The organism is Calothrix sp. CBUCES-K 9914, assembly GCF_059640475.1.
The window spans coordinates 1-57,671 of the sequence record NZ_JBXXZH010000021.1 but is presented as its reverse complement, the minus strand read 5'-3'; the positions used below and the strand labels follow the sequence as shown (position 1 = coordinate 57,671).

Sequence of the window (57,671 nt, the reverse complement as noted above, 5' to 3'; positions counted from 1 at the left end):
TTGTCTTTTTAAAATTATCCTGGCGTTCTTGTAGCCATTCAGAGAGACGTAAATCTGTAAGCGGATTATAACTGGGTATCTGTAGCTCTCGCGTTAACTCACTGGCGCCAAAATCTGATAGCACTCGGTCGGCAGACGACTGGAGAAATTGCGCTAAATTAATTGGATTCTGAATACGTGTAACATTAATTACGCCACTAAAACTTTGAGATGCGCCATCCATTAAAGAAGCACTCATCCGAATTTGTCCATCAGATTGTAGTACAGAACCAGTACCAGCATTAAAACGTGGATCATCTTCTAACAAATGGCAACCATGTACTACTGCTTCCATCGCTGTGGCGCCGGACACAAGTAAGGCGTAAACTTCTTCTAATACTTTATATAGCGATTGGCGTACTATTTCAACACCACCTTTACCTTTGAGTGAACTACCTGCCCCACCATGAATAATTAATTTAGGTCGCACCTGTGTAACTCCGTATATTTAGTCATGAATCTTCAGTTGTAGCTTGGGAACGCCGACGGCGGCACCTTTCAGAGCAATATTTTACTTCGTCCCAGTTTTTTTCCCATTTTTTGCGCCATGTAAAGGGAAGTCCACAAACCGGGCAGATTTTCGTTGGCAGATCAGACTTTGAGCGCGTGCGTGCCATAAATGCTGTACAAAATATCTTGAGTTTAAGTTCTGTCAAGTGTGGAATTATATTATATCCTCATTCGCTCTTTTGCTTTAACTTAAAATCCACCACTATCTGTGCTTTTGTGCTAACTTTTAAATAAAAAAATTATTAATGAACTTAATGTTAGTGGATATTTCGCTCCTGTAATTTATTTAACAGCTAGTGCTAGCAGCAAGCGACTGACAACACGACCATCAGGTAATTGGTAAAAGTTTAGCTCTCCTCCCATTCGTCTAATTAAGTTTTGACAGATAAGTAAGTGTAAACCTGGTGGATAGTCTATAGAGGATGATGCAAGCACATCTTTTGAACTATTTTGATATAGTTCTGCAAGCAACTGCGCTTCCATAATACCATTATCAGTAATCGAAAGTTCTAATAAATCCTCTTCGAGGCACCGACACCAAAAGTCTATTCTTCCTCCAGGTACAGAACGCTCTACTGCTGCTAATAATATTTCATTTATTATTAATTCAATCTTCGCTATATCCCCAACAATAATTAACGAGTATTGCGATAAGTTTGAGTTTATCTTTTCTGTAGAGACGTGATGAATTACGTCTCTACTAGTATTCTCTACAGTATTTTTTCCTAAACCATGTACTCCTACCCATAATGTTTTCTCTTTAAGGGGTTTATCAACTCGTTCGAGCGCGCGTTTGAGTAAGCTGGCAATAGGCATTTTTTCAGATGCTATGTGTAACTGCCACTGTTCTTCTCTCAGTAGACCAGTTACTGATAAATAAGTACTTTCCAACTGACGTAGCATTTGTTGATAACGTACTTGTGTAAATTCGTTATTTGGAACTCCTAATGCTTTAATTTGATTAATTATAGAGGTAGTAGCCCGCTGATTATCCTCAAATCTTCGGTGTTTATACCAATTAATTTGTTCTAATTGTTGCTTTGATTTGAGTAGTGCTTGTCCAACCTGACGAAAACGTCGCGACCAAGCAAGTTGACTAGTTAGCATTTCTGCCGCATTTAAGCTTTGTTCAGCCCAGCGACGCGCGATACTATCCCCTATCACCACTACACCGGTTGCCTCATAATCAGGGCTAGTGCGTAATACCATTAATAAAAGTTGACCGATACCCGAACCATATAGCCATTTACGTGTGTGTAAAGGCAAGTCTTCGATTTTAACAAACATTGTTTTTTCACTACCTAACGCCCACTGTATCAAAGCTTCAGTTTGTATTGACACTATAGCTTCGGTGTTAACGGCAAACTCATCTTCAGTAGTGAAACCAGGTATAATTTCAGCATATTGTCCCCCAGGTGTCCAAGATAGCATCAAGACTAAAGGGCAGTTAAGAACAGAGGCAATTTGACGCAAAGAGATAATTTCCAAATTATTATTACTACCTGGTTCCGTATCGGCGCCTTGGGCTTCTTGCAGAATACCTAACGATTCTTGAAAGCTTTGCATTATTTTAGAATTCTGCTCAACATTGAAATATAACTGCCATTGCCGAGTAATCACACCTACCTGCTGACCAACAATTTGAACTAATTCCCTTTCCCGTGCTGTCCAAGCTCTGTAATGTGCGTGTGTAATCAACATTAATGATTCTGGTGCATTCCCAACCTGACAGTTAGCTACAATTAAAGAGCGAACTCCAACTTCGAGTAAACAAGAACGCCAGTTAAAAAACCGTAAATCTTCTTCTAAGTTTTCAATTGCAATAGCTTCTTCTGAACGCTGTAAAAGTAACCAGTCTACCTCACGCAAACCTTCAAACTTAAAGTTGAATGGGCGCCGATTTGACGATTGAGTTTGAAACAGAATTTCGTACTTACTATGGTCATGATTGTAGTACAGTAATACAAATCGCATGGCGCCGAGTCGTTCTATGATTTTTTTGGCGCAGTTGCTCAAGGTTTGTTCAAAATCATGTTCGCTATATATCCCTTTGGCAACTTCGCTGGTCAGCTTAGCATCACCTCGAATTTGCTCGATTGTATTTTCCATTTCTTCGGCAGGTGCAACAAGCGAAACTAAACCAGCTGCACCTTGAACAAAGCTTTTATCAGTTTCTTTCCAAATGCGTGCTTCTGATGCTTCGATTGCTAAAAAACCAAGTAAATCCTTTTGCCAAATAATCGGCGCCGCAAGTAAAGACCGAACGTGTAAGCGCTGCATCAACTGGGCAGTAAAATGACTTTTGAGTGAACTGCGTCCTTCCCCGATTACAACAATTTCATTCATTGCCAAAGCATAGTAGAAGTCGCTCAACTCCTCAACCGTTATGGAATCAGCAGCAGTTCGATTGTTCTCAAACTGGTTTTTATCAAACTGATTTTTATCAAGCTTTTGTGTATTGCCATTCGAGTAACTGCTAAAACGGCGCCAAAAATACCGACCTTCGCGTTCATACCAGTAGATGTGAGTACGAGTTGGCGCCGTGAATTCATGTACAGCCTTAACTACAGCTTCTATACGCTGCATTAAGTTATGAGATGATTGTATTTTTTGTAACAAGTTTAGTAAAGGTTCTTCAAGACGCTTAGTATGCTTTTGCTGCCAATCAAGCTCATACTGATGTAGTGCAGCAGCTAATTCCCCCAATACCATCATCAATCTTGCTTTAGCATCGCTAGGCAAAAGATATCCCCAACGAGTTGAACCAAGTAAAAGTAAACCTAAACAGCGGTCTTTATAACGAATTGGCAGAATGATAGTACCTTGTATTTTATGCTTTTTAGCTAATTCTTGCCATCCTCCAGTACGCGCTTCTGCCTGCAAATCCGCAACGCCTACTGGACGTTGTTCAATAACTACCTGTTCTAATAAATCTCCAGGGCTTAGAACAAATCGCTGATTTAAATAACTATTATCATTCCCAGGCGCCAAACCTCCCTTACCAATCAAAATATGATTTAAGCGGTCATAAAGCGCCACCCATACCAAGTTATAGTCAAATTGTTCTTTGACAAAAGTAATAATAGTTTGAATAAGAACATCAATATTATCCTCTTCCCGGAGGCTCTGTAGGACACGCCCCAAAGAGATAATATGTTGTTCAGCGCCGATTGGTCGTTGTGGCTGCCCCATAGAAGCGGTCGTTTCGTAAAAAATAATATAGCTGGTTTGTACTTAAGATGCCCAAATACTTCCAAGACCTATCAAAATCTTGTGGAACAGGCATCCTGCCTGTCCCACTAACCCCCCACCAACAATGAACGACATATACCAACTAACAATTCGCCCAATATTATTTAACTCAGTAAAAGCTGACCCCGAAAAACTGCACTCTACAACGATTCGCAGCTTAAACTGGTTAAGCGACATTTGTTACAGTCCATCTTACAGTTGGGTAAACAAACGCTTACAGCAGACTTTTTGTCTATTCGATAAACGTTTAGAGCAAAACTTATTTGGATTGCATTTTCCTAACCCAGTAGGTTTAGCAGCTGGCTTCGACAAAGACGGTGTAGCTGCACCGATATGGGGAAGCTTAGGATTTGGGTTTGCCGAATTAGGAACAGTTACATTTCATCCTCAACCTGGAAACCCACAACCAAGGCTTTTTCGTTTACCTGAAGATAATGCAGCGCTTAACCGAATGGGTTTTAATAATTTAGGCGCCGCTGATATGGCAAGGAGATTAACACAGATACGTAATAACTTAACCTTACCCATACCCATTGGTGTTAATCTGGGCAAATCAAAAATTACGCCCCTTGAAACTGCTGCTCAAGATTACCGGGATAGTTTCCGCTTACTCAAAAATTGCGGTGATTATTTTGTTGTTAACGTTTCTTCACCTAATACACCAGGTTTACGCGCGCTTCAAGATGCTGCAATGCTTTCTTCTATCCTTGAAGCTTTAGGAAACGAAAACACTGTACAAAAACCAATATTTGTCAAGATAGCGCCAGATTTAGAATGGGAAGCAATATCAGACATTATAGAGCTAGCATTCAAGTACAAACTAGCGGGAATCATAGCCACGAATACAACAATTCGTCGCGATAACTTAAAAACACAGCTAATAGCAAAAACTGGAAAATCTCCTCAAGAAGAAGCGGGTGGAATTAGTGGGGCGCCTGTACGTGACCGTGCAACTGAAATAATTCGTTACATTTACAAGCATTCTCAAGGGCAAATACCAATTATTGGCGTTGGTGGTATATTCACCGCAGCTGATGCATGGGAAAAAATCACAGCAGGCGCCTGTTTAGTTCAAATTTACACAGGTTGGATATACGAGGGTCCTTGGATGATACGCCGCATTCTTGAAGGTTTGCTTGTTTTACTGGAAGAAAGAGGATTGACTTCGATAAGTGAAGCAGTAGGAAAGGGGTTAGTTAATTAATTTTTTTGTCCCCTTTCCACTCCGCTTATTTCTCAATTGGGAAAAACTCCCTAGCTTTGCGGTCATACCTCCATGCAATACCGTCAGGGTCACGGTTACGACTCCATTCTGGAAAATCTGGGTCATCACGCCGTTTGAAGACAGTACTGGAGTATACACTTAACCTTTTCGCAAGTTCTGATTGAATCAATGAACCAAACACTAGCTGAAGAGCTAATGTTTTAGTTCCTTCATCAACGTGTTGCGGTTCTTCTTTAACTTCAGCTTGTAGCAATTCAGCTTTCGGTAATTCCGCGTGCTTAACTTCTGCTTGTTGTACTTCAGTATCGTTTTTCTCTGTTTGAGGTACTTCAGCTTGTATTAATTCAGCTTCTTTTACTTGAGGTGTTGCTTTCGATGTTTCTTCAAGTGCTACTGACGAAGGTTGTTTTTCCTCAAATACCAACGGCATTGTTGTTGGCGCCGCTAAAAGAGGCATAGCAGTTGTCGAACTTTTTCTTGGCTCTTGCCTAACAGGTTCACTACTATCAAATATGTTGCCAAGAATATTGGCAGTCATAAAATAGTACACTTGTTTACCATCGTTAGTATTAAGAACACTGGCGCCGAATTCAGAAGCTTTGGTATCGAGAAAGCGTTTAGCCTTATCTCCAGAAAAGTTACCCCGAATGGCTAAATCCATTGGGGTTATACTACCCTGGTTCTGCTGAATTAGCTGATGGAACATTGGATTAACTCCCTGGCACCACTTATCCCATTGATAGCGTTGCCAAAGATTAATAGCCGTTATCAGTAAAATTAGCCCTAGCCAAAGGCGCCAGGTCGAAACCAGGAAAACAACCAGAAAAGAGATAGGCAAAAGCAAAACGAGAAAACCCTTCCCGTAGCTTTCGATTGTTTTGTCACTCATGCCGATTATTACCCAGTAATTGTTTTGCATGTTGGGAAATAATATCATCTTGGCAAAAAGTGCGATACACGTCTGTATCCAAGGTAGTTTGAAGGGAAAATTTTCCATTCAGATTTCAACCAAAGCTACATTTTTGCCAAAAGATAAACATGGCAAAATTATAGGCAAAAATGGAAAAAAAATCTTTACTTGTATTTAATACTACATAAATCCACTTAATTTTATTTTATTTGACTTTTGTACTGCTTTCCGTACTCTTTTATATACATTTTCTGTAATTTCCAAGTATATATTAGTACATACGTTCAAAGTGTATTGATTCCTGTAGAATCTTTAAAGGTTATCTACTATTAATTGAGATCACATGGAGCCAACAGAAGCTCAATATCTTGTACTGAATGCCCTTGAAACATTGGAGTTACTAGAGGGTATGCTTTATGATGAAGAGAGAGGATTTTATCTTATTAGTACTCTTAGTTCTATTTTACCAATAGCACTTGTTCTACAAGATGGGGAAATAATTCCAACTTCGTGGGCATCGGACATATGAAAGAACCAACACAAAAGCAGAAGCAACAATATCAAAGATTAAATGAACTTTTTGCCCAAGCCCGCTCCCGATATTTAGAAGCAGGTGGTGATCCACGGCGCCCGGTTGACAACAGTTACTTAACAGAGGAAGAAAGGAAAGAAGCACTTGAACTAGGAGCGCAAATTTTCGGCGTTGAAGTAAAAGACAGCTACGTTCATTGTCAAGGACGTTCTTGGAAGCTAAATGAAAAACCCGTAGGTTAGGCGTCCCGCCTGACCGACTCATATTTTTTGGCTATTTACTGGTCTGTATCATTAATTTTGGGTTGTAGCACGGGCGTCCCCCCTGTGCAGTGACATATATATTTTTACGTGTCATTAGTTCTGGTCGGCTCACGGCGTCTCGCCTGACCGGACGCACAGGCGGGACGCCTATGCTACAACAACCCAAATTTTATGACACGGACTACTACTGATTCGTGTCAATAGTTTTGATGAGTGTAAAAAACGAACCGCAAAGTACGCAAAGCGCGCAAAGGAAGAATTAAGAAGCGATAACACACCAAAACTATTGATACAAAACTAACAAAATTATGTGCGATACCAAGTGATTTTCCTAGAGGATATATTTGTATGAAACTTATCCTCTAGGAACTGGCGCCGTAGTTAGCGATTTTCCTAGAGGATATTTTATATAAAACTTATCTTGTGTGACTTACTAGTATTTTTTTACCACATAAACACAGAGGAAAGAGATTTAAGATTGGCGCCAATTCTGTATTTATCGGCACCTCCAAACTGGCAAATAAATCTTTTCACATTGCTATTGACATTGTGTAATACAGATACTACATTAAGATTACAGAGCGAAAAACAGATTTCGTTGTTTGTATCTGTAAATTAAATAACTTATGTGGCGGGTAGCTCAGTTAGGTAGAGCGCTTACATCCTTGTTTCCACCTTGTCTGAAAAGAACGATTAATGAGGGTTATCGGCTATTACCCGAGAGGTCGCAGGTTCAAATCCTGCTCCGCTACACTTATTTAATTGCAGTATAAAATTGTGCGGGATTAGCCAAGTGGTAAGGCAGAAGACAAACGCAAGTTTGATCCTTGATTAACACCTTGTCTGAAAAGACCGAATAATTGAGGGTTATCGGGTTCTTCCATTCCGCAGGTTCAAATCCTGCATCCCGCAAAAAATTTATTATTTACGCGGAGGTCGTCTAACGATAAGACGCCCAGAGATTCTTTTTTTCGCAAACTTGCCCGAAAGGGACGTAGAAATTAAGGTTATCGTTTCCAACTGGGTGATGGTGAGTTTAATTCCACCTCTCCGCGCCAAATATATTTTCTATTTAGCTTTGAACTAAACACTCATGGCTATATTTTGCCTGCAAAGGCTGGAGTGTAGTATATGAATTACAACTTTTTTACAAAATCCCATAATAAAGCCACACCCCAAAATCAGCCTATACCTGGACGCGAATCAGAAATGATTCAGGGGCGTAGTGGGGGATATATGTTTGATGCTGGTATCTGGCAAATGCTGCGTCGCTGCTTACTAATAGGTACAGCGCAAAGCACTTACTACGCTGGCAAAAAAGAATTAACAAACGACTTTGCAACAGTATTAAATCAAGCCATCGGCGAAAATCCTCGTCGTGTTGCCGATGAAATTCTTTATGCTAGCGATGGACGCGCGATTAATAACAGCGCTCCTATCTTGGCTTTAGTGCTGCTATCGATGGGTGAAACACCCGAAGCAAAAACAGCATTCATGGAAATTTTCCCACAAGTTGTTCGTACAGGCAGCCACTTTTACGAATGGTTGAGCTATACAAAATCAATGCGCGGTTTTGGTAAAGTGATTCGCGAAGCTGGTAAAAATTGGTTGGGAAAAGAAGATGTTAAAGGTTTAGCGTATCAACTTTTAAAATATCAACAACGTTCAGGTTTTTCTCACCGCGACGCACTCCGCTTATTCCACGTTAAACCCCAAACCGACGACCATAGATTGCTTTACAATTGGGTAGTCAAAGGTTGGCAAGAATTGCCATCTCAAATTCCCAGCAGCGCACTAGCACAAATTTGGTGGTACGAATGGCTAAAACGTAACCCCAGTCAAACCCACGAAGCAATTCAAAAAGGGCGCCTAACACATGAAATGGCGGCGCCTGTTGGAAAAATGGATAAACAAGCATGGCAATTGCTATTTTTGGAAATGCCAGTGGGCGCCATGCTGCGTAACTTAGGTTCATTAACAGAAATAGGTGTACTACGAAGTGACGAACCTACAAACTTAGACCGAGTAGAAGCAGTTCTTAATAACTTAGAACACCTACGCAAAGGTCGTATCCATCCAATTGACGCCCTTAAAGCACTCAAAACCTACCAGTCAGGAGGTGCATTAGGACGCAGTAAAAAAACTTGGCAACCAGTCGCGCGAATTATAGACATACTAGAAAAAACAGTGGAACTATCATTCGATGTTGTCGAACCTACAAACAAAGTCTTCATGCACGCAGTTGACATATCGGGTTCAATGTCTAGCCAAGTTGCCGACATGGGTTTAACTTGCTGCGAAGTTGCCACAACAATGGCACTAGTAACAGCAAAAGCTGAGAAAAACTATGCTATTCGAGGCTTTTCAACCCAATTCATTGATTTACAAATTACTGCCAAAGACAGCTTTAGTTCAGCAGTTCGCAAAGCCAGCAATCTCAACTTTGGTGGAACCGATGCCTCTGTTGCTTATGATTGGATGATTAAAAACAAATTCAAAGCCGATGTAATTTGCTTTTGGACAGACAGTGAAAGCTGGGCAGGAACAAAACACCCCTCCCAAGCACTAGCTGAATATCGCCAAAAAGTAAACCCCAACGTCAAAGCAGTATACGTCACCTTAACACCATACAGAATCACCTTGGTAGACCCAAAAGACCCAATGTCTTGGGATTTAGGTGGCTTCGACCCAAGTATGCCGCGCGTTATTCAAATGCTAGCTAATGGTGATGTGTAATCTAAACGTTTAAAGGCGCCATATAAACCGAGTTTTTAAAAACCCGGTTTTATTTTTTGTTGTTATACAATTGAAATAATCGCATCCCTAAGCATTATATGCCTAGTTATGACTACAACAATTCGCCTTGTCAAACCTGTTGATACCATGCTACTTGAACCTGGTAGCTTTGTTACAATTCCTAATGTTAGCTGGGAAGAATTTGAGGCGATTTTAGAAAAATTGGGAAATAAACGCTCTTCACGGGTTGCTTACTACCAAGGTACATTTGAAATTATGGTTCCATTGCCTGAACACGAAAAACCGAAAGACATTATTTCAGATATCATTAAAATTTTACTGAAATCCACAGGCAGAAGATACGAACCATTTGGCTCAACAACCTTTAAAAAAGAAGGTGCAGCAGGTGTAGAGCCAGACGCTTGCTTTTACATAGAAAACTATCAATTAATGATAGGTCGGCGCCGTATTGAACCGAATGACCCGGCACCAGATTTAGCAATAGAAGCCGATGTTACTTCTAAAACAACAATCGATGCCTACAAAGCAATAAAAGTTCCAGAAGTATGGATTTACAACGGTAAAACTCTAGTTATCCATTTACTTCAAAACAATAATTATATTGAATCAGATACCAGCCCCACGTTTCCAAATATAGCTATAACCCAGATTATTCCTACAATTATAGAACGTAGCTGGCAAATAGGTCATTTCCAAGCCTTAGAAGAATTTGAACAAATAATAGGAATTTAATCAGACTCTTGTGTCTTGTGGAACAGGCATCCCTGCCTGTCCTAACATATGTATTATACGTAAAACTTCACTATATCTAAAGCGTAAATCGTCATTTAATCTTTGAATATCTTGCATTTTAAAGTAATAACCTGACTCATAAATCTCTGCTTCTGCTAACATCATGGAATATCTTCAGGCATAATAGTCATAATTTCTTCTTTACCAACTCCAGAAAGCATCACTAACCGATTTGCTTGTCGCTCGATTGTTTTTTCAAAGAGATTTCTTACAAGTCTCCCATTTCCAAAGTTTTTATCTCTTTTCGTATACAAATCGTTAAGCTTGTTTAGTAATACTTCTCTGGATGATTCATTTAATTTAAAGTGATTTTTTTGACAAATCTCTTCAAAAATACTGAATAACTCTTGAGGTTTATAATCATCGAAGTAAAAATATTTATTAAACCTGGACTGTAAACCAGGATTAGAGTTAATAAATTTTGACATTTCGTCTGCGTAGCCAGCTACAATAACTACTAATTGACCTCTATAATCTTCCATTCGTTTCAATAGAGTATCGATAGCTTCCTGACCAAAATCATTGCCTGAACCTTGAGATTTTAATGCATACGCTTCGTCAATGAATAGTACACCATCTAATGCTGACTCAATTAAGTTATTGACCTTAGCTGCTGTTTGCCCAATATACCCAGCTACCATTCCTGACCTGTCTGTTTCTATTAAATGACCTTTTGAAAGTATCCCAAGCTCGCGATATATTTCACCCATCAGTCGAGCTACAGTTGTTTTACCTGTACCTGGAGGACCACAAAATACTGAGTGTAATGTCACGGAAATCTTATTAAGCCCTTTTTCTTCACGCAGCTTTTGTATCTTCAAAAAATTGATGAGAGTATTGACCTCATTTTTAACATTTCCCATCCCAACTAGATGATTAAGCTTATTTGAAATGGCGCCTAAGCCAAGGCTTGAACCATCATGTTCAGTTGATTCCTGATTAAATGTGGTATTTCCAGAGCGTTTTAACTCTGCTTTCATACGTTGAAGCTCAAATTCAATTTCATCATGTAAAGACATAATTATTCTCTGTAAAAATATATTTAAGATGTAGTTTTGTACATTATAGTTTCCAATTTTGCTACTTGGCGCCTGCTGTTCATTTCCCGTTCGTCAGCTTCTACAACAGCGTATGCTAATACCATAACTACGGTATTTAAAAGCTTTCTTAGAAGAAAAATAGCAGATTGTGTCACGTTGGATAAAATAGAAAAAATTTATCAATCAAGATGTCCAATATGGAAATGCATAATTTTATATTTAGAACTAATTTAAAAGGACATTCAGAAAAAGTCAAATCAGTTGCGTTTAGTCCGGATGGGCAAAAACTCGCAAGTGCTAGCGATGATAAAACTATAAAAATTTGGAATTCCAAAGGAGAACTTTTTACCCTAAAAGGACATGGAGAGTCTTCATGGTTTGAGGGAAAGGTTAATTCAGTCGCTTTTAGCCCTAATGGTCAGACATTAGCAAGTGGAAGCGATGATAAAACTATTAAATTATGGGATGTGTCTACAGGAAAGGAAATTTATACTTTTACAGGACATGAAGAAACGGTGTACTCTGTAGCATTTAGCCCAGATGGAAAAACTTTAGCAAGCGGTAGTAAAGATAAAAAAGTTAAATTGTGGTCAATAGATTTATCTAAAGAACTATACGAGTTACCAGGACATACTGATGATGTTTTATGTGTTGCTTTTAGTCCTGATGGTCAAATCTTAGCAAGTAGTGGTGCTGGCAATGATAAAAGTATAAAGCTTTGGCATTTATCAAACCAAAAAATTCTCACTCTCACAGGTCATTATGACTGGTTTGGAGGTATTCCCTCAATTGCCTTTAGTCCAGATAGTAAGATTTTAGCCAGTGGCAGCAATGACAAAACAATTAAGCTATGGGACGTAAATACAGGTAAGGAAATTAAGACTATTAACGCTCACTCTGAATGTATTTATTCTGTGGCATTTAGCCCAGATGGTAAGATTTTAGCTAGTGCTAGTCAAGATAAGACGGTTAAGCTTTGGCAAGTGGATACTGTTAGAGAAATAGCAAATTATACAGTTTGCAACAACGCTGTTTATTCTGTAACCTTTAATCCCAACTTCAAAATCTTAGCAAGCGGTAATAGTGATAAGACTATTTCACTGATACCTTACTCTAGTTAAAATTTAGATTTATTTAACCTATTGTTACGTTTTAAAAATTATCACACTTCTAAATCGTTCATCAAATCACGCATTGTAGAGACGCGATTAATCGCGTCTCTACCAACCAATTTTTGCTGTTTTATCTGGCTACTTAACAATCGATGATTAGATTGTAAATAATCTTGAACACTTTGAGCAAGCTGGAAGGCAAATAGAGGAGGTACTGCATTGCCAACTTGGTTAAAACAACTTGTTTCACTTCCTACAAACTCAAACCAATCAGGAAAACTTTGTAATCTTGCTGCTTCTCTTATTAATAAACGTCTTCGTCTACCATCTGGAAGTTTAATGCGGTGCATATCACCTGTGGCGCCTGCTAAGTTTCTACAGGTTAAAGTTCTTGCTGGTTTATTTAAATGTAAATCACGAGGATTTTTACAAAAAGAGGCTTTTTCATACTTTGCCACGTATTCATCCATGCTAGGAGTCAAAAACTTTGATGAAGGAGGTGCCGAAACTGCCATGTCTCCTAATGCTTCACCTGCTGTTACTTTGTGTTGCGTTTGTTTGGGAAATTTAAAGTTACCTCGATGTCCAACTACAATTAAACGTTCGCGGTTTTGCGGTATACCGTAATTAACAGCATTCAATAATTCCCAATTTACAATATATCCTAAATCTTGGAGGGTTTCGACAATTTCGTCGAAGTAACATTTATTTTTGTAAAGTAATCCACGAACGTTTTCAAATAACCAGATTTCAGGATTTAGAGTTTTAACGGCATTTATAAATATAGGAAAACCATCGCGCGAATCCTTTAAACCTTTTTGATGACCCCCTACACTAAAGGGTTGGCAAGGTGGCCCACCTATAACTACTGTAGCAGGTGGTAATTTAGTATCCTGTGTAAGTACAATTTCTGTACATTTTCCTTCTAGATTTTTTCTATAAGTCGCACATGAATCAGCATCCATTTCAAAACCATGTGTATCGAAACCTTGGGCTTCAAAACCAAGAGATAAACCACCACATCCGGCAAATAAATCGACTACTAACAAATTCCCAGATGTAGAAGGTTTGAGTAAATGGTTTATCTGATTGATGTAATCCATACCAACTAAAGCCAAACAGCTATAAAGCAATTACAGTATAGAACATGTGGACATATTAAATAGAATCTGATTTGGAAATGAGTTTTTTACTATTGTGAATGTAGCGGTTTTACCATCTAACTCCATAAGAGCTTCTTGGATTAAATCTACTTCGTGCGCTTCAATTAATGTTTCACCGCACTGGTAACAAACCTATGCAGGAATTGCATCCCAGGTTAAATGGTAGCCGTTTCTGTCAATGCTAAAAGGAGCGGTCTCACGTTGCATTTTTGATTTACAGTATAAACATTCCAATGTAAAAACCTCCTGGTAGGCGCCTATTGTAAGAGATATTTGGAAAGTTATATAAATACCATTATCTAGGTTTAATCCCCCCTAGCCCCCCTTAATAAGGGGGGGACAAGAGAAAACCTTCTTTCTTTGTGTCCTTTGTGCCTTTGTGGTTAATTTCTCTACTCTCTGTGCCCTAGAAGTCTCTGTGGTAAAAACAAATATATCACTGCACACCACAAGACAGATGTGCTACAACCCATAAAAATTAGACATAAAAAACAGCTGCTCCTAGCATAAAGAAGCAACTGTTTTTTTAAAGAGGCAGGCAGGGATGCCTGCTCCACAAGAATTAAAATAATCTCTTGCCCCCCCTTATTAAGGGGGGGTTGGGGGGATCAATTAATAATCGAAGTCTCCGCCACCCATACCAGCACCAGCACCAGCAGGCGCCCCATCTTTAGGTTCTGGCTTGTCAACAACGATACATTCGGTTGTCAATACCATACCCGCGATAGAAGCAGCATTTTGTAGTGCAGAACGGGTTACTTTTGCAGGGTCAACGATACCAGCTTCAAACATGTCAACGAACTCATTGGTTGCTGCGTTGAAACCAACGTTAAAATCACGCTCTTTCACACGTTCAGCAATAACGGCGCCGTTTTGACCAGCATTCTCAGCAATTCTCTTCAAAGGAGCTGCTAGTGCGCGCGATACGATTAATGCGCCAATTAACTCTTCATCTTTTAGGTTGCTGTTTGCCCAAGCTTCCAACTCAGGCGCCAAGTGTGCCAAAGTTGTACCACCACCAGGAACAATACCTTCTTCAACTGCTGCTTTGGTAGCGTTGATAGCATCTTCTAAACGTAGCTTCTTGTCTTTCATTTCGGTTTCGGTAGCAGCACCAACTTTAACGACTGCTACACCACCAGACAATTTAGCTAAACGCTCTTGAAGTTTTTCTTTGTCGTAGGAAGATTCTGTTTCGTCCATTTGACGACGAATTTGTTCGCAGCGTGCTTTTACTGCTTGGTCGTTACCTTCCGCAACAATTGTGGTGCTGTCTTTGGTAATGGTAATACGACGCGCTTTACCTAGCATATCAAGCTTGGTGTTGTCAAGCTTTAAGCCAGCATCTTCGGTGATTAATTGACCACCAGTTAATACAGCGATATCTTCGAGCATCGCTTTACGACGGTCGCCAAAACCAGGCGCCTTCACAGCAGCTACGTTCAATACACCGCGTAAACGGTTAACTACTAAGGTAGCAAGTGCTTCTTTTTCAATATCTTCTGCCAAAATTACCAAAGGACGACCAGCGCGCGCTACTTGTTCAAGTACGGGTACTAAGTCTTGTACTAAAGCAATTTTCTTGTCGGTTAAGAGCAAGAAAGGCTCGTCAAATATAGCTTCCATGCGCTCTGCGTCGGTTGCGAAGTAGGGTGAAATATAACCCTTGTCGAAGCGCATACCTTCGGTGATTTCCAACTCGGTAGTCATCGACTTTCCTTCTTCCAAGGAAATTACGCCTTCTTTACCCACCTTATCCATTGCTTGGGCAATCATGGCACCGACTTCTTCGTCGTTACCAGCAGAAATTGAACCGACTTGAGCTATCGATTTAGAATCTTCTACTGGACGCGCGTGTTCTTTGATTTTCTCAACTAAGAAGTTGGTTCCCTTATCAATACCGCGCTTGAGCATTATCGCATTGGCGCCAGCAGCAACGTTACGCAAACCTTCTTTTACAACTGCGTGCGCTAAAACTGTAGCTGTGGTTGTACCGTCACCCGCCGCATCGTTTGTTTTAGAAGCAGCTTGGCGAATTAAAGCAACACCAGTATTTTCAACGTGGTCTTCCAATTCAATTTCTTTAGCAATGGTTACACCGTCGTTGATGATTTGAGGCGCACCAAACTTCTTCTCTAATACCACGTTGCGACCTTTTGGACCAAGGGTAACTGCTACCGCTTCAGCCAAAATGTCCATACCGCGCTCTAATGCACGACGCGCGTTTTCGTTGTAAATAATCCGCTTTGCCATAATGTTTTTAGTTACTTCAATTCGTTTTTGAACGTGTTGTATGGATTGATACTGGTCGCTAATTGCTAACTTTATCTCTCGTTAGCTAATTAGCTATTTTGCAATGTAAGGATTAGCTAACAACTGCTAGAATGTCTTTTTCAGAGAGCAGTATGTACTCGTCAGTACCAAGCTTGATGTCAGTACCAGCGTACTTCGAGTAGAGAACTTTGTCTCCAACTTTGACATCCATAGTCACACGATTTCCGTCATCTTTGAATTTGCCTTCACCAACGGCAACGACTTCGCCGACCTGGGGCTTTTCTTGCGCGTTATCAGGCAAATACAAACCACCTGCTGTTTTTTCTTCGGCTGCGCTTACTTTAATGAAAACGCGGTCGCCCAAGGGTTTAACTGTGGATACGCTTACTAGAGATACAGCTGCCATAAGTTTCTATTTTTTAGCACTCTCGACTCCTGAGTGCTAATGTAGCTAAAATTGCTTCCGATAGCAACAAATATTGATGTACGGGTTCCCGAACTAATTACCAACTGTTCGACAAAAATGAGTATAAATACTTACTAGAGCTACAATTATGAGTAAATTCTCTTGGTTCATAAATATTTTTGTATCTTCAAATTTATTTGCAAACTGTAGAAATTGTTATAGAACAGTAATTAGGTTGTGTAGTTCAAATATAAGATGATGCAAAAGTCGAGAATCAAAATACCAAAATCTACTAACTTTTCCGCTCAAAAAATCCTAAGTAATTCTTACGATTTGCGCTCGTAAGGGCAAAAAATCATGTCAAAAATCAACAGTGCGTTTCTGTATAGCCTTTAGTCAGAATGCTTTTGAGCACAGTTGTGACACGGCGCTTTCCGACCGTACCCGCGTTGTTTTTTCAGAACAATTTACGAACGAACTGCTCGAACTGCTTGCGAGTTTGTTGCTCTGGAACGATAATGGTAGTTTACCCGGATAGTGCGGTATCGTACCTTTGCAAAGAGTGTTCATTTGATTAAACGGATTATTCAAGAGCCAACGTTGATTCGATTTGATGGATTGGCAAGCTTGGTGGTTAATAGGCTGGTTGAAAATTAAACTTTTTAACCCATCCCACCCAAAGCGCTCCTTCACTCTCACCGATGCCTGTTTTGAACTCCTTACATGGTTTGAACCATGACAGAGGATATGAAAAACGCAGTAAGCCGAAAAGACGCGCGGGTTGTTTTACCTAGGAGCATCTAGTACCAATACGATTATCGCTCGCTTGAATAATTATTATTTAATCAGTGTTTTTTCACCCGCACTCTTCAAAGCGATATATAATAACGCATTATAATTACTGCTGCTCTACGTATCCTTACTGTACTTTTGCCTTAAGTCTTGCGGTTAAAGAATGTGTAGGTCACTTCTGAAACCAGAAAGATATTGGCGAGTTAAGTGGGAAAAACCAACAGCATCTAATCATCCACTTCAAAGGATAACGAATCAAGACCTCATGGACCGAAGTGCGACAAGTGCCACTGCTATGAAAGAACCCAGCATGAAAGAACATAAACGACTTCTACTTATCGATGATGACCCCAACCTGATTTTGCTGGTAAAGGATTACTTGGAATTCCGGGGATATGAAGTCATCACAGCCGAAAATGGTCGCGAAGCTCTGGAAATTTTAGAGCAGGATATTCCAGACATGATTATTTGTGATGTCATGATGCCGGAAATGGATGGATACACCTTTGTTGAACAAGTCAGGCAAACTGAACGCACTAGTTGGATCCCCGTACTGTTTCTATCTGCAAAAGGGCAAAGTGCCGACCGCGTAAAAGGACTCAATAAAGGCGCCGACGTTTACATGGTCAAGCCGTTTGAGCCAGAGGAACTAGTCGCACAGGTTGAATCTTCGCTGAAACAGACAATTCGCTGGAAAGAACACCAAGCTAAGGGAGGAGAAAACGGTTCTCGGATCCAAGTTCCCTTCGACGTGCAATTAACGCCTACCGAACTCAAGGTTGTCCAGTTTGTTGCGCGAGGTTTAGCTAACCGGGAAATCGCTGAAGAACTTAATGTTAGTCAGCGAACAGTTGAAAGCCACGTTTCCAATATGTTAGGCAAAACTAACCTTCACAACCGCACCGAGTTGGCACGGTGGGCGATTGAAAACCAAATGGCATAGACCCTGATTTGTATAAGCTGTAGTTTAGTTGTAGTTTCGTGTATGTAGCACACTCGTTTATTAAGCTGTGAGTGCAACTTAAAGACGAGAGTACAACATATCGAAATCTTTTAACTGGTAAATCCATTCCTGCGCGAATGGAAGCGTTGGCTAAGTTTTCATACTTGAGTGTGAACTACACTATTAACTACTGTTAAGTCACGAACACCCTGCGTATTCATCATTGTCCAGATGATGAGTACTTGTTTACAACTCATTGCCGTCAATAGAGTTGATTTCTTTAAATGCTGGCTTCATCTACTGGTAAAGGGTGAAGCCAGCCTTTATTTTTTTCATTGTCAAAATTCGTTAGTTGTATTGTATCGATTGACTGCAAAAATGTAAATCCGTGCTACAGCAACAATGTTACCAGTAATACTGTTTTTCTACGTATATAAAATTAAAAGGGAGTGTTCTCCGTTAAGTTTAATTTTTATAGAACTCGCAATGAAACTCGAAACTTTGCTCAAGCTAAACCGAACAATCCGCGTAATTGGTTTCGATGATGCGCCATTTATTCGTGGTTCTGGAAGTGGCGTAAATCTAGCCGGAATTATTTGCGCGCAGACCCGGTTTGAAGGAATGGTATGGGGGCAAATTCAGCAAGATGGTTTTGATTCTACCGATACAATATGTAATTTACTCATCGGTGGTAAGTTTCTGCCACAATTACATATTGTGTTACTCGACGGCATCGGTTTCGGTGGATTAAATTTTGTTAACCTACCTGAATTAGCCGCGCGCTTAAAAATTCCGTGCGTTGCTGTAATGCGAAGAAAGCCAGATTTAACGGCAATGGCAGAACCAATTAGCCGTTTACCCTATCCAGAAAAACGATTTGAACTGCTGCACCAAGCAGGAACCATTTATGAATATCTACCCTTTGTCTTCCAAGTTTGTGGCGAACACCCAGATGTAATAGCATCTGTACTACAACGCCTCACAGACTGTGGTAAAGTACCTGAAGCTTTACGACTCGCGCATTTAATTGCAGCAGCAGTAATCAAAGGTGAAAGCGGAAGTTCAGCCTAGGCAAACTTTAGTACTAGTAAAAACATTAAATATCTAATTCAACATCTAATTCAACATCTACTCAAAGGGGGGGAAGACCGTGCTTAAGTTTCAACCACCTGGTTTTGTGCAAAAAGTCATTCAAACATCGCTTGGTAAGATGGTTTACTATACCCAAGCTCCACACCTTCTCACCAACCAGGTTGACACGCTTGTTTTTCTCCATAACTTTGGAGGTGGTGCATCTGCTTATGAATGGTCAAAAGTTTATCCTGCTTATGCTTTTACCCATCGAATCTTGGCGCCTGATTTAATAGGGTGGGGAGAGTCGGCGCATCCGGTTCGTGACTATAGTATTAATGATTATCTAACCACGATTACAGAATTTATTACCCAAACTTGTGATTCCCCAGTTACTGTAATAGCCTCTTCATTTACTGCTGCTTTGGTAATTCGACTTGCAATTACTCAACCTAGTTTATTTAAGCAATTATTTCTAATTTGTCCTTCAGGATTTAATGACTTTGGCGAAGGTGCCGGCAGACGACTACCGCTTGGACTTATTAATTTATCCCTCTTAGAAGACTTGATATACACCCTTGGCGCCGAGAATGAACTAGCTGTTCGTAATTTTCTACAAAGTTTTCTCTTCGCATCGCCTCAACTTGTTACCCAAGAAATGGTACAAGCATATTTATATACAGCACAACAACCAAATGCAAAATACGCAGCTTTGGCATTTCTACGTGGTGACTTGTATTTCGATTTAAGTTTATACATTCAGCAACTGACAATTTCCACAGTGATATTTTGGGGAGAGCAAGCTCAGTTTACGCACACGCGTCTTGGGCAACGACTGTCATTGTTAAATACAACAGCCATTCAAAACTTTTACACAATACCCAATACCGGAATTTTGCCTCATCTTGAGGCGCCATCCGTTCTCATCGGACTATTAAACTTGTATATATAGTCATGATAGTTACATAGTTATCATACGAGTGGTTAATGTCATTAATTCTGATGGGTTAACTTGCAACGGATACAACGGATGTAACAGATAATTTATTGGTTACAAACAAAATCTAGTTGTTCAAAATTAACTATCCGCTACATCTGTTTATCATCCGTTGCCAATCTTGCTACTAGCTTTTGAAAAATCTAAGCAAAAAATTCTATAACTCCAGTTTGAATAACAAGCCATTGTTTTAAATTTACCAATACACTATTTTCACCTTGGCTAACTAGAGATACTTTTGCAGGCTTGATCAATTTAAAGTTGCTTGCGTATTGGGGATTATAATAACGCCACTCAAATATACCTTGTGTACTAATTAAATCTTCATAGCTGATTTTTATGTCCCATTGAGGAACTAGATAAAGTACGTTACTTTTCATACTAATTATCCAGTATTTTCCTAAAACATCGGTCTGAAAAATAGCAGACTGACTAGTTCCCAATAAACGCTGCTTTCTACTGTCTAATGTTTCGGATACTATGGTTACATGTTCTATTAAGAAAGATGGTTTTTTATTATACGAAGATGTAAGTAGTTTATCTAGCTGTTCAGTTTCATTTTCGTCTATTTGATTTGATTTTAGTGGCTGTTCTGGCTTTTGAGCATTTGGTAACTGAAAATTTAAAATGCCTTGTTGAGTAAATATCCATTGTTTTCCACTTGGCGCCAGTGAAACTTGTGCAGGTTCAATGAGAGTAAATTGATTATTTGATTCTGCTTCGTAGCCATTGCATCGAAATATTTTTTTTATAGTATTATAGTTAAATGCGTTTACCTTAAAATTATCTTTGGGTAATAAATAATAGTTATCGTCTGTTGTTGCAATAATCCAAAAGTTTCCTTTTTTATCCAGATTGAAGACAAAATCGTTTACTTTTTGTAATAAGCTTTCTGATAAAAGCGAAACTTTAATAACTTTACTTTCTAACCATTGGCAGTTAGTATGATATTTATCGACAATTTCGTTTACGAATAAACTCCATTTTGGAAAACTTGGAATTTCAACGGCACCTACAATTTCTTCTCCCTGATCTTGACTAGGGTTATTAATGTCTAGTAATTTTTCGACTAAAACTAGGCGCCGTTCAATCGAGTTAACTTTACTTACTAAATAATCAATCTTTTTATTGAGTTCTTCAAAATAAGGTTCAAAGTCTGACATTTTAAACTAGTATAAATAATAAATTACATATTAAAATTGAAGTATACCAAACTCAATAATTTGCCACATTGCTTGAGCAACAGTAGTAACTTGTGCGGGTTGAATGAGCTTAAAATCGCGTGAGTGTCTTGGTTGATAATTTTGACAATCAAATAAAGCCTGAACTGTTTCATAATTATATTCATCAATCTTAAAGTTACCTTTAGGAACTAAATATTCTCTTCCTTCGCAAGAAACTATCCAGTAATTTCCTCTACCTTTACGCACTTGCTCTAATATTACTGCATTTTTAGCACCTAGGCGCCGTTGGTTAATACTATCTTTCGTCTCTGAAACTTCAATAGCAGAATTTAACAAAGAATGAGGGTTATGATTGTAAACAGTAATTAAATCAGTTTGAGGTTTTTCTGAAGTTTGATTTGCTGGTTGAATAAAATTGTTTGAAGTTTTGTGTTGAGAAATGTCTGGTGATGGAACCTGTATTTGCTGGGTTGGTGGTGAATATACTGGATTTATATTTTGATTTTCAACAACTGCTTGTTGTGATGCAGTATTAATTTCGGTAACTTGACGATATTTAGTATTGTTTCTTGATGATTCTAGTCTAGAAAATCGCTCTCGATAAATAAACATTAATAGGGAACCAACAACCAAACCAATAAAAAATGAGAATATCGGAAAAATAATTCTATCTTGTTTTAATCGTTCATTTTCGATAGTTAAGTCTTCAACTTTTTGATTGGAAAATTGAGCAGTTTTTTGGGATTGATTTACTTTGTTTGAAATAGCTAATTTATTAATTTTATATACTAATTTATCAGTGTTTTGTTGAAAATATTCATTAATTGCGGTTTGCGTGATTAAGCCAAATTTGCCTAAATTTTTCCTAACAATTGAATTGTTTACATCGAGTTTTAAATATTTTTGTACAGATACCACATCAGACTCTTTTAACCCAGGTTTTAAATATTTGACTAAAGTTTGAATATCATTAATTATATTATCAATTTCCTGAAACTGGGATTCTGCTATTTGTTTTTGCTCAGATGGAAGTAAGTTATTCCGTAAGTTTCCATTAGCTTGTTGCAATTGCTTTATACCTTTCAAAACAGCTTGATTATCTATATTATTTTTTTGCCGTTGATTATTTGCAACTTCTCTAAGTTCCTTGTTAAAGCGATTAAGTAAATTTACCAGATTTTCCTGCGCTATTTTTAGTTCATCCTGAGATACACTAGATGTAGAGGTAGCACTGTTATAACCGGATTCGCTAGCTAGCTGACAAGAAACTAACAACCCTGATAATATTAATAAAAAAGCTAATTTAAGGTATTGTTTTATTTGCCGCATCATTAGCACCGCCAATTTTTGCTAAGTGAAGTATAAAGTTTATAAGTAAATTCTTTAACACTCTTATACTTATTCACCTTCAAACTCTAATACACCTGGTTCTAATAACTGCCAATTGTTTTCTTTGGTTTGCATAACTTTAGCAGGTTTTACTAAAATAAACTTATAATCTCCTTGTGGCTCACCAACTACTTTGAATAAACATTTTACCGTCGCGATATTATAGTTATTAAATCTTACTCCAATTTTCGGCACTAAATATACTTCGTTTTGGTCGAGTAATATCCAAAAATTTCCTCTGCCAGTACGACGAATCTTTTCTAAAACTACAGAAGAATTGTTACCTAAGCGACGCTGTTCTATACTATCTTCAGTTTCGCTCACTTCGGTTGCATTCTGCGAGACATCTCTAGAAAAATTCTCAGGAAATTGATTATAGTATGAAACCCAACTTGGCAAAGGTTCATTGTTTGGGGGTTCAACTATAGATTGTTTATTAGGTTGTTGTGCATTTTCTACTGGACTTTCATGTACATTTTGTATAGGTTGTGGAATATAAGTAACGCTATTCTGAACATCTGAGGGTTTACTAGCAATATATTTTAATATTTCTGCTAGTAGAATTTCTAGAAGTTGGACAATATCTTGAGTTTGTAAATTTCTATTTTGTTGAATTGCTTTGATTAATTCTTCTTTAAAATAATTCAATTGTAATTTTTGTTGTTCAACTAACTCTTGGCTAAAATTTGCCGATTTTGCTGGGGGTATGCTTGGAGGAGGTGAAAGAAATTCATTGTTTGCTTGTGACTCACCTGGATGATATTTTAATCTAAACAGTGACTCAGAGTATTGAGTAGTCAATGATATAAATTTGTTTTGAAATTGCAGTAACTTTTGATTCGACTCATCAATTTGTTTTGCTACTTTGTTACCTGCCTCACCTAAACCCTTTAATCTCTCGATATCTAATAAATCAATTTCTATTCTTTGTGGAAGCTGGTTACGAAGCTGTTCTAATTCAGATGTAACTTTTGCAAAAGTATGGATAGATTGATTGTACTGATTTTGCAGCAACTGAAGATTTTTCTCTAATTCCTGATTTTCAGCAGTTAAAAGTTGAATTGCTTCATCGTTATCTGCTAATTTATTTAACTTCTCATTTTGATTATCAGCCTCCGAATGCCCTTGAGGTTGAGAATTGTGGAAATTGGAAAAGTCATTCATTGACATAATTGCCATTCCTTACTTATAAGGGAACTAGCTTTTAAGTATAGACTATTACTCCATATCATTAAATTTTGGAGTTGGCGCCTAACTTTAACTCTCTGTAAAGACGTGATTAATCACGTCTCTACTCTGTGAACTCTGTGTCTCTGTGGTAAAAAATACCACCAAAATTCATATGCTTTGCAACGTGTGTTACAAAATCTTTACTTTGACCATTTATTCGCCCACTCCTTACCCAAAACTCGCAATAGTGCTTTTAACCCTAGAATATAAGGAGGTTCTAAACGGACATCTTCGGGCTTACCTTTGATTTTAAGCAAAAGGCTCGTCAATTCTCGTTTAGTTTCTCGCCATATTTTTTCATTAGGTAACAAGTCTAAACTACGCTTATATCCATCTAATGGTTTAATACCCTCAATTCTCAGGTCTTTGAGTGCGACATGAAAATCGTATAGGAACTTAGGTATCTGTTCGAGTTGAGAAATTTGGAATTGCTCGATTTCATCCTCTTCATCTTCAAGGTGTAACCGCGAATCAAAATTGATGACTCGACCATTGATCTCACAAGACTCACCAGCAATTAATGCGTCTTCTACTTTCCTGTCGAGTCCAATTAACTTGGTTTGATTTAAAACCAAACCACAAGCGACTTCATCTTTCAAGTTCTCGCTCAAACGAGTATCGACTTCGATCTCCTTAAACTCTGAACCTTTGCTCAACATTCGACTGAGTAGCTCGTTAATTTCTGAGTCCACGTCGAATCTTCCACCTTCTGCTAACCAATTTAAGAATCTACCACCATTTCCACCTATATATACAGGTGTAATTTCATTGCGACTATATTTACCTTCCCCATGAAGAACTTTGAGAAGTATCCCAACATAATAGTATAGTCCAGCAGTACCAATGGCTGTAAGTTGTATCAATCCTTGAAAATCCGGTTGTTGTTCAACATACGCGCGTCGATTTTGTAACCAATTATCACCCTTGAGTCGTAACCACACATCAAGTTTGGGGTTAAATGCAGTTCCTTTGAGTCCTTTTAACTCTGATGCTTCAATACCAAACGCGCGCTCGGCAAATTTTGGATTCATCTCTAAAAATTGTGAGAATAAATCTCTACCTGCTAGTAGTACTGAACATTGATGAACTAAACTTTCTTCTTCCCAAATTGAGATATCCGAAGTTCCACCTCCAATGTCAATACAGGTTGTATTAACAAGGTCGTGTCCTTCTTGGTCGGCAAAATATTGAGCTACCGCTAAACTTTCAGAACGGAAATAGGTAGTATTTTTGATCTCTGGACAGCTTTGCTTAATGCCAGTTTTTTGCTGTAACTCTTTAGTCAAATCGTTCCAAGTTTGGACGTATGTTTTTTGGTCGTGTCGTGAGAATGCAGAAGGGAACGATAGCGACCATTGAATTTGAGCAACGCGATTTTTTGCCGCAATAGCTGTAATATGTAGCGCTAGGTGTCTAAGAAATAATTGGTTAAATATTAAGTTTTTCGTCTCACCCCACTTGAGATTCGTTTTTATCCAATCTTCTTGTGGTTTAAATCCTTCATAGTTAGGAACATAAATACGACCATCAAATACCGCGCGCATTTTTTCGTTACTGCTTCCAGAATTTCCACGAATTGTAAGCACGCTCGATAATGGTAATGGTTTATCTCCGGGAATAAACGTTTCGGGAATGAAGTATTCAAATAATAGTGGTAATCGTGTTTCGGGGTTAAATTCTGTCACCTTCAGGTGTAAATTTTCTAGCCGTAATGATTCCGCATATCCCGTTCTATTTACGTAAACATTTGTGAACGAAGTTCCAAAATCTACACCAATTGTCCATGTACTTGAAGGTTTAATTTCTTCGGGTGTTTGCAATAGAATTAAGCCTAAATTCCTTCGTTCTTTGCTTTGGCATTCAATCACAGATGGAAACTTTTCCAAACATGCCATTTGATAAGAACCTCGACCATCTTTAAAAAGATGTGGTATTTCTCTAGCTTCGGGGAAATGTACCTGGAAAGTATCTTCCCCGTGTTCACCGTCATAATAAAATGCATAGTAAGACTGCCAGTTCGGACTACGAAAATGTGGCCAAACTTCAAGAACAGGGACTTCTAAAATTAGATTCTCTTTTTTAATTACATAATCTTTGAAGAGACGATAGTTTTGGGGTGAAGTACTATTTTCAATTACCCCTGCAAGCGGTAGATCTAATGTTACACGGACTTGCTGTCCCTCGTTACCATTAATTGGCTCAAGTTTGACGCGACGAATTAAATCTTCTGGTGTAAAATAATTAAGTAAAAATGAACTCAGAGGTAGCAGTGGGGTAATACGTTCGCCGTTAAAAGTTAATGGTAAAGTTTCTTTTGGTAGAAATGCACCTGGCAAAGCTTCTTCAAGGTCAATGAACGAAAATTCGCTTAAGAAGAAATCATCGGATTCTACCCAGTCAACATCTTGCCAAACGATTTTTTTTGACTTTAAATCTTCAACTTTGAGTGCTGCTAAGGTTTTACCACCATGTATCCAAATATCTTGTGGCGATATATTCCATTGTTTGGCTATCTTATGGTCAATGATTAATAAGTCTTTGACTTTAGTTTTATCAGGACTCGGAATTAAGCGAACATTAGAAGGTCTTTCCGGCGCCTTAACAGGATAATTTAGGGCGTTTAAAATACCACGATTCAGAGGAACGCCAAAAAATTGCAGTTCTTCAGTTAAACTTAATCCAGGTTCAGTATTAGCTTTTAAATCACTACGAAAGCTATCAATTAATTCACCAATCATATTAACGGCTTGCTTCTTACCGTTGTATCGATTTAGTTCTTTACGGAGATTTTCCAGCCATCGCCATAATAGTGATTTTTCGCTGTCATTTAAATAAGGTATTGGCGACTGTAGTTTACCGTCTACCCACCAACGTAACCCTTGCCACTCTCCTTGTTCAGATGGACAAACTATTGTACTAGGACTCGTCATGCCAACAGGTTTGTCATTCCACAAAAATAAATAAATATCCTCCCAAGGATGCTTATTCTCTATAGTGTAAAGAGTGTTGGCATCTGAAGGCAAAAGTTGATGTAAACAGCGCACGAATTCTTCGTATTTAAACTCATTAAGTTCAATAAGCTGTGCTTTGAGGGGAAAACCGCGTACTTCAGCAAGTGCAATTGCCGCTAACATTCCCCGCCATTCTTCTATAATAGAAGCGCGAATTGGGTATTTATCATTATGTAAAGCCATTTCTACCGATAGTGGTCGTGCCCACATCGTCGGTACAGAACTAACGTTTTTGGCTTCGCGCGGGGCTTGATACTCTAAGCTAGTAGCGACATCATCGAACGCCTTACTAGTTTGTATTTCCCATTTTCCGGAACTATCAATTGATTTAACATCAGAGTCCTTTTTTAATTGGGGTAATAAAAAATGCAATTTCTTATTCGATGCATTGGTCATATATGCTACTACCCAGGTTTTAAAGTCGGCAAATTTTGTACAAACTTTTTGCAAGTCCCACAGTTCCGTGAATTGGTGGAGTGAGATTTGCCGTATTAGACATTAATTGTAAATGTAAATCGAGTAGGTTATCGCTCCTCTTCCGAGTATCGTCCCTACTATCATCAACAATCAGAGTTGAAAATACCTCTTTTTTGAGCGGTGCATCTGGCGAGAATTCGCGGTGTGTAAATAACCGGATGTTGTCGCTTTCACACTTGTGAATTTCATATAACCAGCGTAAGTAATCTTGGCACCAACTGCTAAAAGTTCTAATTGCTTCTTGCTCGCTCTCTAGTGTGAGGTCGGGTAAATCAACACCTTTACTACCAAGCAAGCGGTTTAATACTCCTTGGTTGGGACGGTAAAATTTACTAAACCAAACTAAATGCTGTTGCGCCCAGTCTACACCCCTACGCTTGGCTTGCTCTAACTCTGGCACGGTGTTTGCCAACCAAGCATAGGCAAATCTAGTTGCATTTACAAGCTCTGTTTTAACCGTGGCGCCTTCGGGAAGGTCATCCCAAGTAATTTTGCCAAGCTCCTGACGACCAATTAATACAACGGCGCCGCGTTCAGCTTGTTGTTGCAACAAAAAATGGCGTGCAGCCAGGGCAGCATAAAGCTCGATAAAGTGTGGGTCGTTACGCTGCGTATTTTTACCGACACTAAATTCAACAGATGTTAAATTTTGATTACCAAGTAGATATACCGTATCAAACGTTTGTTTAGCTTGGGTGACGTAAAAGCGTAGCGCAGCTTCAGTGTTGAGCAAAAATAAATCAGCGCGTGCGTAAACAGCATCTGGACTTTCCCCTTGACGAGGTGTAAACCCAAAATAAGGAAGCGCAAATAAACAACCAAGTTTTACACGCTCGCGTACACTTATCTTGGCTAACTTGTTTGCAAGCAGGCGCCCAATTGTCGGTAGTCCAGAAGCACCTGTACCACCAAAAATCGAACCGCACAAAAGTATTTTGGTTTGAGTTCCCGAACCTGCGTCATTCTGAATTTCAGCAATCAAAGAAAGCCAAGGTTCTTCATCAAGTGTATCTAAATCAACTTGGCTCATAATTGCCGAACCAATTGCAGGTCTACCGCGAAACCCAACATCTAAATCAACAGAACGCTCTTCCTGTGTATACAACACATCAAATAAATTTCCCAAAGCCTGGTAATTTTGCTTAAGATTGTTGTAATTAAAAAAGGCGCCAAGATTTTTGTTCGTAGTTTTATGAGCAAACGGCGACCACAACCCAAACGACTTAATAGAAGTTTTCATCCAAGATAAATCTTGTTTTTCAACCCCAAATAGTCCAAACGCTTTTTGATAAATGCTTAAACTAGAACGCGCGCGCTCCAAATTACCATTTGCTTCATCAGCATCAATAAATAATATTTTTATTGAATCAGGAGTGAACAAACCAACAGCAGCCATTTGAATCACTGCTTCGATGCATTTAGCACCAGTTCCACCAATTCCAATCAGATAAAGTGCCATTACCTAATCTCTAAATAAACGACGCAGTATAAATGCTCCCGGAGGAATATACATCAATGCTTTAGGGGAACTAGTTGCTGTCGTCAACCAGTAAAGCAAAAGCACATCTAAAGTAAATAAAATTATTAAAGAACCCAAAGCTTGCCTGCTACCATCGCTAATAATGTAAATTGCGATAAAAATGCTTAAAACAGGCACTAAAGAAAGCAACCACCACACAACTCTCCAAGAAGAAACATCTTCCGCGTTCCTTGGTTTAGCATTAGCTGCAAAAAAATACCACAACACTGCCGCAACCAAGCTGGCAACAAAAACTATTGTCGCCCCACGTAAGTAATAATCCTCAACCCAAGTTGCTATTTTACGAACATCGGTAATTGCTAGCAAACGATTTTCATACAGTCCACGCTGCACCAAAAACATCAAAGCCAAACCAACGAGGCTGAAAACAATTATGCGAATTATTTCACTCGCTTTCATCTATCCTCCCAAGCATTTATAATAAATTAGTACTAAAGGTTGGACAATATTTCGGACAGACTTTCTTTCAATACTACTGCTGAAAAATACGGAATTTATGCAACGAGTCACCAATGCTCTTGAGGAAGCCGTAGCATAGGCGTCCCGCCTGTGCTGTTTTTACCACAGAGACACAGAGTACACGGAGTGCAGGAGAGTAATAAAAGCCTGTCGCACTCTCGCTAATATATGGACTTGTCAGTTTTTTGTTAATATAGCAGTCATCATGGTTTGAAGTTAAAAGTCAGGAATGGCAAGAGACCGCTTTCATTATGCAGTTAGAAATGCTTTGGAAAAAGAAGGATGGACAATTACTGCTGACTCCTATCAAATCACCGTTGGTGAGGTTGATTTTGAGATCGACTTGGCAGCAGAGCTTTTAGCAGCAGAGCGAGCAAATGAAAAAATTGCAGTTGAAATCAAGAGTTTTATCGGACGCTCTAACGTTTCAGAGTTTCATACTGCTCTTGGACAATTTATTAATTACCAAGTTGCCCTTGAGGAAGTAGACCCGCAAAGAAAGCTTTATCTGGCCATACCAGAGACGATTTATAAATCTTTTTTTAAACTAAATCTTTTTTTCAACGTCGTTTTACAAGGTCAATGGTTGAAAGATTTCAAATTAGTCTACTTATTTATGATGAAAAACAGGAGATAATTGTTCAATGGCTATAGAGAAGTATCGACAAATTATTAAACAGATAATTTTAGAAAAAGCAGAGTTAGGATTATCAATAAAAGAAATTGAGACACAAGCCATTATCGATACAGAACGTGACCATTACCTTTTATTACATACAGGTTGGCGAGGAAATAATTGGATACATGGATGTAGTATGCATCTTGATATTAAAGAAGGCAAAATCTGGATTCAACATGATGGTACAGAAGTTGGGATTCCTACATTGTTGCTCGAACAAGGTGTGCCTGCAAATGATATAGTTTTAGGGTTTCACACTCCCTTCATGCGCCAATTTACAGAGTTTGCAGTCAATTGAGGATAACCCTTACGCAAAAGGCGAAAGAATGATTAGAGCAAGATGGTTTACACTGTCGGTTATCAGCTTTTTATTATCAATGATTTTATTTGGTTGTCTTGCACCAGTTTCTAAGAAACTTAGCTGTGATACTTCCTTACCAAATAACACACCAACTCAGTCAAAACCATTAAATATTAATATTTATGTAGATGGAACCCCATCAATGTTAGGTTATGTTATAAGTCCTAACAATGCCAACACTCGCTATTCGCAAACTATAGATTTGCTAGAAGGAACGTTATCAGGTGGACAACCGCGCGGTGGACAACCAAAATTCAAATACTACCGTTTAGGACAAACAAGTAAAGAGATTTCCAGACAAAGGGCAGGATACTTAGAAGCTAGAAAACCATTATTTTATGATGGTAGTTCATCAGAATTTCCTCCACTTCCAGTTAGTAATATTCAGACAGCAATCAATCCGGCGAGTGACGATAATTTAACGGTTATAACAACAGATTTATATGAAAATGCAGCTGATTTAAACGGAATCGCCAATTCTATAAGTCAGAATTATTTTAGTGGAAATTCAGCAAATGCAGTTGGTTTGTTTGCAAGAAAAAGCGAATTTAATGGCAATGTTTACCTTGAAGACGGGACAAAGAAGCAATTTGTATATAATACTAACGATAAGCAAGGAAATAAAATTAGCGAGTTTCGACCATTTTATACAATATTTTTAGGAAAATATCAAGACATCAAGTATTACTTTGATATTTTGGAAAAAGCGCTGGCAAAAAATAACGAATTAGATAAAGAAAGCTATTTATCAATTTTTTCTCCAAGTAATATAGTAAGCAAAATATCATTCCTGAAAGACGAACCAAAACAAATACCAGATGGAATAAGTAAACAAGAATCTATTAGCAATAGTAAACTTTCGATTGAGATTGATCAACAGCCAATTCATATTTTCGACGTTGCAAAAAGTCGAAGTGATGAAAATCGAGATTTAAAACTTGATTATACTGTGCCATTAGAAACTTTAAGTAATACCTTGTCTATGGATTTACAGTCACTAAAAACAGATACTAAAGTCCAACTTTTTGACAGACAAGACAAAGATTTTAAACCGTTGCCTCCAACTTCTACGGCAACCAGCGCGTTACAATTAAGTCAATGGGGCGCCGATAAAAATAACTTAAAGTTTGTAACTGTAATTAAACCGAGTAATTTTCCTGAACAAGGAGTTTATTACTTGCAGACTGATATACTACCACAGGAATTACAAGAGCAAACTTGGTGGAAAGATTGGAGTACCGATAATAACACTACAACTGATTGGAAAACTTATAAATTATACGACTTTTTACAGGCTTTGAGAACGCGCGCGAGTAGTGCGGTTCAGGCAAATAAAACCAAAATTGCTCGTTTTTGCTATGTAATTCAAACAAATTAAGGCTTTGATTTTTATCCCCCCTAGCCCCCCAGCTGACAAGGGTAGGTTTTTTCTGCCCCAAACCCCAGACACGGGTGACAGGAAGACAAGTAGACAAGGAGGGGGTTTTTCTGCCTTGTCTACCTTCCACCCTTGTCCACCTTGCCTTTTCACCTTTTTTAGAAAAAAAAACCTACCCTTGTGAGCCTTATTAAGGGGGGTTAGGGGGGATCGATTTTGATAAAATTTCTTAACCGAGCAGTATTGAAATCGATGAGCATCTCTCATAAGATGGTCTCATATTAGTAAAAAAAAACCACCTATTCAAGGTGGTTGTTTTGCATTTTTTTGATTTTCATGATATTCTAAATTTGAACTAATCGTCAGCGGTAAAGTTTTGTTCAAGAAAATTCAGAGCATAGTTACGGAGTTCGTAATACTCTTTTGAGCTTCGCATTTCAGGCAAATTTCTAGGATGAGAGAAGGGTACATCTAGAATTTCACCGATGTTAGCACTAGGCCCATTGGTCATTAGAACGATGCGGTCTGACATGTAGATAGCTTCATCCACATCATGAGTAATCATCATTACCGCTTGTTTGTTATTTTCCCAAATATCCAAAACTTGACGCTGTAATTTACCGCGTGTTAATGCATCCAGCGCACCAAATGGTTCGTCCATTAATAACATTTTAGGACGAATTGCTAATGCGCGCGCTATACCTACACGCTGTTTCATCCCTCCCGATAGTTCATCTGGGTACTTATCAGCAGCAGCAGTCAAATTTACCATTGCTAAATGCTCGTTGACAATACTGACTTTTTCAGCACGATTGGCTTTTTTTAATACCTCATCGATTGCTAAACGAATATTTTCCCGCACTGTTAACCAAGGTAATAAAGAGTATTGTTGAAATACCATCATCCTTTCGGCGCCGGGTTTACGAATTTCTTTCCCATCGAGTAGCACTTGTCCGGCAGTAGCTTTTTCTAAACCTGCGACAATTTTAAGAAGTGTAGATTTACCACACCCAGAATGCCCAATTACAGAAATATATTCATTATCGCCAACCGTAAGATTAACGTCATCTAGCACTACAAACTCACTGCCGTCTTGTTTACGATAAGACTTACGCAAATTGATAACTTCCAAAAATGCAGGACGGTTCAAATTTGACTCCTGGTAACTTGTGTTCGCAATGGTAGATTTCATTTTATACCTCGAAGTAGGAATAATCTCTAACTAGACAAATAAAATGAGATGGGGCTGTTTGCACGAATTTTGAAGCTTTTAAGATAGCCTGTAGGGTCACTGGGGTCAAATGCTTTTTTGTCGATGAAAGCTTCAGCAGGTTCTATTTTGTAGTCTTCTTTAGGAGACTGAATGCCCAGTTCTGCAGCTATTTCACGATATAGGTCTGTTCGCCATGCTTTACGTGCTAGCTGTTCAGCGTTTTTGGGAAATTCTTTATTTTGTCCCCATCTTGTTGCTTGCGTCATCAACCATAAACTCTCAGACTGCCATAAAAACGTTGAATGGTCATTTTCTACTTGTGCGAAAGAAGGCGGCAAGTCAAAAAATATTGTAGTTTCTGGTGATGATACTATTCTTTTATTCCCATCAAAACCACCATAATTATATTCTCCTACAATTCCGGGACGAGTTAACTTTGGTTTGGCGCCTGTAAATGAGCGATTAGAGATAATTTTAGCGACTTCTTCACGGTTTTTTGGGTCGCCACAGTATCGACAAGCTTCAATCATCGCTTTCACTAACGACCGATAAGTTTTAGGATTCTCGTTAATAAACGACTCCATTACAGCAAGTAACCTATCTGGGTGTCCGTGCCATATTTCCCGACCCTGAGCAAATGTAAAACCAATACCTTCATTACCAGTAATTGCGCGCGTGTTCCAAGGTTCTGCTACCATATAACCTTGCATCGCTCCAATTCGCATATTCACTAACATTTGCGGCGGAGGAATAATTACAATTCTAAATTCCTCATCTGGCGCCACTCCCGCAGCAGCAGCTAAGTAACGAACAAAATATTCGTATATGGCAGAACTCAGTACTACCGCCCAAACACGTTTTTCCGAAGGTAATTTATCGAAGTAACCGCGAAAATCTCTTCCAAACTTCTCTAAATCACCATTATATTCTTTCCACGGTCGCAACCCAGCTTCCCACATTGCTTTATTCATAGTTAAAGCATTACCATGACGGTGAATTGTCATGGCTGCACATAGTGGAGCATGACGGGCGCCTTCTGCACCTGTACGAGCGTTTGTTACGGCACCACATACCACAGGAGAAGCATCCAAACGTCCGAAAATAATTCCATCCCGCGATGTTCCCCAGCTAGCTTCACGGTTAAGGGTTACATTCAATCCATATTTACGAAAAAACCCTTTCTCCCATGCGATAGCAAATGGCGCACAGTCATTTACTGGTACATAACCCACAGTTAAATTGGGTTTTTCTAAAGTTTTGGAATCAACAACCTGTTCAATTTCTAATGCTTGCTTCGACAAACCACGTGGCGCCCGGTTCGCGTTAACAGCACAAGAAGAAAGAACGCTTCCCGCTGCGGTTGCTCCTATACCCTGGATAAAATGGCGCCGTGTCCAATTATTATTAGTGTTACTCATACTCTTAAATACCTATTTACGATGAGTAACAAATTCTTGAAGTTTGCCAACAGCATAATCAAGTAATAGTCCAGTTAAACCGATTACAAACACTGCCAGAAAAACAGAGTTTAAGTTTAGCCTACTCCATTCATCCCAAACAAAAAACCCAATCCCAACACCGCCTGTTAACATCTCTACTGCCACAATTACAAGCCAAGCGATTCCCAAACTAATTCGTAAACCTGTAAAAATGTAAGGCAAACTTGCAGGTAGGATAATTTTAATGATTTGGCGCCAACGCGGCATTTCTATAACTCGCGCGACATCTATATAGTCTTTGGGAACGCTCGATACTCCCAAAGCTGTATTCAGAATGGTAGGCCAAAGCGAAGTAATGAAAATTACGAAAATCGCTGATGGGTCTGCAAGATTGAAAATAGCTAAAGAAATTGGTAGCCAAGCCAAAGGTGATACAGGTTTAAAGATTTGAATGACAGGATTAAGTGCCATCATCGCTTGCTTAGACATACCAACTAGAAACCCGACCGGGATCGCAACTAAGGCGCCTAGTCCAAACCCTATTAATACCCGACGCAAACTAGCTATCAGCAACCAACCGATGCCCAAGTTACCAGGTCCCCGTTCAAAAAACGGATTCATTATATAGTCAAGATTAGCAACTAGTGCCTCTGCTGGAGTTGGCATTAGTTGGTGGTTTAAAATTGCAATCAGCCACCATAACAAAATTACACCCAAAAATCCCAAACAAGGGAGCAGAAAACTATCACGTACAATGAAGGGTTTAGAACGGCGCCATACCGCTTGCCCAGCAACTGCCGCAATTGCCGCTAAATTTAATTGAAATATCACAGAGTAACCTCAACAAATTTGAGTAGGTACAAAAAATCCGAGCAGTACCAGCCGAGGATATCTGATTAAGATTGCAACAAAAATATAATGTAGTGCAACATGTATCAGTTTCCTCTCAATGCCTACGAAGTTAGCTGACGGGCTAGAGTTGAGAGATACCCCTCTCTTACAAGTGATGAGTTGAAAGTGCTGAGTGCTGAGTAATAAACCCACTCATAACTCAGCACTCATAACTCAGCACTTTAAAAAGATACGCCCCAAAAGTGGTTCCTCCGTTTCGACAATTTTGATTATATACACTTAGCATTGACAGGTATAATTTTTATTATCGAATTAGGCTGACTGACTCCGACATATAGAGTTTAACATCAACATTACCGTAATACTACCGTATATCTATCTTTCTTTAGGATTAGGATTATTTATTACTGCATAGCTCTTAATTCACATTAACTTAGTTAAACACTTTTGTAATTACTCCTCAAGATAGATAAAATAAATTTTATTTACTGCTAGAGGCAGTTACATGGCTAAATAATTGCAATTAAAATAATATATTCTTTATTTTTAAGAACGAATAATGAATGTTAGTGAACTGTTGCTAGAAAAGACCGACGCGATTACTCAGGAGTGGGTAGCAGAAGTCCGTAAGGACAGACAGATTACCAGTGCTGGAAATTTGCGTTCGAGTGCTATAATTGACCATCTCCCTGACGTAATCAAGGCGATGTCAAATGTACTAGTTGAGTCTCACGACAATGATATCAAAACGATTGTCGAAGCTAGCTTACAGCATGGTGTTCTTAGAGCAAGACAAGGATATAACCCTTCAGAAATTGCGAGAGAATATCATTTATTAAAAACAGTCATATTTGACACCTTGGAGCAAGATTTAGCAAGTATAAATACGGTAAAGGCAATTCGCGCGATACGAATAATTGATGCAGTAATAGATGAAGCGATAGCCCAATGTTTTAAGAGCTACGTAAGCGAGCGGTTAAATGAATTACAACAGTTGCAAAGTCAACTTAAGTTAAACAACGAAGAATTGAATCGTTTAATACGTGCAAATCAAGACAACGTTTCATTTTTAGCACACGAGTTAAAAAGTCCACTGACTTCTATAATTGGGTATTCAGACTTATTTTTGCGTGTACAGCAACAACCACCTGAAATTAGAGAAAAATATCACAATCTAGCTCATATAGAGCATATACTAAACAATGGAAGGCAACTGCTTCGCCTAATCAACAACGTACTAGAAATTTCGCGATTTGATGCAGGAAAGCTGAAAGTAAAGGCTTCACCTACTAACGTATGCGAAATTATTGAAAATGTCCACGGTATGATGGAACCCCTCGTGCGTAACAAAAATCTGACAATAACAGTAGATTGTAAAAAGGCGCCAGTTGAAGTTGTCACGGATTCATTACAATTACAGCAAATAATTACCAATCTAGTAAGTAACGCAATTCGCTATACGGAGTCAGGGAGTATAAAAATTAACTGTAAGCAAATAAACAGTAAAAAATGGACATTAGCAGTAACGGATACTGGAATAGGAATAAGCGAAGAAGACCGAGCAAAGATATTTGAACCATATTTCCGCGTCAACCGCTCAGATAAATCTTACCTGAGCGAAAGTACCGGGTTAGGGTTAGCTATTGTAACTAGGCTAGTAAAATTACTGCAAGGAGAAATAGAAGTTACATCCGAAGTAAACTTTGGCTCAACCTTCCAGGTAACATTCCCCCTAAAAATAAAAGATTGACCGTGGTAGCCGTTATAGTTAGTAGAGAACCATAATGATTATTGTGTATGATTACGACAGTATCGGCGCCAGAAGAGGTATTAGAGCAACTCAAATGGCGTTATGCAACCAAAAAATTCGATGCCGACAAAAAAATTCCTAGTGATGTCTGGAAAGTACTAGAACAAAGTATGGTACTGGCGCCATCATCGTTTGGACTACAGCCTTGGAAATTTTTTGTAGTTAACAACCCAGAAATTCGCGCTTCACTCCTACCACATTCATGGGGACAAGCGCAAGTAGTAGATGCATCACATCTAGTAGTATTTGCAATTAAAAAAGATATAGATGCAGCATATGTAGACCGTTACGTCGCGCGGATGGCAGAAGTACAGCAAGTCCCCGTGGAAAACTTGGGGAAATTTGCAGGAGTAGTTAAAGGGTTTATGGAAAAACCTCCATACCCTCTTGACTTAAACGAGTGGTCAACTCGACAAGTGTATATAGCTTTGGGGCAATTTATGACTACCGCAGCAATATTAAATATCGATACCTGCCCAATGGAAGGATTTGTACCTTCTAAATATGACGAGGTATTGGGATTACCAGAACAAGGGTACGCTGCTGTTGTCGTGTGTCCCGCAGGGTATCGTTCTGCTGAAGATAAGAGCGCAGAAAGACCCAAAATTAGATTCGAGACACAAGATGTCGTGCAATATATAAATTAGCCCGTAGGGTAGGCGTCCCGCCTGCCCATTTTTAATCTTTATAACCCATAGCAACATGGATAGCAAATGCGGCGCCTATTCCCCCACCCAATCCTGTTGTCATTCCCTTAACGGTTTTATATAATGTGTCTTCTGTTAAGCATTGATGAATATTATTATCGTCGCAACTAGGTTTATTGGTAAAGCCCGATATACCCCCCACTACTGACCCTGCCATCGCACAGCAAGTCACGAACAGGAGAAGCCGTTTTTCACTTTGATTTACTGTCATTGGTTACTCTAACTTTGTATTCTTAAACTACATGTAACACAGACACGACACCTGAGAATCATAAAAATAATCACAGGAACTCGATAAAATCAGTCGATAGATAGATGCCTGTTAAAAGCATCTCTATAAGTTATAACTGCACATACGGCACATTAGCAACTAATGATGTTCCCTATTTTTGTAAAAACCTTGACACAATTTTAGGAAAACCTCAGACACAACATGTAAATATAGAGTGTCAATCGCCAAAAACGGTTATATTTCTACAATATGCTTAATTTATCTTCTAAAAACACAATCAAACTAGGAGGTTAGGGACTTCCAAAAATTAAATTCTTCATGTTTAGAGCAGGCATCCTTGCCTGCTCTAAACATGGGCGTTTGCGTTAACGCCCACTCCACAAAAAAATTTTGGAGATTTTTTTATATGGAAGTCCCTTATGAGTGTGTAGGGTCGAATGGCACAAACTTTGCGAACTGTAGGTTGGGTGGAGGCGCCCATGAACCCAACATAAACAATCAAGTTTTTAGCTTAAGTAAGCGACATTCTACACTACAGTTCTAGAACCATCATAAATTTTTTCGCTGACTTCATATCCGCAAATACTGACTTGAGTGGTAATCATACAACTAAATCTCTATACGTCCCGGATTTAGTATTCCCATCTACAGATAATTTATACCAGCATTAAAAAAATTTCTCCTGACTAAATGCACAGGCGGGACGCCTATGCTACAACGCCGCAAAATTAATAATACAGACCACTAGTAGCTTTGCTTTATTTACTAATAAATATCATTACGTTTCGTAATTTAATTGGCATTAAACCAATTATAGGGCTTATTATGTAGAATGAAATACGTACTATTATAAAAAATTTATGACCCTAACCCTTGACTTGCCGACAGAGATAGAAAAATATCTTATGCAAGAAGCCCAACAAAAAGGACTTTCAACAGAAGCTTATACTTTGCAACTCTTGACAGAGTATATTACGTTAAAAGCAAAACAGGCTAAAGCTATTAGCGTGCTTCAGTCATGGATTGATGATACGGATGCTCAAGAACAACAAGAGACGGGAGAGTATTTGATTCATGCTTTAGATGAAAATCGATTATCAGAACGTAAACTATTCCCAAGCGATATGAAAGGTGTAACCTGGTGAGTCAATTTGTGCTGTTGGATACAGGACCATTAGGTCTAATAACAAATCCAAAATTATCTTCAGAGAGTACAGCTTGTAACCGCTGGTTGCAAATGCTTATTGCATCAAATGTACGAGTTATAATTCCGGAAATTGTAGACTACGAATTGCGTCGGGAATTACTGCGTGCGAATAAGATGAAGGGTATTGCGAAATTGGATGAGTTAGGTGAATTGTTGGAATATTCACCAATAACAACCACTGTCATGCGTCAAGCTGCATTATTATGGGCACAAGCACGTCAAAAAGGACAACCGACAGCAGGAGATAAAACTATAGATGGCGACATAATTTTAGTTGCACAAGCTGTAATAATTAATGCATCAAATTCTGTAATTGCAACAACCAATGTAGGTCATCTATCTAGATTTTTTGCCGCTGACTTATGGAATAATATAACTCCAAGCTAGAAAATTATGTAGTTATTGTTCTGGCGCCAACCAATTAAATTTTACTTAATAATTTTTAAGCTAGTAGTCAATGTCATTAAATTTAGAGGGTTGGCGCCGTGGGCGGGTTAGAAATTAAGCAAGAATTTACATTGAAAATAATATTGTGTTGGGTTCCGCAAAGTCTACACCCAACCTACACTAGAAATAGTTTGTAAGCGGGATTATCATTTTCGTCCCAGTAAGTATAGCCAAGGGTATCTAAAAATGCTTGCCATTCTTGCATTTCCTGCGGTGGAACTTGTATACCTACTACTATTTTGCCGTAATCTGACCCATTATTACGATAATGAAAAACGCTAATATTCCAGTTGGGACTCATTGAGCTAACGAACTTCATTAAGGCGCCTGGGCGTTCAGGAAATTCAAAGCGGTACAATAGTTCATTATGTGCTAATGGTGAACGTCCACCAACCATATGCCGTAAATGTAGCTTTGTGAATTCATCATCGGTTAAATCTATAGTAGGGAAACCGCAATTTTCAAAAGTCTCTACCATTTTGGCTCTATCCGCGCGCTTTTGAATTTGCATCCCGACAAAAATATGGGCAATTTTCTCATCAGCAATACGATAATTAAACTCTGTTAAATTACGTCTACCAATACATTCACAGAATTTATGTAAACTTCCTGGTTGTTCAGGAATAGTCACAGCAAATATTGCTTCGCGCTGTTCTCCATATTCCGCGCGTTCTGCGACAAAACGGAGACGGTCGAAGTTCATATTGGCGCCGCAAGCGATAGCAATTAAAGTTTTATTTTGGATTTGCTCGCGTTCTACATAAGCTTTGGCACCTGCTATTGCTAAAGCACCAGCAGGTTCCACAATTGAGCGTGTATCTTCAAATACATCTTTGATAGCAGCACAAGTATCGTCAGTATTAACTAATATAATGTCGTCTACATATTCCTGACACAACCTAAAAGTCTCTTCCCCAACTTCCCGTACCGCTACACCATCAGCAAATAACCCCACCTGCGATAACCGCACGCGCTTCCCAGCTTTTAATGATTGGTTCATCGCATCCGCATCAACAGGTTCCACTCCAATAATCTTAATTTCTGGACGCAACCGTTTTATATAAGCAGCAACTCCCGATATTAACCCACCTCCACCAATTGCTACAAATATCGCGTGTATCGGTTGCTGATATTGTCGTAAAATCTCCATCCCAATCGTACCCTGTCCAGCTATCACATCTGGGTCATCAAAAGGATGAATAAATGTTAAGCATTTTTCTGCCTCTAATTGCCGCGCGTAGGCATAAGCATCATCATAAGTATCGCCATGCAAAACAACTTCACCACCGCGCGCTTTAACTGCATTGATTTTTACTAGTGGGGTAGTTACGGGCATCACAATAATAGCGCGCGTTCCTAAATGACGGGCGCCGAGTGCCACACCTTGAGCATGGTTTCCAGCCGATGCAGCAATTACACCTTGTGCTAACATGTCCGGTGGTAAGTTCACCATCTTGTTATAGGCGCCACGCAACTTAAAGGAAAACACTGACTGCATATCCTCACGTTTGAGGAGTAGCTTATTGTTGAGACGCGCGGAGAGATTAGAAGCGTAATCAAGCGGTGTTTCTTGAGCTACATCGTACACACGGGCAGTCAGAATTTGTACTAGATAGTCGCAAAGCATGAGCGTGAGGCAGTAAATGCATTTTTTAGGATAAATCGTTATTTTACTACAATTGTGTACCTCAAACATTACCTGGTTTGAGCCAACCAAACAACTCTCCAACACTTAGCCTTAAATCCGTAATAAAATCAGGAGTCGGGAGTAATAAATCTGGTTCTTGTAAAAAAATAGGCTGTTGAGACTGAGGATAAGCAATAACAGATCTCTCATCCGGGTCAACTAACCAACCCATCTGACAACCTGCATTCAAACAGTGCAGTATATTATTTATGACTTTTGTCTGGCTTTGGTCTGGTGAGAGAATTTCAATTGAGTTATATTTAATACCCAGTCCTTTATTTAATCCCCCCTAACCCCCTTAATAAGGGGGGAAAAAGAGGCATTTAAGCCTAGGGTGTTGACTCTGTGGGTTTTTCGGGGTTTAAAGTTCATACAAAATATCTGTACCCTCTCCCCTGCCCCTCTCCCAACTTGGGAGAGGGGTGCATTTATGCGGGGTGAGGGTTATAAAAGTGCGTGAATATAAAACGCTCTTATTCCATCAAAGTCAACAGCCCAATTTAAGCCCCCCTTTTTAAGGGGGGTTGGGGGGATTTTCTAGGTCTATAGTTTAATTTTATACTTTTCAAACATCCTCTTAATAGTTCTAAAGCAAAGTTCCAAACAAATCTCTTATAACCTGCACATCCACGCAAGTAAGTTTACTCTTTATTATTTCATTTAAGCTCTAACTTTAGCGATTACATACAAGTTTAAAAGTAGATGTTACGTATTATTGTTATACATAGTTAATTTATTCGTCAAGTATGTTCATGTTGAAAATTTTGATAAATGTTTAATATTTAAATAATTGCTGATTTTTTCTTAATGGGTTGAGCGGGGTTGCCGACGTAAATTGTCATTGGTTCTAGGGAACGTCCAGTTACTGCACCTAAACCAAGCACTGCATTTTGACCAACGGTAACACCAGGGCCAATTACTGACTTTGCTGCAATCCAACTACTTTCTTGAATATTAATTGGGGCAGTGATTAGTTGAAAATCTGGGTGATTCCAATCATGGTTTCCAGTACAAAGATAAACACCTTGAGATATACATACATGACTTTCGATAGTTACATCAGCAAGATTATCTATCCAGGTATTTTCGCCAATCCAAACATAATTGCCGACAATTAGGCGCCAGGGAAACTTGACTATGACTCCAGGTTTAATTCGCACACCTTGACCGATTTTAGCTCCAAACCAACGCAGTATGATAACTTTGAGGTATGAAATTGGAATCAAATAGCTTTTTAATAAAGGCGCCCCGATAAAATACCAAAGAAGTTGTTTGCATATACTGGCGCCAGGAGTGTACGTACCAACTGTATATTTATCTAAACGCATAAAATTTTTATTAATTATTTTAGTAATTAGTTTAATAATTAGTTTAATAATTCTAAATTATATTGAAATACAAACCTTGGTCTTGAGCATTGTTGCCTTTATCATCTAATTTGACTATAGGAATACCATAATCCGCGCGTACTTGTAGATTTTTCATTGGTTGCCAAATTACTCCTAAACCTGCACCTGCAAGAAAGTTTTGCTTGGGTAGCTTATTCGGATTATTGGCATTATTCCAAACACTACCTAAATCAACAAAAGGCGCCAGTTGTAAGGTAGGTTGTCCAGAATTATCTTTGGCAATAGCAATTCTGTTTTCTAATGAGAAACGAACACCATTGTCACCTGAGCGAGCATTTTGACGATAACCACGTAAAGATTGCCCACCACCAATTACAAACTGCTGCGAGGGTAATAAACTATCCGGTGTTAACTGTACATCAGCTTGAGCAATCAATAAATTGTTGTTTCCTATTCTTTGTACCCGTTGAGCTTGTCCTTGCCAACTGAAAAATCGTCCATCAGGAATTGATGACGAATTAATAGTAGCATCAAAAATACCTAAACCTAAATTAAACTGCGAACGCAAAGCCCATGCACCTTGAGTATCTCGCTTTACATAGTCTTGTCCAAACTTCACAACTCGTGTACGGCTATTACCATCTGCATCGGGTCCAATCCCAAATGGAAAGGGAGTATTCTGGAATAGGAAAGTTTGACCATTTTGTAATGCCAATCCCAGTGATAGGGCAAACTCTTCTTTAGCACTACGAATTAGAGGTTGACGATAGCTAAGTTCGTATAGCTCACTATTACTACGAATACCAAAAGCAGCAAACTTGGGGTCTGTAATTTTACTTTTGCCTGGAGCAACACGCAATTGCACCGTACCATTCATCGCATTTACAGGTACTTTGTAGTTAAAATCGTATAAAGTAGAGCCACCGTTGAATGTTCGGTAGTAGGTGCCACTTATTTCATCACCAAGACCTGTAAGATTACGGTAAGTTGCTCCCACACCAAAACGTTCTGACCCGACACTTGGAGGTGAGTTATTACCAATAGTCACAGTAGCGCTAAAAGCTTTTGCCTCGGTAACTCTCACCGTCAATATACTTTTTCCAACTTCACTTCCAGCTTGAATACTAGCTTCAACTTTACTGAACAGCGGGTCATTTCTTAAAAGTATAAGTTGGTCTTCTAACTTATCTTTGTTTAAGGGAGTACCAGCACCAAGAGTAATACGACTCCTAACGTATTCAGGATTGAGACGTTGGGCGCCATCAATTTCGATTTTTTCAATGGAACCCTCAATAACACGAATTTTTACCACTCCATCAGTGATTTGCTGCTCTTCTAAAATTGCAATTGCTCTAGAAGTAATATATCCACGTTTGACATATAGTTCGGTTATTGAGTTTGCAACTTTTTTGAGTTCTGCTAAAGTGACAGAACGACCAATTACTGGCTGTGTTAGTTGTTGTATTTCCTTCAGTTGAAATATAGTACTACCTGTAACTTGAACCTTATTTATAAAAACATTGGTAGATTGCTGCGTTGTAGATTGTGGAATTACTACTTGTTGTGGAGTAACTTGTTGTGGAGTAAAGACAGGTTCTTCATCAGTGTTAGGAGCAATAAGTTGTGGTATAGGTATATCTTGTAGAAAGCGGTCTTGATTTGGATTTGGGTTTTGAGAAACTGGTAGTGCTGCTTCTTGAGCATCAGCGGGTAATGTTGCCTGAGTTAAATCATATGTTAGTACATTCGGAATTAAAATCCCACAGCGAAGCAATAAAGTTTTTTTGTGCATTTTATATATATATATATATTTATTTATTAATTGATGCTTGATGATAAATGGGCGCCCTTGCGTAGCACAGGCATCCTGCCTGTGCATAAAGATACTAATTCGTTCGACAAATAGGTAGTCTAGGAAATTCAACTTGCAATAGATTAGATTGAGAAGGAACTGCACACAACCCAGAAGCAGAGTTTTCTTTTATCTCTATCTTGGTTTCCACAGCTTGACCTTGCATATCTTTATCTAAACGAGTTTGATCTTCTTGAGATAAGGCATTATTACTTGGTTTACTAGGATTAGTTGGTGGAGTAACTGGGTTACTGGGAATATTCTCGTTTGTTAAGTTGAAATTGACACTTGCGCTACCACTACCCAGAGTCACCGCATAACCGCCAGCAGTTGTGTTTGCTGTTACAGGAATTGAGACCTGTCCGTTAGTGTCTGTAGTAATAGTGTTAGCTGTAGTACTAGCAGAGGCGGCACTACCAGGAGCAGTAAAAGTAATGCTGGCGCCGGGTATAATGTTGCCGTACTGGTCTTTGACTAAAGCTTGGAGATTATTACTGAAGTTTGTGTTAACGGTAGTGGTTTGATTGTCACCGGAAGTAGCAGTGATATTAGCTGGCGCATCTGGGGTGTTGGTCAAGTTGAAACTAACGGGAGTAATATTATTACCAATACCTAAACTAACTTGATAACCACCAGCAGTTGTATTTGCTCGGACTCCTATGGAGATTTGACCGTTGGTGTCTGTAGTCAAAGTGCTGCTTGTAGTTCCAGAAGCACCACTACCAGGTGCCGTAAAGGTAATACTGGCGCCAGGTACAATGTTGCCGTACTGGTCTTTAACTATTGCTTGCAGATTATTACTAAAGTTTGTGTTAACGGTAGTACTTTGATTGTTACCTCCAGTTGAAGTAATGCTCGTTGGTACATCGGGTAGGTTGGTGAAGTTAATAGGAATTGCAGTATTACCAACATTAGCACTGACAGTATAGTCACCTGCAACTGTGTTTGCCACTGCTGTTAAACTTACTTGACCAGAGGAATTAATTGTTGCAAGATTGCTGCCAAGGGTCGCGCTAGCGCCTGTACTACTTGGAGAAAGTATGTAATTAACAACACCACCTGCAACAGGTTCATTGTATGCACTTGTAACAGTTAGTAACTGATTACTAAAGGGAGTATTGACGACGGCTGTTTGATTACCACCAGATTGAGTTGTGGAAGTAATGGTAAATCCGCGCGACTCAAAACTACCAATGTCTGCTTGACCGACTCTGTTAACCCCTCGTTGGTCAGGGGTCGTGATATTGGGGTTGCCAGCATTAATGGCAGGACTACCTGGTAGCAAAGCCATTGTCCTAGTAGAACCACCATAGTAACCTAGAGGCGCCAGTAGAGGATTGATACCCACTTGGTTGCCGTTACTTCCATCACTAAGGCCCGTCATACCAGTGGCATTGCCGATGATATTGTAGCTGCTGCTTGCGTTGACTGAACCAAGTATATCGGGATTGGCGCCTCTGTTTTGCGCCACAATAGAATTGTTTAGCGTCAAGTTAGCAGCATTGAAAATACCACCACTTTGTCTAATACCAATAGCAGCGTTATCACTAATGGTACTATTTGCTATTGTCAAATTCCCAGTGTTGTAAAAGCCGCCACCGCCGTCTCCTTTTGCTGTGTTACCACTGATGGTACTGTTATTTACTGTCAAAGTACCACCATTAATAATACCACCCCCACCACCTTCAGCAACGTTGCCACTGACAGTACTGTTCAATAAAGTCAAGGTGGCATCATTGCTAATAGCACCACCATAACCAAATGTATAGTTTCCGCTAATGGCACTGTTTGCTACTGTCAAATTGCCTGAGTTGTTAATACCGCTACTACTATTAAAGTTTCCTTTGGTAATGGTTAAGTTTTGCAGTGCAGCAGTTACTCCAGAAGCAATATTAAATACTTGGTTAACATTATTACCACTCACTGTAGTGCTACCAGCCCCAGCACCATTAATCGTAACGTTTTGGTTAACATTAACAGTATTACCTGCATAAGTTCCGGCGCCTAAATTAATCGTGCGACTTCCTGTTACATTACCAATAGCGCTGATAGCATCATTTATTGAATTGGTACTAGGATTAGTTTCTGGATTAACTTGGTTGATGTTAAAGTTCAACCCACCTGTGCTGGTCAAGTTGATAGTGGCGCCACCTGGTCGTAAAAACTGTCGTCCAATCAATGTTAGAGATGCGTTTCCATTACCAGTTTGATTAATCGAATCTGTTAGGGTTATATCACCACTACCGCCAGCATCAAACGCGGTTGTAAGTACTACATTAGTTCCAGCATCAAGAGTACTTGAAATAGTTGTGGGGGAAACATTACTGTTGCTGGCTGGGTTAAATACTCCATTCGTTAAAGTTCCTGAACCGCCATCAACGATATTAATATCAGCCGGGTCGAGTAACCATGTACCCCCTTGTCCATTCGCGGCGCCAGCGTCTACTCTACCACCTGCCACGTTTAATGTATTCTTACCAGAGGTTTCTACCAAACCGCCATTACCACCATTGGCACCACCACGCGCGGTTATGTTTCCAGCAAACTTGGTATTATTATCTGCCCAGACAATTACCTTACCACCATTACCGCTATCTACGGCATCAGCATTAATTACGCTATCGTCACTAACAACGGCTTGTTTGGCGTTTGGAACAGTTCCTTTACCTTGATAATCTCCTCCAACCAGAACTGTACCACCACCATTAGAACTAGAAGCATCTACTTTAGCAGTAATTAAAGCAACCTTTTCACCAAGGATGTTGATTTTTCCTGCTTGAGCAGATACTTTACCACTGACAATATTTGTACCAGCATCAGCTGGAATAGAAGTACCTGAACTCGTTAGCATCACTGCACCATTTTCTACAGTCATGCCAGTGGCGCCGATGGAATTACCACCTGTGAGCAATTCTGGTAATGATAGCGGTGTAGTAGGTGTATTAACAGCAGTCTTGGTTTCAACGGGTAAATCTAAACTTAGTAAACTACCTTCGCTACTGACTCGAACTAACTTTTCTCCTGGTACTGCGGCAATAGTAATATCACCACCTGGGGCAGATACTTTTCCGGTGTTAACTACCGTTCCACCAAGTAAAGTTAAACTCTGTCCTTCATTGACTGCTAAATTTCCAGCATTAACAATGCTACCTAATTGATTACTAGTGAATGCGAAAATAGAAGGATTACCGTTAAGCTGTGTATAGTTGTTACTTCCAACTGCGTTAAACCACTGGTTATTACCAAACCCAATACCGTTAGCAGTTGTGGCAGTGAACGCCGCAGGCACATTTAAGCTAGCGTTTTGACCAAAGACAATACCTGCTGGGTTCATCAGGTAAAGATTTGAGGCGCCACCGCTTACCTGTATTAGACCGTTAATATAAGACGCATCACCACCAACTACCCGACCTAAGATATTCTGAATATTAGGAGTTGAAAGGAAGTTAGCGATTTGCCCACTGTTGAGACCAAATTTTTGAAAGCTATGGAATAAATTGGCGCCGGACTGAGTACCACCAGTTATATTTAATTGATTTGGGTTGCTTCCGTTCGTGACAATAGTACCCGTACCATCATTTGCTGGAGTAATTACTTGCGCTAATACCTGTTGCGGACCAAAGCTCAGAAATAAGGCAAGCCAAACTAGCAATAATTTTGCTTTACTCTTGACTTTGGTTTTGACTTGATTTTTGATTTTTCTCAACTTTGTGCGGTGGTAAATATCCATGTTTTCCAATTGACTTTACTTTTTATCTACACATAATTTGTAGGGTGGGCGCCGCCCACCAAACCGGACATCACAAATATAGAAATACCGAACTACACTACTTTTGACCTGATGAAAATCTACTCTACTCTACATAAACACTATATACAGACAGTATTTTATTTTACCAGAGTTAAAAACTTTTAAACAAGCTTTTATTAAGTTATTTAGGGCTTTGTAATATATTAGAACTTACGCATTGACAAAAATAGTAATCAATGTATTTAAGCAGTCCAAGCATTAGTTAGATTATTTACAGTATGTTCACGTACAACATTTATAAATAAGTTTATTTGTATCTCGTACCAATTAGAAATTATTTCCTCAGAGCGCATTTTTTCCAAGCGAACAAATGCTTGAAGTGAGCAAAATATATGTGTTTTGATTGCATAACTATCTCTAACCATGAATCTACAAATACCACATACTTGCTTTATTGCTCTGTGAAAGATTTCAATTTTCCAATGAGTATCATGTATTATGATAAATTCACTTCTTGTTATCTTTAATTTATTTGTGGTTAGTGTAATTTGGGATAAAAGAGCTTTCCCAATATACTTTGCATTATTACCAAAGTTAGGAAATAGTAATATCTTGAACAGGATATACTATCTCAAGTAATACCAATTTTTCAAAACTCTAAAATTTGTTTATTAGGGGATAGAGAATTTTGTTCTGTAAAATTGACTAAGTTCCTTCAGTCAATGGGTGTGTACTTTTGTTTGCGTTTAAAAAAGAACGAATTTATCGAACGTGAACAAGATATTTTTATTCAGTTACAGAACCTTGGATTGGCGCCCGGAGTCTCTTTTTTATCAAAGGTGTTAAAGTTACCAAAACTCGTGGTTTTATTAGTTTTAATGTTGCTGGTAAGTGGAAATATTTTGTCTGTATGCGTACAAAATACGCTAAATATCATATTTGATAACTAAAATTTTGCAGGACTGGTAATCCTCGCATGTTCTCCTTGTCACTGGGGGGGCGAATTTTTAGTGTTTCTGTTGCGCTTTCATATAAAGTATGACAAAGTATGATACTAATAAATAGTATGATTTTAGAAAGAGCAAACCGAACATGCCAGATATTGAACGTATCACCATCACATTGCCGAGCGATATGGCGGTAATCGTCAAGAGAGCGGTAGAAGACGGCGACTATGCCTCAACCAGCGAGGTTGTGCGAGCGGCACTGCGCGACTGGAAAATCAAACGCGCCTTGCAACTTGAAGAACTTGCGGCACTTAAAAGCGATATTGACGCGGGACTTGCAGATATTGCTCAAGGCAATGTGAAGGATTTTGATGTAGACCAAATTATTAAAAGAGGGAAAAAGTTATTAGTAGACCGCTCGTCATCCGTCTAACGGACAATGCAGAAGCAGACCTTGCGGAGATATGGGCTTATATAGCTTCTGAAGCCTCAGAAGAAATTGCAACACGATTGCTCCAGAAAATAGATAAAGCGAGTCGATTGTTGTTAACCTTCCCACTTTCTGGAGCAGCACGAAACCAGTTAGCGCAAGGGCTGCGTGTGATATTTGAGGGAAAATACGCAATTTATTATGTAGTCTCAGAAACCGAAATTATCATAGTACGGGTTTTGCATAGTGCGCGCGATGCTTACGCTTTAGCTGAAAGAGGAGGGTTTACTTATTAAATAAAATCAAAAAGCACAGAGGAATTATTAAAAATCCTCTGTGCAAAAATAAAGCCCCCGATTTCTCAAGGGAGAACGGGGGCTTTATTCAATTATTTTATTTTTAGTTCACTAATAATTTCACTTATAAGATGTGATATCACGTCTCTATTTTTTCTACAAGATTTCTATTACAAAAAGAGTGATTATGTTTGCCTTTCCTGCTAGACTGAAGTTCCCAGAGAAACCAAAAATTATAGTTCAAAAGCACTAGATAGATACACCTAGTTACAAAATTATCTGGAAGCTTTTCGCGATTAACGACAGCAGAGTAAACAGAGGTAACTCACATCTTGCACCAACGTATTAATACTTAATTTTTCTATTTACAATAAACAGAAATTTTTATCAATAACACGATAAAATAGCCTTTTCAGCCTGCTCCCGGCAGGCTTTGTTCGTATAGTCCCACCCTTATAGGGTGTAGGTGCAAGATATAAGGTAAGGTTTCGCGCGATTACTTCCCAAGAGTATTGTTGTTGTACTAGTTTCTTTCCGTTCTCACCAAGCTGGCGCCGCAAATTAGGAGATTTGACTAATTCGGCAATGGCTTGAGCTACTAGTTCAAGTTCTCCATCAACGACTAATCCAGCTTGAGCGTTAGCTACGTCTGGAGAGATTTGAATACTTGGAGTAATTACAAGAAGTAATCTTACAACCATTGTTTCAGCAACGCCAATAGCGAAGCTTTCTGAGAACGAGGGTAGAACGAATAATTGTTAAGTATTTAATGGCTCTTGATTAGATTTTGGTTTAACTGGCTTACCAGCAATAGCGTAAAGAATGGCGTGTAATACAACTCGTCCAAACCAAGACTCATAACCAAGCCAGGTGATAAAACGACTATTAAAGCCAGTCAAAGAAATCCAGTTACGTAGAGTACGCTCTAATTTGAATTTATGAGTTTGTGCTTCAGTTGGAGATATATTATAGGATATGCCATTTAGTTTCGAGGGCATATCTTTTAGAGCTACCGCGCGTTTGAGATGGGATATGCGTTGCCAACGGAAACCCATTAATTCCGAAACATAGCGGTCGAATGTACCAGCATCAGTTGCGGCGATAACGAGGTTCATACGTATAGGGTCACCACCTTCCATCGGACCGTTACGATCTAGAAAATATGTACCATCAGCTAGCACTGCGGGTTTAAGTGCCTTGTTAATAGCAACGATTGCGTCATCAAAGATGTAGTGACGACGTAAGCGCATAATGTCAGGAATACACCCCCACTGATTTTTGTAGCTTAAAGTCAAGCCAGTCATACAATGGATTTTTGGAACTGGCAGAGTCATAAAAAGGTCGGTGTGATGTAATAAACGTGTAGGTAAGGGAAGCTCATAATTTTGCCCGCGAGAACGAAATTGAATCATTTCTCGCTCTTCTTCACATAAATTAACAACCTCTACCCCAAATTCGTCAACCAGTTCATAAAGAGAATGCCCTGCAAATGCCTCTTTTGCTGTCCAGGCGCCGTAACCGCCATCTGTTTCAACAATAGCTATATGAGATGTGTACTCTCGCAATACTCTGACAACTTCTCGCATAAAGATTGGAGAAGTTGTAACTCCAGTCTTATAGTAAGGATATGTAAGATTTGGCTTCAATGCGACTCTAGTATTGTGAGAGATTCGAGATAGAATTCCTGTTTTCTCTAGACTCACTTGAATACTAGATGTCAGGTCTTCTTTAGAAGAAGTTAGAAAAACGCAACGTTTGTCAAAATTTATACTTTTCATAATGGCTTTAAATGTTTGGTAAACCTATTACTCAACTTTTTCTTCTTTCCATGTTTGGAACATCGCTTCCATTTCACTGACAGGATGAACCCAAGATAAGCTGTCTGCTAAATCTGAAAGTTGGTTTTTGTAGTATTGATATTGTTCAGAATCAGTTAGTAAGGTCTGGATACCTGCTCGAATTGCAGCAGTATCTCGTTCTACAACCAATCCTCCCCGTCCTTCTACTACTTGAGCAACACCACAAGTTTTCGTAACTAATACTGGAACTCCTACAGCAATTGCTTCCTGAACTGTGTTGCCCCAATTCTCATGAAGAGAAATTAATGTAAAAATATCAGCGTCAACGTAAGCAGATAATTTATCATCACCATAGATACCAGGAATGAAATAAGTCTGTTGATTAATTGCTAGTTCTGCTGATAAATTACGTAAACTTTGTAGATAGCTTGCAGATTCAGATGGTCCAACAATTGCCAGTTGCCACGTTAAGTCAACTAGTTCAGACATTGCCATCAACAGTTGTTCTATATTCTTTTTTTTCTCAATTCGTCCTAGCCATAGAATCAGCGGCTTAGTTGGTGATAGTCCCCACTTCTGACGGAATTTGCCACGTGAGGGTAAATGTTGATACTCTGTTAAATCTACACCATTGACCCTAAGTACTAAGTGCTTAGGCTGAATACCAAATTGAACCGCATCATTCCATTCTAATTTGGAAGTTACTACAACCGATTTTGCATTTTTGAACAATATCTCACCAAATATTCGATGATAAATTTGTTTCAGCCATATGCTATTGACAATTGGAATTAGCATTCCACTAGGTTCAATACTATATGGAATGCCGTAATGTTTAGCATAGCTCGCTATAAATAGTCCAATAAAATCATATATACCAATAATGTGTATGGCATCAAATGTAGGTATATGTGACCGTGAAAAAACAATCACTGATGGGTTTAAAGAAGTTCCGCGTGCAGAAAAATAAGTTCCTAAATAGTGGACTGTGACATTATTAATTGTTTCTACCCATCCTTGCCATTTTGGACGTTGATTACGTTCTATAACTGTAGTTGTCACCACACTGACTGAATGACCTAATTGTGCCAATCCTTCAGCTAGAGCAATAGCATTAGTTACTCTTCCTCCAAAGGAATAAGCTGGTCTATAGTTCTGTACAGAAATTAAAATTCTCATTTTGATTGCTTACTCTCTTTCTGAAAATAAGAATGTAAATGTTCAGCTAAAGTTTGTTGAAAACTCTTAAACCCAAAAGTATCAATTACTTTCTGGCGTAAAACTTCAGGTTGGTACATTAAAGAATTGGGATAGACACCTTGGAGAATTTTAATTAGAGTTTGAGCGATTGCTTCAACATCATCAGGGTTAACTAGCGCGCCTAGTTCACCATGACAAACAGCGTCAACTGCTCCATCTTGATTACCTGCTAAAACTGATTTACCACAAGCTAGTGCTTCTAAGTAAACAATGCCAAACCCTTCTTTTTTGCTAGGCATAGCAAAAACATCACAGAGGTTGTAGTAATCACATAGTTCGGAATCCGGTATAAATCCTGCCAATGTTACGCAGTTTTGTAAATTTTGTTGAGCTATGAGTTGTTCAACGCGCGTGCGGTCGCTACCTTTACCGACTATTATGTAATGAGCATTAGGAATTTGCCGACAGATATAGGGCATTGCTCGCAGAATTTGATCGTAGCCTTTATAACGTTCGCTACTATCTAATCTAGCTACTGTTAAAATGATTGGCTGATCAGCACTTAATTGATGTCGGTCTAGTAGATATTGAGGTTTAGGGGCGATTTTAAACCGTTCTGTATCAAATGTGTTTGGTAGTAAAACAACCTTATCTGGGTCTAGATTTTGCTCTTTTAGTAACCGTTCGCGCGTGTAACTGCTAACTGCTAAAATTTTATCTGCGTTTTGGAGTGCTTTTTTCAAAGCTTGATTCTCAATGTCCCAAGCATCGACTCCATGTGCCACTACCCAGTAAGGAACATGTGTTAATTGTTTAAGTCTATAACCTACAGTTGAGAAATTTAATAGAGTGGATAATATTAAATCAGGGCGTTGTCTTAGCCCATAGGTGGTAATATTACTAGCAAATGCCAGTGTGCGTAACTTTGGGGTCCACTTTCCCGAACAGTGAAAGTGAGTGTTTGGTAGGATTGGAAAATCTGGTGAAAAATTCTTATCATGCTTAATAAATACATCGTATCGACTTTTACTTAATACGTTCTGGATTGCTTGCATAAAAAAGGCTGAGTAAACCTGGATTCCTCCCTTAAATTCAAACATATTAGGAATCCAGAGATGAATAGATGATTGGTTTTTCAAGTGTTCTCCTTTTTGACATTAGTATTAACTGTATTCAAAGGTATGGAGCTAACTATTTTTGGACTTTTCAAAATAAACATTAGTGGAATAATTATTGGGATGCAAGCATAAAACTCAAATAAAACTATTGTAGATGCCGTATTAATAAAATATATTACAAAACCCAGCTTATCTTGATTTAATTTTCCTAATAAAAAAGTACTTAAATCTAAATTTTGTGTGTAATAACTTTGATGATATGAGCTACTTAATAATATACAGCATATACAGATAAAAATAAAAATACCTAAAAATCCAAATTGAGTTAGCATAGAAGTTAATGTAGAATCGGCGATAAAAATTTCATTCTTGGCACCTGTATTATTATTTAAAGTGATGACCAAGTTAGAACCAAAACCAAGATATTTACCAAAGAATAATGAAACAATATCAACCTGATTAAAATAACCCTTTAAAATATCTACTCTTCCATCACCAGATGATGAACTACCGCTGCGACCGCTTAACTCATTTACTCTGGATAGAGCCGAAATTGCTATTATTAAAAATAAAGGAATACCAAAAAATGTTATTAATAGTTTATCCTTAATTATTTTAAATACTTTGCTCAATCTTGTATAAATTTTAACAAGCACAAGTAATACAATGATTAATAACGCAGTTCTTGAACCTGAAAAAAATATGCCTATTGGTGAGAGTAAAAGCATTACAAATCGTAATCGATACGGCGGTAATACAGATAAGTTTAAATAAAATACTAGTGCCAGAAAAAGCCCTAATGTATTAGGTCCAATAAAAGTACCAACCGAGCGAGCTAATCCAGAGCTAAACCAACCTATGCCATTTTGAACAACACCAGTTTCACGTTGTAAATAAGAATAGTATACCTGAATTAAGGCTAAAGGATTCATCGCTTCTAAAACCCATCGCATATAGTAGGGGTGTAAATGGCGATGACAAAATACAAATATCGAAACAACAACGATAAATGGTCGCAAGCAAGAAAAAACAAGAGTAATACTAAATTCATTAGCAATACTGCGTGCAATAGCAATAGCAAGGCTAATAAGACAAAGTGCGTAACAAATTATTAAATTATGATTTTCTCTAAAAGCAATTTTAGGAGTAGTTGAGCGAAACCATAAACTTACAAATAAAAGCAAGATAGAAAACACATCCTTTAATAGCTTTTGCCATTCAGGTACTAATGAAATATATTTCTGTTTTTGAAAGTAGTAAGGATCCCAGTTGCCATTTAAGGCATAATCAGCAATATACAAGTAGTTGAGAGTAGATGCCACAACTATTAAAAACAATAGCGTATGTGTAATAATTGAAATTTTTGCTGAAGACGTTCGTAACATGGTTAGCTTTGCAAATAAGGAAGCAGTGTTTGTGTGACAGCGAACCAGCTTAGATTCTTGTGATAGTATTGCTGAGAATTTTGAACAGCATCGTTCAAATTATCTAGTCTTAAAATAGTATTCATGACTTGTTCTTCAAAAACCGAATAATTGTTATCGAGAGATAAAAACAAACTAGGTAAACTTTGTAAGAAGGAATCAGTCAATCTCCCATTAGTTCCAACAACAGGTAAACCATGTTCCAAAGCTGACATTAGGGAGGTTCGTTTTGCACTAACGCCGAATTCATGAGGCATTAAAAGCAAGTTAGAGATTTGTAAATAGTGAGATAGTTCATTGGGTGCCAAGTAACCAGGGCGTATGACAGCGTTTAAGAATGGAACTGTCACGGATTTAGCATTTCCTAGCAGTAACCAATTTACCGTATAGTCTGAATTGTAAAGATGACTATCTAAACTAGCAACCCAATCTTGACGAATTGATGCTGAACAACCAAATAGTGTTAGGACAATCTGTTTTGGGAGAATTGCTAGTTTTTTACGTAGTTCTTGTTTTTCTTGAGTCGAGATGATTCGAGGTGGAATATTATTTGCTATAGGCAAATAATGAATTTTACCAGGATTGCGATTAAAGCGATTTATGTGCTTTAAATATAGTTCTGAGCCACAAAATACATGGTGGCTTGCATGAAGTAGTTGCCTTAGAACATATTGTTGGAATAACCCATTTACCCAAGTGCCAGGATATTTAAGAAACCAGTAGTAAGTTTCATGGACAAGTAATAAAGTTTGAAAGTGTTGGGAACACTTTTGCCAAAAGCCAATTAGATTTAAGTTATATTTTCTTCCAGAAGAATACAATAGAGGGGTATACTGTAAAATGACAGTTTCTACTTTTTCTACCTGTAATAAATTAAATAGCTTATCTAAGCCACCTTTAGACCAATTTTCTACGTATGGTAAGATAACTAGGGGTTCAGAAACTGCTTGACATTCTTGCTCAACGATAAGATTTAACTCTATGCTAAGGTTATCTTTACAGTGTGTCGCGAAATTAATTGTATAGTCTCCTACACCACATACATACGGCATGACTTTAGCGGTAATTGTGACAGTTTTTGATAATTTTTCTTTAGTCATTATTTCTTTTATTATCTAAGCTTTTGATGCTTGATGCTCTGCAATCCATTCACGATAGATTGCTGCTAATTTTTGGATGTTGGACTCCCAGGAAAGCGACCTTACTCGTGTCCAACCTTGGTATGCAATTTTAGTCTGCAAATTATAATCTTGTAGCAAACGCATGATAGCGTGTTCCATCGCTTCGGTATCATCGAAATTACATAATAAAGCTTCTTGCTCATTCTGTAATTCGGCGCCAAAACCAGTTGGTGTGGTTACAACTGCACAACTGCAAGCCATAGCTTCAGCGAGGGCAATACCGAATCCCTCATATTGAGAAGGAAAGAAAAAGACTTTAGCTTTAGCTAAACTGTCAGCGATGTCCTGATTTGAGAGACGTGGATGAACCGTAATACGGTTATGTAACTTAATCGGAAAGTCGGCTAAAATTTTTTCCTGCGCTGAAGATGCACCATAAATGTCAAAGTGTAATTTTGGGTATTGAGTTAAAATTTTAGTTATAACTGCAATTACGTTGTTGACTCCTTTTCGGCTAATCCACGAACCCATAAAGGCAATCCGTTCCTCTTTTGTCGCTACAAACGGCAAAGATAAATATTCTTGATCTAGCCCAGGCTCAACTACAGCAGTTCGATTAGCCGGATAAAGCCCTAAATTTAAAACATGCTGGCGGTCTAACTCACACAATGACACAAAAGCATCTGCATGAGCGAAAGCTATGTTCGAGAAACGGACATGAGTTTGTTGAAAAAACCAGCTTTGCAAGAGGTTAGAGTGAGGTTGGTAGGCGCCTCTCCGAATATAATCGAGAAGTTCTAAACCATTAGTGTGAGCAACTAATAAAGGTCTTTTTGGTAATTTAGATAACTGCTGAGTCGCTAACCAAAACTCGTCACCATAAAACTCAATAACATCATACTGCTTTACTTGAAGTTTTTGTTTAGCTAAATTATAGGCGCCCCAAGCTTGGCGAAACTTCTTGGCTTTACGAATATTTTGCCAAGGCTCGTAATGATTTGGTT

Annotated in this window: 47 protein-coding genes, 3 tRNA genes, 3 pseudogenes and 1 riboswitch (1 of these 54 running past the window's edge); of the genes and pseudogenes, 22 read left to right on the top strand and 31 right to left on the bottom strand. The window is 38.7% G+C overall.

The window, feature by feature from the left end:
* The 3 genes from AC2JBO_RS07055 to AC2JBO_RS07045 all read right to left on the bottom strand — a co-directional run.
* A protein-coding gene (locus tag AC2JBO_RS07055) for an isoaspartyl peptidase/L-asparaginase (protein ID WP_496952916.1) crosses the window boundary here: on the bottom strand, nt 1–469 show its start. The gene continues 470 nt to the left of window position 1, outside the view; 469 of the gene's 939 nt are visible here — the first part of the coding sequence; it begins with the start codon at nt 467–469; the stop codon falls past the left edge of the window.
* Nucleotides 470–491: 22 nt separating this feature from the next.
* On the bottom strand, nt 492–656 hold the full coding sequence (locus AC2JBO_RS07050) for a DUF2256 domain-containing protein (protein WP_496952926.1): 165 nt from the start codon (nt 654–656) through the stop codon (nt 492–494).
* A 175-nt stretch (nt 657–831) separates the two neighbouring features.
* Complete coding sequence (locus AC2JBO_RS07045) at nt 832–3,741, bottom strand: sensor histidine kinase (RefSeq protein WP_496952915.1); 2,910 nt, start codon at nt 3,739–3,741, stop codon at nt 832–834.
* A gap of 124 nt (nt 3,742–3,865) precedes the next feature.
* On the opposite strand from AC2JBO_RS07045, the gene AC2JBO_RS07040 reads away from it, so the two are divergent.
* Nucleotides 3,866–5,005 (top strand): quinone-dependent dihydroorotate dehydrogenase, encoded by a 1,140-nt coding sequence (locus AC2JBO_RS07040; protein ID WP_496952914.1) that lies wholly within the window; start codon nt 3,866–3,868, stop codon nt 5,003–5,005.
* A 25-nt stretch (nt 5,006–5,030) separates the two neighbouring features.
* Here AC2JBO_RS07040 and AC2JBO_RS07035 read toward each other — a convergent pair whose 3' ends face one another.
* Nucleotides 5,031–5,915, bottom strand: coding sequence for a hypothetical protein (locus tag AC2JBO_RS07035; protein WP_496952925.1), 885 nt, complete (start codon nt 5,913–5,915; stop codon nt 5,031–5,033).
* A gap of 364 nt (nt 5,916–6,279) precedes the next feature.
* On the opposite strand from AC2JBO_RS07035, the gene AC2JBO_RS07030 reads away from it, so the two are divergent.
* From AC2JBO_RS07030 to AC2JBO_RS07000, 7 genes are all read left to right on the top strand, one after another.
* A complete protein-coding gene (locus AC2JBO_RS07030; RefSeq protein WP_019491747.1) occupies nt 6,280–6,465 on the top strand; it encodes a hypothetical protein in 186 nt (61 codons plus the stop codon).
* On the top strand, nt 6,462–6,710 hold the full coding sequence (locus tag AC2JBO_RS07025; RefSeq protein WP_496952913.1) for a hypothetical protein: 249 nt from the start codon (nt 6,462–6,464) through the stop codon (nt 6,708–6,710). The genes AC2JBO_RS07030 and AC2JBO_RS07025 overlap by 4 nt, the downstream gene beginning before the upstream one ends.
* A gap of 649 nt (nt 6,711–7,359) precedes the next feature.
* A tRNA-OTHER gene (locus AC2JBO_RS07020) sits at nt 7,360–7,484 on the top strand.
* Nucleotides 7,485–7,510: 26 nt separating this feature from the next.
* Nucleotides 7,511–7,643 (top strand) — tRNA-OTHER (locus AC2JBO_RS07015).
* A gap of 17 nt (nt 7,644–7,660) precedes the next feature.
* Nucleotides 7,661–7,789: transfer RNA gene (locus AC2JBO_RS07010), tRNA-OTHER, on the top strand.
* A 73-nt stretch (nt 7,790–7,862) separates the two neighbouring features.
* Nucleotides 7,863–9,467 (top strand): TROVE domain-containing protein, encoded by a 1,605-nt coding sequence (locus tag AC2JBO_RS07005; protein ID WP_496952912.1) that lies wholly within the window; start codon nt 7,863–7,865, stop codon nt 9,465–9,467.
* A 108-nt stretch (nt 9,468–9,575) separates the two neighbouring features.
* On the top strand, nt 9,576–10,220 hold the full coding sequence (locus tag AC2JBO_RS07000) for a Uma2 family endonuclease (RefSeq protein ID WP_496952911.1): 645 nt from the start codon (nt 9,576–9,578) through the stop codon (nt 10,218–10,220).
* 161 nt (nt 10,221–10,381) lie between these two features.
* Here the strand turns inward: AC2JBO_RS07000 and AC2JBO_RS06995 are convergent, their stop codons facing one another.
* Nucleotides 10,382–11,299 (bottom strand): AAA family ATPase, encoded by a 918-nt coding sequence (locus AC2JBO_RS06995; protein ID WP_496952910.1) that lies wholly within the window; start codon nt 11,297–11,299, stop codon nt 10,382–10,384.
* Between the two features lie 218 nt (nt 11,300–11,517).
* Between AC2JBO_RS06995 and AC2JBO_RS06990 the strand changes: the two genes are divergently transcribed.
* Entirely contained in the window at nt 11,518–12,441 is a 924-nt protein-coding gene (locus AC2JBO_RS06990; RefSeq protein ID WP_496952909.1) for a WD40 repeat domain-containing protein, read from the top strand.
* 41 nt (nt 12,442–12,482) lie between these two features.
* On the opposite strand, the gene AC2JBO_RS06985 is transcribed toward AC2JBO_RS06990, so the two are convergent.
* From AC2JBO_RS06985 to groES, 3 genes are all read right to left on the bottom strand, one after another.
* A complete protein-coding gene (locus AC2JBO_RS06985; RefSeq protein ID WP_496952908.1) occupies nt 12,483–13,535 on the bottom strand; it encodes a DNA cytosine methyltransferase in 1,053 nt (350 codons plus the stop codon).
* Nucleotides 13,536–14,207: 672 nt separating this feature from the next.
* Nucleotides 14,208–15,848 carry a chaperonin GroEL gene (gene groL / locus AC2JBO_RS06980; protein WP_496952907.1) on the bottom strand — a complete coding sequence of 547 codons (1,641 nt, stop codon included), beginning with the start codon at nt 15,846–15,848 and terminating at the stop codon, nt 14,208–14,210.
* A 112-nt stretch (nt 15,849–15,960) separates the two neighbouring features.
* Nucleotides 15,961–16,275 (bottom strand): co-chaperone GroES, encoded by a 315-nt coding sequence (gene groES / locus AC2JBO_RS06975; RefSeq protein ID WP_496952906.1) that lies wholly within the window; start codon nt 16,273–16,275, stop codon nt 15,961–15,963.
* A gap of 1,057 nt (nt 16,276–17,332) precedes the next feature.
* Here groES and AC2JBO_RS06970 point away from each other — a divergent pair.
* The 3 genes from AC2JBO_RS06970 to AC2JBO_RS06960 all read left to right on the top strand — a co-directional run bounded on the left by AC2JBO_RS06970 (nt 17,333) and on the right by AC2JBO_RS06960 (nt 20,033).
* Nucleotides 17,333–18,010, top strand: coding sequence for a response regulator transcription factor (locus AC2JBO_RS06970; protein WP_019491739.1), 678 nt, complete (start codon nt 17,333–17,335; stop codon nt 18,008–18,010).
* A gap of 486 nt (nt 18,011–18,496) precedes the next feature.
* Nucleotides 18,497–19,081 carry an endonuclease dU gene (locus AC2JBO_RS06965; RefSeq protein WP_496952905.1) on the top strand — a complete coding sequence of 195 codons (585 nt, stop codon included), beginning with the start codon at nt 18,497–18,499 and terminating at the stop codon, nt 19,079–19,081.
* 79 nt (nt 19,082–19,160) lie between these two features.
* Complete coding sequence (locus AC2JBO_RS06960; RefSeq protein ID WP_496952904.1) at nt 19,161–20,033, top strand: alpha/beta fold hydrolase; 873 nt, start codon at nt 19,161–19,163, stop codon at nt 20,031–20,033.
* A gap of 188 nt (nt 20,034–20,221) precedes the next feature.
* Here AC2JBO_RS06960 and AC2JBO_RS06955 read toward each other — a convergent pair whose 3' ends face one another.
* The 6 genes from AC2JBO_RS06955 to AC2JBO_RS06930 all read right to left on the bottom strand — a co-directional run bounded on the left by AC2JBO_RS06955 (nt 20,222) and on the right by AC2JBO_RS06930 (nt 29,308).
* The gene (locus AC2JBO_RS06955; RefSeq protein WP_496952903.1) at nt 20,222–21,241 is read right to left on the bottom strand and encodes a hypothetical protein; all 1,020 of its coding nucleotides are present in this window, start codon (nt 21,239–21,241) and stop codon (nt 20,222–20,224) included.
* 30 nt (nt 21,242–21,271) lie between these two features.
* On the bottom strand, nt 21,272–22,594 hold the full coding sequence (locus AC2JBO_RS06950) for a hypothetical protein (RefSeq protein WP_496952902.1): 1,323 nt from the start codon (nt 22,592–22,594) through the stop codon (nt 21,272–21,274).
* Between the two features lie 66 nt (nt 22,595–22,660).
* Complete coding sequence (locus AC2JBO_RS06945; protein ID WP_496952901.1) at nt 22,661–23,821, bottom strand: hypothetical protein; 1,161 nt, start codon at nt 23,819–23,821, stop codon at nt 22,661–22,663.
* Nucleotides 23,822–24,021: 200 nt separating this feature from the next.
* The gene (locus tag AC2JBO_RS06940) at nt 24,022–27,288 is read right to left on the bottom strand and encodes a hypothetical protein (protein ID WP_496952900.1); all 3,267 of its coding nucleotides are present in this window, start codon (nt 27,286–27,288) and stop codon (nt 24,022–24,024) included.
* Between the two features lie 19 nt (nt 27,289–27,307).
* Complete coding sequence (locus AC2JBO_RS06935; RefSeq protein ID WP_496952899.1) at nt 27,308–28,828, bottom strand: hypothetical protein; 1,521 nt, start codon at nt 28,826–28,828, stop codon at nt 27,308–27,310.
* A 3-nt stretch (nt 28,829–28,831) separates the two neighbouring features.
* Complete coding sequence (locus tag AC2JBO_RS06930; RefSeq protein ID WP_496952898.1) at nt 28,832–29,308, bottom strand: hypothetical protein; 477 nt, start codon at nt 29,306–29,308, stop codon at nt 28,832–28,834.
* 289 nt (nt 29,309–29,597) lie between these two features.
* Between AC2JBO_RS06930 and AC2JBO_RS06925 the strand changes: the two genes are divergently transcribed.
* From AC2JBO_RS06925 to AC2JBO_RS06915, 3 genes are read left to right on the top strand one after another with little or no spacing between them, the layout of a single operon-like run.
* On the top strand, nt 29,598–30,005 hold the full coding sequence (locus tag AC2JBO_RS06925) for an element excision factor XisH family protein (protein ID WP_496952897.1): 408 nt from the start codon (nt 29,598–29,600) through the stop codon (nt 30,003–30,005).
* Nucleotides 30,006–30,012: 7 nt separating this feature from the next.
* Nucleotides 30,013–30,345 carry a XisI protein gene (locus tag AC2JBO_RS06920; protein WP_496952896.1) on the top strand — a complete coding sequence of 111 codons (333 nt, stop codon included), beginning with the start codon at nt 30,013–30,015 and terminating at the stop codon, nt 30,343–30,345.
* Between the two features lie 28 nt (nt 30,346–30,373).
* Nucleotides 30,374–31,786 (top strand): hypothetical protein, encoded by a 1,413-nt coding sequence (locus tag AC2JBO_RS06915; protein WP_496952895.1) that lies wholly within the window; start codon nt 30,374–30,376, stop codon nt 31,784–31,786.
* A 355-nt stretch (nt 31,787–32,141) separates the two neighbouring features.
* On the opposite strand, the gene AC2JBO_RS06910 is transcribed toward AC2JBO_RS06915, so the two are convergent.
* Genes AC2JBO_RS06910 through ntrB form a run of 3 tightly spaced genes read right to left on the bottom strand, consistent with a single transcriptional unit; the run spans nt 32,142 to nt 35,269 of the window.
* Nucleotides 32,142–32,978, bottom strand: coding sequence for an ABC transporter ATP-binding protein (locus AC2JBO_RS06910; protein ID WP_496952894.1), 837 nt, complete (start codon nt 32,976–32,978; stop codon nt 32,142–32,144).
* A gap of 26 nt (nt 32,979–33,004) precedes the next feature.
* The gene (locus AC2JBO_RS06905; RefSeq protein ID WP_496952893.1) at nt 33,005–34,417 is read right to left on the bottom strand and encodes an ABC transporter substrate-binding protein; all 1,413 of its coding nucleotides are present in this window, start codon (nt 34,415–34,417) and stop codon (nt 33,005–33,007) included.
* Nucleotides 34,418–34,429: 12 nt separating this feature from the next.
* The gene (gene ntrB, locus AC2JBO_RS06900; RefSeq protein WP_496952892.1) at nt 34,430–35,269 is read right to left on the bottom strand and encodes a nitrate ABC transporter permease; all 840 of its coding nucleotides are present in this window, start codon (nt 35,267–35,269) and stop codon (nt 34,430–34,432) included.
* 104 nt (nt 35,270–35,373) lie between these two features.
* Nucleotides 35,374–35,585: riboswitch (cyclic di-AMP (ydaO/yuaA leader) on the bottom strand.
* Nucleotides 35,586–35,849: 264 nt separating this feature from the next.
* On the opposite strand from ntrB, the gene AC2JBO_RS06895 reads away from it, so the two are divergent.
* The gene (locus AC2JBO_RS06895; RefSeq protein WP_496952891.1) at nt 35,850–37,040 is read left to right on the top strand and encodes a sensor histidine kinase; all 1,191 of its coding nucleotides are present in this window, start codon (nt 35,850–35,852) and stop codon (nt 37,038–37,040) included.
* A 47-nt stretch (nt 37,041–37,087) separates the two neighbouring features.
* Nucleotides 37,088–37,747, top strand: coding sequence for an NAD(P)H-dependent oxidoreductase (locus AC2JBO_RS06890; protein ID WP_496952890.1), 660 nt, complete (start codon nt 37,088–37,090; stop codon nt 37,745–37,747).
* 31 nt (nt 37,748–37,778) lie between these two features.
* Here AC2JBO_RS06890 and AC2JBO_RS06885 read toward each other — a convergent pair whose 3' ends face one another.
* Complete coding sequence (locus tag AC2JBO_RS06885; RefSeq protein ID WP_496952889.1) at nt 37,779–38,018, bottom strand: hypothetical protein; 240 nt, start codon at nt 38,016–38,018, stop codon at nt 37,779–37,781.
* Between the two features lie 926 nt (nt 38,019–38,944).
* Here AC2JBO_RS06885 and AC2JBO_RS06880 point away from each other — a divergent pair.
* The gene (locus AC2JBO_RS06880; RefSeq protein WP_496952888.1) at nt 38,945–39,184 is read left to right on the top strand and encodes a hypothetical protein; all 240 of its coding nucleotides are present in this window, start codon (nt 38,945–38,947) and stop codon (nt 39,182–39,184) included.
* A complete protein-coding gene (locus tag AC2JBO_RS06875) occupies nt 39,181–39,633 on the top strand; it encodes a PIN domain-containing protein (protein WP_496952887.1) in 453 nt (150 codons plus the stop codon). Before AC2JBO_RS06880 ends, AC2JBO_RS06875 begins: the two co-directional genes overlap by 4 nt.
* A 175-nt stretch (nt 39,634–39,808) precedes the next feature.
* On the opposite strand, the gene ilvA is transcribed toward AC2JBO_RS06875, so the two are convergent.
* The 6 genes and pseudogenes from ilvA to AC2JBO_RS06845 form a co-directional block, all read right to left on the bottom strand.
* Nucleotides 39,809–41,320: a threonine ammonia-lyase, biosynthetic gene (gene ilvA / locus AC2JBO_RS06870; protein ID WP_496952886.1), complete on the bottom strand. Its 1,512-nt coding sequence runs from the start codon at nt 41,318–41,320 to the stop codon at nt 39,809–39,811.
* A 61-nt stretch (nt 41,321–41,381) separates the two neighbouring features.
* Entirely contained in the window at nt 41,382–41,624 is a 243-nt protein-coding gene (locus AC2JBO_RS06865) for a Uma2 family endonuclease (RefSeq protein WP_496952924.1), read from the bottom strand.
* 538 nt (nt 41,625–42,162) lie between these two features.
* Nucleotides 42,163–42,708 carry a WcaF family extracellular polysaccharide biosynthesis acetyltransferase gene (locus AC2JBO_RS06860; protein WP_496952885.1) on the bottom strand — a complete coding sequence of 182 codons (546 nt, stop codon included), beginning with the start codon at nt 42,706–42,708 and terminating at the stop codon, nt 42,163–42,165.
* Nucleotides 42,709–42,760: 52 nt separating this feature from the next.
* On the bottom strand, nt 42,761–44,608 hold the full coding sequence (locus AC2JBO_RS06855; protein WP_496952884.1) for a ShlB/FhaC/HecB family hemolysin secretion/activation protein: 1,848 nt from the start codon (nt 44,606–44,608) through the stop codon (nt 42,761–42,763).
* Nucleotides 44,609–44,615: 7 nt separating this feature from the next.
* Nucleotides 44,616–48,311 carry a beta strand repeat-containing protein gene (locus AC2JBO_RS06850; protein ID WP_496952883.1) on the bottom strand — a complete coding sequence of 1,232 codons (3,696 nt, stop codon included), beginning with the start codon at nt 48,309–48,311 and terminating at the stop codon, nt 44,616–44,618.
* A gap of 263 nt (nt 48,312–48,574) precedes the next feature.
* Nucleotides 48,575–48,856: pseudogene (locus tag AC2JBO_RS06845) on the bottom strand (IS701 family transposase); the annotation flags it as partial.
* Nucleotide 48,857: 1 nt separating this feature from the next.
* Here AC2JBO_RS06845 and AC2JBO_RS06840 point away from each other — a divergent pair.
* From AC2JBO_RS06840 to AC2JBO_RS06830, 3 genes and pseudogenes are all read left to right on the top strand, one after another.
* Nucleotides 48,858–49,230, top strand: a pseudogene (locus AC2JBO_RS06840) (transposase family protein); the annotation flags it as partial.
* A 194-nt stretch (nt 49,231–49,424) separates the two neighbouring features.
* Complete coding sequence (locus tag AC2JBO_RS06835) at nt 49,425–49,712, top strand: ribbon-helix-helix domain-containing protein (RefSeq protein WP_496952882.1); 288 nt, start codon at nt 49,425–49,427, stop codon at nt 49,710–49,712.
* Complete coding sequence (locus AC2JBO_RS06830; protein WP_496952923.1) at nt 49,685–50,005, top strand: type II toxin-antitoxin system RelE/ParE family toxin; 321 nt, start codon at nt 49,685–49,687, stop codon at nt 50,003–50,005. The genes AC2JBO_RS06835 and AC2JBO_RS06830 overlap by 28 nt, the downstream gene beginning before the upstream one ends.
* A gap of 365 nt (nt 50,006–50,370) precedes the next feature.
* Here the strand turns inward: AC2JBO_RS06830 and AC2JBO_RS06825 are convergent.
* From AC2JBO_RS06825 to AC2JBO_RS06795, 7 genes and pseudogenes are all read right to left on the bottom strand, one after another.
* Nucleotides 50,371–50,748, bottom strand: a pseudogene (locus tag AC2JBO_RS06825) (glycosyltransferase); the annotation flags it as partial.
* A gap of 15 nt (nt 50,749–50,763) precedes the next feature.
* Nucleotides 50,764–51,783, bottom strand: coding sequence for a DUF362 domain-containing protein (locus AC2JBO_RS06820; RefSeq protein ID WP_496952881.1), 1,020 nt, complete (start codon nt 51,781–51,783; stop codon nt 50,764–50,766).
* 27 nt (nt 51,784–51,810) lie between these two features.
* Nucleotides 51,811–52,983, bottom strand: a complete 1,173-nt coding sequence (locus AC2JBO_RS06815) for a glycosyltransferase (RefSeq protein ID WP_496952880.1) — start codon at nt 52,981–52,983, stop codon at nt 51,811–51,813.
* The gene (locus AC2JBO_RS06810; RefSeq protein WP_496952879.1) at nt 52,980–54,104 is read right to left on the bottom strand and encodes a glycosyltransferase; all 1,125 of its coding nucleotides are present in this window, start codon (nt 54,102–54,104) and stop codon (nt 52,980–52,982) included. Before AC2JBO_RS06810 ends, AC2JBO_RS06815 begins: the two co-directional genes overlap by 4 nt.
* A 35-nt stretch (nt 54,105–54,139) precedes the next feature.
* Nucleotides 54,140–55,444 carry a hypothetical protein gene (locus AC2JBO_RS06805; protein WP_496952878.1) on the bottom strand — a complete coding sequence of 435 codons (1,305 nt, stop codon included), beginning with the start codon at nt 55,442–55,444 and terminating at the stop codon, nt 54,140–54,142.
* 65 nt (nt 55,445–55,509) lie between these two features.
* Nucleotides 55,510–56,646 carry a glycosyltransferase family protein gene (locus tag AC2JBO_RS06800; RefSeq protein ID WP_496952877.1) on the bottom strand — a complete coding sequence of 379 codons (1,137 nt, stop codon included), beginning with the start codon at nt 56,644–56,646 and terminating at the stop codon, nt 55,510–55,512.
* A 15-nt stretch (nt 56,647–56,661) separates the two neighbouring features.
* The coding region (locus AC2JBO_RS06795) for a glycosyltransferase family 4 protein (protein ID WP_496952876.1) at nt 56,662–57,671 on the bottom strand (1,010 nt) is incomplete at its 5' end.

What these genes read in the sequence shown, in the direction of transcription:
- AC2JBO_RS07050 (WP_496952926.1), bottom strand. Translation starts at nt 656, where the DNA reads ATGGCACGCACGCGCTCAAAGTCTGATCTGCCAACGAAAATCTGCCCG.
- AC2JBO_RS07045 (WP_496952915.1), bottom strand. Translation starts at nt 3,741, where the DNA reads ATGGGGCAGCCACAACGACCAATCGGCGCTGAACAACATATTATCTCT.
- AC2JBO_RS07040 (WP_496952914.1), top strand. Translation starts at nt 3,866, where the DNA reads ATGAACGACATATACCAACTAACAATTCGCCCAATATTATTTAACTCA.
- AC2JBO_RS07035 (WP_496952925.1), bottom strand. Translation starts at nt 5,915, where the DNA reads ATGAGTGACAAAACAATCGAAAGCTACGGGAAGGGTTTTCTCGTTTTG.
- AC2JBO_RS07030 (WP_019491747.1), top strand. Translation starts at nt 6,280, where the DNA reads ATGGAGCCAACAGAAGCTCAATATCTTGTACTGAATGCCCTTGAAACA.
- AC2JBO_RS07025 (WP_496952913.1), top strand. Translation starts at nt 6,462, where the DNA reads ATGAAAGAACCAACACAAAAGCAGAAGCAACAATATCAAAGATTAAAT.
- AC2JBO_RS07005 (WP_496952912.1), top strand. Translation starts at nt 7,863, where the DNA reads ATGAATTACAACTTTTTTACAAAATCCCATAATAAAGCCACACCCCAA.
- AC2JBO_RS07000 (WP_496952911.1), top strand. Translation starts at nt 9,576, where the DNA reads ATGACTACAACAATTCGCCTTGTCAAACCTGTTGATACCATGCTACTT.
- AC2JBO_RS06995 (WP_496952910.1), bottom strand. Translation starts at nt 11,299, where the DNA reads ATGTCTTTACATGATGAAATTGAATTTGAGCTTCAACGTATGAAAGCA.
- AC2JBO_RS06990 (WP_496952909.1), top strand. Translation starts at nt 11,518, where the DNA reads ATGGAAATGCATAATTTTATATTTAGAACTAATTTAAAAGGACATTCA.
- AC2JBO_RS06985 (WP_496952908.1), bottom strand. Translation starts at nt 13,535, where the DNA reads ATGGATTACATCAATCAGATAAACCATTTACTCAAACCTTCTACATCT.
- groL (WP_496952907.1), bottom strand. Translation starts at nt 15,848, where the DNA reads ATGGCAAAGCGGATTATTTACAACGAAAACGCGCGTCGTGCATTAGAG.
- groES (WP_496952906.1), bottom strand. Translation starts at nt 16,275, where the DNA reads ATGGCAGCTGTATCTCTAGTAAGCGTATCCACAGTTAAACCCTTGGGC.
- AC2JBO_RS06970 (WP_019491739.1), top strand. Translation starts at nt 17,333, where the DNA reads ATGGACCGAAGTGCGACAAGTGCCACTGCTATGAAAGAACCCAGCATG.
- AC2JBO_RS06965 (WP_496952905.1), top strand. Translation starts at nt 18,497, where the DNA reads ATGAAACTCGAAACTTTGCTCAAGCTAAACCGAACAATCCGCGTAATT.
- AC2JBO_RS06955 (WP_496952903.1), bottom strand. Translation starts at nt 21,241, where the DNA reads ATGTCAGACTTTGAACCTTATTTTGAAGAACTCAATAAAAAGATTGAT.
- AC2JBO_RS06950 (WP_496952902.1), bottom strand. Translation starts at nt 22,594, where the DNA reads ATGATGCGGCAAATAAAACAATACCTTAAATTAGCTTTTTTATTAATA.
- AC2JBO_RS06945 (WP_496952901.1), bottom strand. Translation starts at nt 23,821, where the DNA reads ATGTCAATGAATGACTTTTCCAATTTCCACAATTCTCAACCTCAAGGG.
- AC2JBO_RS06940 (WP_496952900.1), bottom strand. Translation starts at nt 27,288, where the DNA reads ATGACCAATGCATCGAATAAGAAATTGCATTTTTTATTACCCCAATTA.
- AC2JBO_RS06935 (WP_496952899.1), bottom strand. Translation starts at nt 28,828, where the DNA reads ATGGCACTTTATCTGATTGGAATTGGTGGAACTGGTGCTAAATGCATC.
- AC2JBO_RS06930 (WP_496952898.1), bottom strand. Translation starts at nt 29,308, where the DNA reads ATGAAAGCGAGTGAAATAATTCGCATAATTGTTTTCAGCCTCGTTGGT.
- AC2JBO_RS06925 (WP_496952897.1), top strand. Translation starts at nt 29,598, where the DNA reads ATGGCAAGAGACCGCTTTCATTATGCAGTTAGAAATGCTTTGGAAAAA.
- AC2JBO_RS06920 (WP_496952896.1), top strand. Translation starts at nt 30,013, where the DNA reads ATGGCTATAGAGAAGTATCGACAAATTATTAAACAGATAATTTTAGAA.
- AC2JBO_RS06915 (WP_496952895.1), top strand. Translation starts at nt 30,374, where the DNA reads ATGATTAGAGCAAGATGGTTTACACTGTCGGTTATCAGCTTTTTATTA.
- AC2JBO_RS06910 (WP_496952894.1), bottom strand. Translation starts at nt 32,978, where the DNA reads ATGAAATCTACCATTGCGAACACAAGTTACCAGGAGTCAAATTTGAAC.
- AC2JBO_RS06905 (WP_496952893.1), bottom strand. Translation starts at nt 34,417, where the DNA reads ATGAGTAACACTAATAATAATTGGACACGGCGCCATTTTATCCAGGGT.
- AC2JBO_RS06895 (WP_496952891.1), top strand. Translation starts at nt 35,850, where the DNA reads ATGAATGTTAGTGAACTGTTGCTAGAAAAGACCGACGCGATTACTCAG.
- AC2JBO_RS06890 (WP_496952890.1), top strand. Translation starts at nt 37,088, where the DNA reads ATGATTACGACAGTATCGGCGCCAGAAGAGGTATTAGAGCAACTCAAA.
- AC2JBO_RS06885 (WP_496952889.1), bottom strand. Translation starts at nt 38,018, where the DNA reads ATGACAGTAAATCAAAGTGAAAAACGGCTTCTCCTGTTCGTGACTTGC.
- AC2JBO_RS06880 (WP_496952888.1), top strand. Translation starts at nt 38,945, where the DNA reads ATGCAAGAAGCCCAACAAAAAGGACTTTCAACAGAAGCTTATACTTTG.
- ilvA (WP_496952886.1), bottom strand. Translation starts at nt 41,320, where the DNA reads ATGCTTTGCGACTATCTAGTACAAATTCTGACTGCCCGTGTGTACGAT.
- AC2JBO_RS06860 (WP_496952885.1), bottom strand. Translation starts at nt 42,708, where the DNA reads ATGCGTTTAGATAAATATACAGTTGGTACGTACACTCCTGGCGCCAGT.
- AC2JBO_RS06855 (WP_496952884.1), bottom strand. Translation starts at nt 44,608, where the DNA reads ATGCACAGGCAGGATGCCTGTGCTACGCAAGGGCGCCCATTTATCATC.
- AC2JBO_RS06850 (WP_496952883.1), bottom strand. Translation starts at nt 48,311, where the DNA reads ATGGATATTTACCACCGCACAAAGTTGAGAAAAATCAAAAATCAAGTC.
- AC2JBO_RS06835 (WP_496952882.1), top strand. Translation starts at nt 49,425, where the DNA reads ATGCCAGATATTGAACGTATCACCATCACATTGCCGAGCGATATGGCG.
- AC2JBO_RS06820 (WP_496952881.1), bottom strand. Translation starts at nt 51,783, where the DNA reads ATGAAAAGTATAAATTTTGACAAACGTTGCGTTTTTCTAACTTCTTCT.
- AC2JBO_RS06815 (WP_496952880.1), bottom strand. Translation starts at nt 52,983, where the DNA reads ATGAGAATTTTAATTTCTGTACAGAACTATAGACCAGCTTATTCCTTT.
- AC2JBO_RS06810 (WP_496952879.1), bottom strand. Translation starts at nt 54,104, where the DNA reads ATGTTTGAATTTAAGGGAGGAATCCAGGTTTACTCAGCCTTTTTTATG.
- AC2JBO_RS06800 (WP_496952877.1), bottom strand. Translation starts at nt 56,646, where the DNA reads ATGACTAAAGAAAAATTATCAAAAACTGTCACAATTACCGCTAAAGTC.